This window comes from Pseudomonas sp. LBUM1670, assembly GCF_059695695.1.
Window position 1 is genome coordinate 1929270 of the sequence record NZ_CP166783.1, and the last position, 57671, is coordinate 1986940.

A 57671-nucleotide genomic window follows, 5' to 3' on the forward strand; every position below is an offset into this window, starting at 1 on the left:
ATCATCGAGAAGCACTACAAGTGCCCGATGGACATCGAATGGGCCAAAGACGGCGACGACGGCAAGCTGTACATCGTTCAGGCCCGTCCTGAAACCGTGAAGAGCCGCACCTCGGCCAACGTCATGGAACGTTACCTGTTGAAAGAAACCGGCACCGTGCTGGTGGAAGGCCGCGCCATCGGCCAGCGCATCGGCGCCGGCAAGGTGCGCATCATCAAAGACGTGTCCGAAATGGACAAAGTCCAGCCGGGCGACGTTCTCGTTTCCGACATGACCGACCCGGACTGGGAACCGGTCATGAAGCGCGCCAGCGCCATCGTCACCAACCGTGGCGGCCGTACCTGCCACGCGGCGATCATCGCTCGCGAACTGGGCATTCCGGCTGTGGTCGGTTGCGGCAACGCCACCCAACTGTTGAAAGACGGCCAGGGTGTGACTGTTTCCTGCGCTGAAGGCGACACCGGTTACATCTTCGAAGGTGAGCTGGGCTTCGACATCAAGAAAAACTCCGTCGACGCCATGCCGGACCTGCCGTTCAAGATCATGATGAACGTCGGTAACCCGGACCGCGCCTTTGACTTCGCGCAACTGCCGAACGCCGGTGTGGGCCTGGCCCGTCTGGAGTTCATCATCAACCGCATGATCGGTGTGCACCCGAAAGCGCTGTTGAACTACGACGGCCTGCCACAGGAAATCAAGGACAGCGTCGACAAGCGCATCGCCGGTTACAACGACCCGGTCGGCTTCTATGTCGAGAAACTGGTCGAAGGCATCAGTACCCTGGCGGCCGCGTTCTACCCGAAAAAGGTCATCGTGCGTCTGTCGGACTTCAAGTCCAACGAATACGCGAACCTGATCGGCGGCAAACTCTACGAGCCGGAAGAAGAAAACCCGATGCTGGGCTTCCGTGGCGCTTCGCGTTACATCAGCGAATCGTTCCGTGACTGCTTCGAACTCGAGTGCCGCGCCCTCAAGCGTGTGCGCAACGAGATGGGCCTGACCAACGTCGAAATCATGGTGCCGTTCGTCCGTACCCTGGGCGAAGCGAGCCAGGTCGTCGACCTGCTGGCTGAAAACGGTCTGGCCCGTGGCGAAAACGGTCTGCGCGTGATCATGATGTGCGAACTGCCGTCCAACGCGATTCTGGCTGAAGAGTTCCTTGAGTTCTTCGACGGCTTCTCCATCGGTTCCAACGACCTGACTCAGCTGACGCTGGGCCTGGACCGTGACTCCGGGATCATCGCTCACCTGTTCGACGAGCGTAATCCGGCGGTCAAAAAGCTGCTGGCGAACGCCATTGCCGCGTGCAACAAGGCCGGCAAGTACATCGGCATTTGCGGTCAGGGCCCTTCGGACCACCCTGATCTGGCCAAGTGGCTGATGGAGCAGGGCATCGAAAGCGTTTCGTTGAACCCCGATTCCGTACTGGAAACCTGGTTCTTCCTGGCGGAAGGTCAAGCTTCGGCGTGATGTTGTAGGAGCAAGCTTGCTCGCGATGGACGTTAACGATGACGCGTTTTCGCTGGATAAACGCGGTGTCTGGACGTTCTTCGCGAGCAAGCTCGCTCCTACAGGGATCGACGTAGCGTCAGTGATGGCCTTTTTAGGATCAAGTAGGGCGGGCATCCAGCCGGATGCCGCCCTTTTTTGTGCAAGAGCATTATGCAAAGCAGCAGCGACCTATTTCCTGTCGCCCTGATCAGCGCCGAGCGGCGCGGCGATCTGAGCGAAGACGTCTATCGTTTGAAGCCCGGCAACGGCCCTGACGGCACCGTCGAACTGGCTGTCACGCGCCTCGGCCTGGCAGATGAACCGGCTGTGCGCGGCGTGCCCGTGATTCTGTTGCACGGCAGTTTTTCCAATCGCCGTTTCTGGTTTTCTCCAAAGGGCCTGGGGCTCGGGGCTTACCTGGCGCGCCTGGGATTCGATGTGTGGATTCCGGAAATGCGCGGCCATGGCCTGTCCCAGCGCAACCAGAACTACCGCAGAAACAGCGTCGCCGACTACGCGCGTTACGATCTGCCGGCCATCGGCGCGTTCGTGCGTGAGCAGAGCGGTCAGGTTCCGCACTGGATCGGCCACTCGCTGGGCGGGATTACCCTCGCGGCGGCGCTGGGTGGCGAGTACATCGGCGAGCCGGTGGTGGCCTCTGCGGCGTTCTTCGGCACGCAAGTCAGCCGCACCTATTGGCCGTTGAAGTTTCCGCCAGTGGAGTGGAGCGGGCGCTTCATTCTCAAGCGTTTCGCCCAGCTGTCCGGTTCACGGCTCAAGCGCGGCCCGGAGGACGAGCCGATTGGCCTGGCCCTGGAAAGCATGCGCTGGTACGGTCTTTTCGGGCGCTTTGGCGATGCCGACAAGGATTGGTGGGCCGGATTGGCCGAAGTCCGGTTGCCGGTGCTGGCGGTGAGTGCGGCGGGCGACCATCAGGATCCCGCGTGGGCCTGTCGCAAGTTGTTTGACCAAGTTGGCTCCGAGCATAAGCAGTTCGTCAACCTCGGTCGCGAGCAGGGCTTCGGCGACAATTTCGGTCACGTGGAAATGCTCGTCAGCAAAGCGGCACAGGCTGAGGTCTGGCCGTTGGTGGCGCGCTGGTTGGCCGATCAGCACACGCCGTTGCTGGGAGACAAGCCGGCTTTGGCGGCGGCAGTCTGAGCCTGATGCTCTATCAAGGGCATTTCTCTCTGATCCGCTTGCGGCTAAGATACGACGCACCAAGCTTTTTCGGTCACTTTGCGACATCCTCGATTGTCTTCCTCTTTACAGGAGTTTCTCGATGAACCATTACCTTACGCCTGACCTGTGCGATGCCTATCCGGAACTGGTGCAGGTGCTGGAACCGATGTTCAGCAATTTCGGCGGCCGTGATTCCTTCGGTGGCGAAATCGTGACCATCAAGTGCTTCGAAGACAACTCGCTGGTCAAGGAGCAGGTCGAGCTCAAGGGGAATGGCAAGGTGCTGGTCGTCGATGGTGGCGGTTCCCTGCGTCGCGCGTTGCTGGGCGACATGCTGGCCGAAAAAGCCGCAAAAAACGGTTGGGAAGGGCTGGTGATCTACGGGTGCATCCGCGACGTCGATGTCATCGCGCAGACCGATCTGGGCGTTCAGGCCCTCGCCAGCCATCCGATGAAGACCGACAAGCGCGGCATCGGCGATCTTAACGTTGCGGTGACCTTTGCCGGTGTGACGTTTCATCCAGGCCACTATGTTTATGCGGACAACAACGGCGTGATCATCTCGCCAAGCCCGCTGAAAATGCCTGAGTAAACGTTGAGCCAAGACTTGGTCTCTAGAACGGGGTGAGGATGTTCGAGGAAGAAAACGCGCAGTGGGGGCTGGTGCATGCCCTGGTGCTGGATGGTAAAGGCGGTGCGCGTTCGATAGCCCGGACTGAACTCGATGACTTGCAGCTGCAGGCGCATGAAAGCCTGTGGCTACACTGGGATCGCAGTCACCCGCAAACCCAGACCTGGCTGCGTAAATCCAGCGGTCTGAGTGAATTCAGCTGTGATCTGTTGCTGGAAGAAAACACCCGTCCGCGTCTCTTACAGCTTTCCGACAGCGAACTGCTGCTATTTTTACGCGGGGTTAATCTGAATCCGGGGGCCGAACCGGAAGATATGGTATCGGTGCGGATCTTCGCCTCGGCACAGCGGGTGATTTCTCTGCGTCTGCGTCCGTTGCGCGCCACCGATGAATTGCTGGTGCAGCTCGCCGAAGGCAAAGGACCGAAAACCGCCTCTGAGCTCATCCTTTATATGGCTCAGTACCTCACCAACAAGGTGCAGGATCTGGTCAGTTGCCTCTCGGAAGTGGTCGATGAGGAAGAAGAAAAGCTGGATGCCGACGAACGGTATTCGCCCGAACATGATTCCATTTTGCAGATCCGTCGCAGGGCGGCTGCGCTGAAACGTTTCCTTGCACCGCAGCGAGATATTTTCGGTCAGCTGACGCGGATAAAACTGCCCTGGTTCGTCGAAGATGACGGCGATTACTGGAACGAATTGAACAACAGCCTGACCCGCTACCTCGAGGAGCTGGAATTGACCCGGGAGCGCGTGGGGCTGGTCCTGGAGGCTGAAGACCGGCGTTTGAGCGTGCGCATGAACCGCACGATGTACCGCTTCGGGATCATCACCGGGATTTTTTTGCCGATGAGCTTCCTGGCCGGTCTTTTGGGGATCAACGTTGGGGGGATTCCATTCTCTGCCAGCCCTTACGGCTTCCTGGTTGCGTGCCTGATGATGGTCTCGGTGGCACTGGGGCAGTGGTGGTTATTCCGACGTTTGCGCTGGGTCTGACGATGAACCATGTGACCCGTGCAAATCTGACCGCGTCTTTCACAGACATCACGAGAGGTGCGTATGCACGATCCGTTTGAACAGTCTTTGCGCGACATGCTGAACGCTTCACCGTCCACCCGTGACGACGATGCATGCCTCGGCCGTGTCTTGAAAACCGCCAATCGCCAGGTCGGCGCCGGCGATCTGTTCAGCCTGCTGGGCCGCTGGTTGCCCGCGCTGATGATCGCCTTGAATAACGGATCGGCCCATATCTCGCCGGTTTCCCGTCACCGTAAACCTACCGTTCGCACTGCTGATAAGGCTGATTGAATATGGAACTTGATCTCTGGACTCAGAGCCTCGTCACTGCAATGACTGCGTTATGGACCAAGGTTGCGAATTTCATTCCGAACCTGTTCGGTGCACTGGTCGTGCTGCTGTTGGGTTTTGTCGTTGCGAAACTTTTGGATACTTTGTTGTCCAAGTTGCTCGCCAAGCTGGGCCTCGATCGCCTGATGGGCGGCACCGGTCTGACAAAACTGCTGTCCCGGGCCGGCCTTCAAGTGCCGATTTCCACGCTGATCGGCAAAATTGTTTATTGGTTCGTTCTGCTGATTTTTCTGGTGTCGGCCGCCGAATCCCTTGGACTTGAGCGAGTTTCAGCTACGCTGGACATGCTTGCACTGTATTTGCCGAAAGTTTTCGGCGCTGCGCTGGTGCTGCTGGTGGGTGTACTGCTGGCGCAATTGGCCAATGGGCTGGTGCGTGGTGCAGCGGAGGGCGTAGGGCTGGATTATGCAGCCGGGCTGGGGCGAATTGCCCAGGGCCTGGTGATCATCATCAGTATTTCGGTCGCGATCAGCCAGTTGGAGGTCAAGACTGACCTGCTGAACCATGTGATCGTGATTGTTTTGATTACCGTTGGTCTGGCTGTTGCGCTGGCCATGGGATTGGGAAGCCGGGAAATTGCCGGACAGATTCTTGCGGGAATCTATGTGCGTGAGTTGTATCAGGTTGGGCAACAAGTGCGTGTTGGCGAGGTCGAAGGTCAGATCGAAGAGATCGGCACGGTTAAAACCACATTGCTGACCGACGAGGGTGAGCTAGTCTCTCTCTCCAATCGGATTCTCCTGGAGCAGCATGTGAGTAGCCGCTAATCCGGCAAACCCTGCTAATGTATGCCGCCGCAAAATGCCCTGAAAGGGCTGCGGCGGACATTGACCTGACTGTCGGCCAGACTTGTTTTGAATAAAGCTCAATCGCTCTCCACGCGCTACGACCCCCGCGAGCTCTCTGATGAGGAGTTGGTCGCGCGCTCGCATACCGAGCTGTTTCACGTAACGCGCGCCTATGAAGAATTGATGCGGCGTTACCAACGAACATTATTTAACGTCTGTGCACGATATCTGGGGAACGATCGCGACGCAGATGATGTCTGTCAGGAAGTGATGTTGAAGGTGTTGTATGGACTGAAGAACTTCGAGGGGAAATCGAAGTTCAAGACATGGCTATATAGCATCACGTACAACGAATGCATCACGCAGTATCGGAAAGAACGGCGAAAGCGTCGCTTGATGGACGCTTTGAGTCTGGACCCCCTCGAGGAAGCGTCTGAAGAGAAGGCGCCGACACCCGAAGAGAAGGGCGGACTTGATCGCTGGCTGGTGTATGTGAACCCGATTGACCGTGAAATTCTGGTGCTACGATTTGTCGCAGAGCTGGAGTTTCAGGAGATCGCAGACATCATGCACATGGGTTTGAGTGCAACAAAAATGCGTTACAAACGTGCTCTAGATAAATTGCGTGAGAAATTTGCAGGCATTGCTGAAACTTAGTTCGGCGCAAATATCTCTTACGTGTAGGCAACTTCTGATAGAATTGCCGCCGAGTTGTCCCCCGGTTTGCGGGACTGCTTCACAATCACCAGATGGGGATTTAACGGATGAAACTGAAAAACACCTTGGGCTTGGCCATTGGTTCTCTTATTGCGGCCACTTCGTTCGGCGCACTGGCACAAGGCCAAGGCGCAGTTGAAATCGAAGGCTTCATGAAGAAAGAGTACTACGACAGCCAGCGCGATTTCAAAAACGACGGCAACCTGTTCGGTGGTTCGGTTGGTTACTTCCTGACCGACGACGTTGAACTGCGTCTGGGCTACGACGAAGTGCACAACGTTCGTGGCGAAGATGGCAAGAACATCAAGGGTTCGGATACCGCTCTTGACGCTCTGTACCACTTCAACAACCCAGGCGACATGGTACGTCCGTACGTATCCGCTGGTTTCTCCGACCAGAGCATCGGCCAGACCGGCCGTGGTGGTCGTAACGGTTCCACCTTCGCCAACGTTGGCGGCGGTGCCAAGCTGTACTTCACAGACAACTTCTACGCTCGTGCCGGCGTTGAAGCTCAGTACAACATCGACCAGGGCGACACCGAGTGGGCTCCTAGCGTCGGTATCGGTGTGAACTTCGGTGGCGGCTCCAAGCCAGCTGCTGCTCCAGTTCCAGCACCGGCTGAAGTCTGCTCCGACAGCGACAACGATGGCGTTTGCGACAACGTTGACAAGTGCCCGGACACCCCGGCCAACGTAACTGTTGACGCTGATGGCTGCCCAGCTGTTGCTGAAGTCGTTCGTGTTGAGCTGGACGTTAAGTTCGATTTCGACAAATCTGTTGTTAAAACCAACAGCTACGGCGACATCAAGAACCTGGCTGACTTCATGAAGCAGTACCCATCCACCACCACTACTGTTGAAGGTCACACTGACTCCGTCGGTCCTGACGCTTACAACCAGAAACTGTCCGAGCGTCGTGCAAACGCCGTTAAGCAAGTTCTGACCAACCAGTACGGTGTTGAATCGTCCCGCGTTCAGTCTGTTGGCTACGGCGAATCCCGCCCGGTTGCTGACAACAAAACTGACGCTGGTCGCGCTGTAAACCGTCGCGTAGAAGCGCAGGTTGAAGCTAACGCTAAGTAATTAGCCGCAGCTCTGAGAAAAGCCCGGCTTAGGCCGGGCTTTTCTTTGTCTGCGATTTGGGTTTCCGCGTCATTTGTAGGAGCGAGCTCGCTCGCGATGGTCGTCAACGATGACGCGTTAAGCCCGGCACCCCGCAGCGATCTCAGGTTCTTCGCGAGCACGCTCGCTCCTACAGTATTTGGCACTCTCTGCCACCGCACCGATCACTAGAATGGCCGGGCTCTTCAGCTCAAAGGCGTAAGCATCTTCCTCCATCGCCATCAGATCACTCCGACATTCCCGCTGATACGGCAGGGAAGCGTTTTCAATCATCGCCACAGGCGTATTCGCCGCCATCCCCCCCGCCAGCAATTGCTCGCGAATTTCACTCAGCTTCGCCACGCCCATGTACACCACCAGCGTCGTGCCACCTTGCGCCAGGGCTTGCCAGTCCAGGCAGCTGCCATCCTGCGTGTGGGCCGTCACCAGCGTCACACCGCGCGCAACGCCCCGCAGCGTCAACGGAATATCGCAGTGCGTCGCCCCGGCAAGCCCGGCGGTGATGCCATTGACCAGCTCGACGTCGACCCCGCGCTCGCGCAACCACTGCGCCTCTTCACCGCCGCGACCAAAAATGCACGGATCGCCGCCCTTGAGCCGCACCACGCATTTGCCATGGCGGGCATAACGCAGCATCAATCGATGAATGAATGCCTGAGGCGTGGAGCGACAGCCGCCGCGCTTGCCTACCGGAATGATCCGCGCTTGAGGGCAATGCTCAAGCACTGCTTCGTTCACCAGATCGTCGATCAACACCACATCGGCTTCGCTCAACGCTCGAACAGCCTTGAGAGTCAGCAATTCCGGGTCGCCAGGACCTGCACCCACCAACCAGACTTTTGCGTTCATAGTGTTTTCCTCACGAGATGACGGCGATCGGCTGCGCAGTGGCGGCCAGCAAACGCTTGATTTCCGGTACGCAGGAACCGCATTGCGTGCCGCAACCCAATTCCTGTTTCAAACCTTGCAAGTCCAGGCCTCGGCGGATGCCGGCACAGACCGCGTTCTGGCTGACGTTCTTGCAGTTACACAGGGTTCGAGTGCCGGCAGCCGGCGCACTGGCGTTACCCGGCGGCGCGCTCAGCGGTGCGAGCAGCCAGCGCCGCAGTTGTTGGTCGACGCGACCTTCGAGCCAGAGGTCCTGCAGCCAGTGCTGGGCGAGGGTTTCGCCGGCGAGACGAATCGCGGTAATCCGACCGTTGTCGATCCGCACCCGTTTGCCGATGGAGCGCCGAGGGTCGTCGTAGGCCAATACCGGACCGTCGTTGAGCCTCAGGCACTGGTCGATATCTCGCAGCAATTGCGGATCTGGCGCGGCGGTGCTGGCAGCGCGTATGAGCAGCGCAGGGCGTTCACGACCAGTCAGGCTGAGGCTGACGTAGGAAAACGCCTCGCAGAGTGGTCGTAGCGTCTCAAAATGCTGTTGGATATCGCCCTCGACCAAGGCGAAAAGGTTCCAGGGCAGGTTTACCGGGTCAAGTCTTACTCCGGTGTGTTTGAGTTCAGGCTGTTTCGACAACGGATCAAACGCCGGTTGGGTGATCGAATTGACACCCCCCTTCAGGAAGCGATCGCCCCAGTGCATGGGCAGGAAGGCCTGACCGGGACGTACACTGTCATCGCTACCGACGGCAACAATAACCGCGCCGCGACGGCTTTTCAGGCTGACCAGCTCGCCCGGTTGCAGTCCATGGCGGTGCAGTTCATCCGGGTGCAGGCTCAACACGGCTTCACTGACATGGCCGAATAACTGCGCGGCAGTGCCGGTGCGGCTCATGCCATGCCATTGATCGCGCAGGCGGCCGGTGATCAAGGTCAGCGGGAATTGCCCATCGCGTTGTTCCATGGCGGCGCGATACGGATCGGCGACGAACCGGGCGCGTCTGGTGGCGGTCGGGAAAATTCCGTCCACGTACAATCGGGCCGTACCTTCACTGGCGCCTGTTGGAAAAGGCCATTGCTGTGGGCCGAGACGATCGATCAGGTCATGACTGATGCCGGACAGGTCCAGGTCACGGCCGCGAGTCAATTGCTTGTACTCATCGAATATCTGCACCGGGGTTTCGAACGCAAACAGACTGGCTTGCCCGGGACGCAGATGTTTTTCCAGGCGCTGTGCGAACTCCACCGTGATCGCCCAGTCGGAGCGTGCTTCTCCGGGGGCGACAATCGCACGGCGGACGTGGGAAATTCGCCGTTCGGAGTTGGTTACCGTGCCGTCCTTTTCGCCCCAACTGGCAGCGGGTAACAGCAGGTCGGCGAACGCGGCGGTTTCGGTGGTGCGAAAGGCTTCCTGCAACACCACGAACGGGCAGGCTTCCAGCGCCGCGCGCACGGCGGTCTGGTCCGGCATTGATTGCGCGGGGTTGGTGCAGGCGATCCACAGGGCTTTGATGGTTCCGCTACGAACTTGCTCAAACAGTTCGATAGCGGTGAGCCCGGTGGTTTCGGGCAACTGGTCCACGCCCCAGTAAGCCGCCACTTCTGCTCGATGCTCAGCATTGGCCGCTTCGCGATGGCCAGGCAGCAAGTTCGACAGACTGCCGGTTTCGCGACCACCCATGGCATTCGGCTGACCGGTCAGGGAGAAAGGTCCTGCACCCGGACGACCGATTTGCCCAGTGGCGAGGTGAAGGTTGATCAGCGCACTGTTTTTCGCGCTGCCGGCGGTGGACTGGTTCAAGCCCATGCACCATAGCGACAGGAAGCTTGGCGAGGTGCCCACCCACTTGGCGCACTGTTGCAGTTGTTCAACGCTGATCCCGCACAACTGCGAAACCATCGGCGGCGTGTAATCGCGCACCAGGTTTTTCAGTTCGGCCAGCCCTTCGGTGTGGGCCTCGATGAAGTCGCGGTCGATCCAGTCTTCCCACAGCAACAGGTACAAAATCCCATGGAACAAAGCGACATCGGTGCCCGGAAGAATCGCCAGATGCAGGTCAGCCAAGTCGCAGGTGTCGGTGCGACGTGGGTCGATGACGATGACTTTCATCTGTGGCCGGCGGGATTTAGCCTCTTCCAGACGACGAAACAGTACCGGGTGGGCGTAGGCCATGTTGCTGCCGACGATCATCACACAGTCGCTCGACTCCAGGTCTTCGTAGCTGCACGGCGGCGCGTCGGCACCCAGGCTGCGTTTGTAGCCAACCACCGCCGAAGACATGCACAACCGCGAATTGCTGTCGATGTTGTTGGTGCCAACCAACGCTCGCGCCAGTTTGTTGAAGCTGTAGTAATCCTCGGTCAGCAGTTGCCCGGAGATGTAAAACGCCACGCTGTCCGGGCCGTGTTCGGCGATGGTTTTGGCGAAGACGCTGGCGGCGTGATCGAGGGCCGTGTCCCAATCGGTGCGGCTTCGGGCCAGGCCTTTGCCGAAGCGCAGTTCCGGGTACAACGCTCGGGCCGCGAGGTCGCCGGTCAGGTGCAGGGTCGAACCCTTGCTGCACAGTTTGCCGAAGTTGGCCGGGTGGGCCGGATCGCCGCTGACGCCGAGGATGCGCTCGCCGTCGTGCTCGATCAGCACGCCGCAGCCGACCCCGCAATAGCAGCAGGTGGAGGCGGTGATCTGGCGGTTCATCAGCTGGCTTCCTTCAGGGTTTCACCAAACATCAGGTGATCGCGGCGCTCACCGATGGCGTGGTTCTCACGAATCTGTCGGAAATACCAACCGCCATCTGCCGTATCGCCGTACAGACAGGCGCCTACCAGCACGTCATCTTTAATCACCAGTTTTTTGTAGATCCCGCTGATGGGGTCGGAGAGGGTGATGGTTTCGGTGCCTTCGCCGCCCATGAAGTCGCCGGCGGAAAACAGGTCGATGCCGGTGACTTTCAGTTTGGTCGAGGTCACCGAACCCTTGTAGGTGGCGAACCCCAGCCGGGCGAGATGGTTGGCGCAGACCCTGGCCTGCTCGAACAGCGGCGCGACCAGGCCATAGGCGATGCCACGGTGGCTGGCGCATTCGCCGATGGCATAAACCCGTGGATCGTAGGTTTGCATCGTGTCGCTGACCAGAATCCCGCGGTTGCAGGGGAGGCCGGACTTTTCCGCGAGTTCGGTCGCGGGGCGAATGCCGGCGGCCATCACCACCAGGTCGGCGGGAATGATCTCGCTATTCTGGAACTCAATCGAGCCTACCCGGCCATTGCCGGCATCGTGCAGGGCCCGTGTTTGCTCGCAAAGGCGAAAGTGCAGGCCACGCGACTCAAGCGCGGTTTGCAGCAACCGGCCGCTGATGTTGTCCAGTTGTCGCTCCAGCAACCACTCACTGTTGTGCACCACGGTGACGTGCATGCCGCGCAGCATCAGGCCGTTGGCCGCTTCCAGGCCCAGCAGGCCGCCGCCGATGACGACGGCATGCTTGTGGGTTTTTGCGGTGTTGATCATCAACCGGGTGTCGGCGATGTCGCGGTAGCCGATCACGCCGTGCAAGGTGTTGCCGGGGATCGGCAGGATAAACGGGGTCGAACCGGTGGCGATCAGCAGGCGGTCGTACTCGGCTTCGGTGCCGTCGTCGGCGATGACCCGGCGTTTGACCCGGTCGATCTCCACCACTTTGCGGTTGAGCAGCAACTTGATGTTGTTGTCCAGGTACCAGTCCAGGTCGTTGAGCACGATCTCTTCAAAAGTTTGCTCGCCGGCCAGTACGGGCGACAGCAGAATGCGGTTGTAGTTGGTATGCGGTTCGGCGCCGAAGACGGTGATGTCGTACAGCTCGTTGCTCAGCTTGAGCAACTCTTCCAGGGTTCGAACCCCGGCCATGCCATTGCCGATCATCACCAGTTTGAGTTTTTTCATCAGGTTCTCCGGAGCGCTCGGTCTCGCCTTGTCAGGGCGTTTCAGGCGTGCTCAGCACATTTCGCGCAAACAAAAAAAGGCGTCCCGCTAGTTGCCTAGCGAGGACGCCTTTGTCCTGGTCCCGTTATGTCGGGAAGCGCATCCTTCGTCGTTGAAGGCTGGGCTTTATGTAAGTTGAGAGAGGTAATGCAGTGGTTGTGCCAAGTTGTTCGGCGCCCGGTTTTATGGGCTCTGAGCACTTTATCTACCGTTGCGGTTGCACCGAATCGAAGCGTGCTGCCCGCTAATGGGGCGGGCTGCCGATGGATTTGCAGTGACCGTCAGTCCGCCTTCGTCGGAACGCCGCCCGGAGCAAGCCTGCTCCCACATTTGGAATGCGTTCCCCTGTGGGAGCGGGCTTGCTCGCGAACGACGCGACCCGGTTCAGCCATGAAACACCAAAACCAGCAGCACCAGATTCACCAGCAACGCCCCCAGCGCCAACGTCCGCCAGACCTTCACTGGCTCGCGCTCCAGCAACGGTCTTGGCCGCACGCTCAAACTGCGGCGCTCGCCCTGTTCCAGCACCAGCAACCATTCTTCCGCCGTTTCATATCGCTCATCCGGATTCGCCGCCACCGCGCGCTCCAGACTTTGCGCGATCCATTCAGGCAGGTCGGGCCGGTAGCGACTGGCACTGACCGGTGCACCAAATCGCGGCCGCTGGAACGCTTCGATTTCGCCGTAGGGAAAGTGCCCGGTGAGCAAGAAATACAAGGTCACGCCGACTGCATACAAATCCTGTTGCGCGGACGGCGGGTCACCGCGAAAGGCTTCCGGCGCGATATAGCTGGGCGTTCCGGGCAGGGCCGAGGCCTGATCTTCAGACAGGCCACGGCAGTAGGCGAGGCCGAAGTCCAGCAGGCGCAGCTCGCCGTCGTTCCCCAGCAGCAGATTCTCCGGTTTGATGTCGCGATGGAAAATCTGCCGTCGATGCAACATGCCGACCGCCCGCAGCAAACGTTCTGCCAGATCCAGCCATTGGGCCAGCGGCAGCGTTGTGGTTCGCTCAGCCACTTGCGCCAGGGTAGAACCGGAATATTCACGCATCACGTAGTACAAATGCTGACGCTGATGGGCGGCATGGACTTCAGGAAAATGCCGACCGGCCACACGCTTGAGAAACCATTCTTCCGACAGTAACGCCTGCCCGGCCAGGTGATCGTCGCGCAGTGCAACGGGCAAGGTTTTCAGCAACCAGGGTTGTTGCTGAGCGTCGAGCACCCGATAAAGCAGGGACTGTTGGCTCTGCCCGAGTATCGTTTCTACCTGCCAGCCCTCAAAGGACTGGCCCGGTTTCAGCGTTGGCGGCAGTGGCCATTGCTGCAGATGAATCAGCGCGTCGCCGATGCAGGTTTCACCGAGGGCATCGACCCGCACCAGCAAAGCGCTGGCATTGTCCTGACTGCCCGCCAGATGCGCCGCACTCACCAGCGTTTGCGCCGCGCTGTGCAGATCCGGTTGATCGCGCAGGATCGCCGCAATGGCGGTGTCACCCAGCACGGCCCAGATGCCATCGCTGAGCAGCACGAAACTCTCATCGAGGCGCAACTCGCCATCTAGAAAATCCAGCACCAGATGTTGATCGAGGCCCAGCGCCCGTTTGAGCACATGCTGCATGCCCGGCTGGTGCCAGACGTGGTCTTCGCTGATCCGCTGCAATTGATCGGCGTGCCAGCGATAAACCCTGCAGTCACCGACATGCGCCAGGGTAAATCGCCTGCCGCGAATGACTAAAGCACTGACAGTGGTGAGCAGCGGTTGCCCACCGCCATTGGCCTGCAACCAGCGATTCTGTGCCAGCAGCAGACGATCCAGTGCCTGGGCGACGCCCCAGGTTTCCGGGGTGGCGTAATAGTCCAGCGCCAGCGCCTGCAAGGTCGAACGGGCGGCGAGCCCGCCATCGGCGCACTGACTGACGCCGTCGGCGATGGCGAACAGGTAACCCTTGCTCGCCGCCAGCGCCGGCGCGGGGGTGACCAGGCGCAGGGCGTCCTGATTCTCCTCGCGCGGACCCATGGCGCTGGCTTCGGCAAAACTCAGTTGCAGGCTCATTCAGCCCTCACACGCGCGCCGCGGTGACGGCTGCCGAGCCCCAGGTTGTTCTCCAGCGACGTTTCACGCCGTGCAGACCGAACCAGGCGAGGACGCCGAGGCTGGCGAACAACCACAAGGCCAGTTGATAGCTGCCGGTACTTTGCTTGATCGCGCCCATGCCTGCCGCGAGGGCGAAACCGCCGATGCCACCGGCCATGCCGATCAGACCGGTCATTACACCGATCTCCCGACGAAAACGCTGTGGCACCAGTTGGAAAACCGCGCCGTTACCCGCACCCAAACCGAGCATCGTGCAGACGAAAAGTGCCAGTGCCGCGTAGGAGCTTGGCAGGTTGAAACCCACCGCCGCGATGCAGAGCGCAGCCACCGTGTACATCGCCAGCAAGGTGCGAATCCCGCCGAAACGGTCAGCCAATGCACCGCCCAATGGGCGCATCAGACTGCCACCAAAGACGCAGGCTGCCGTATAGTAGCCGGCGGTCACCGGGCTCAGGCCATATTGGTCGTTGAAGTAACCGGGCAGGGCGCTGGCCAGGCCGATGAAGCCGCCGAAGGTCACGCTGTAGAAAAACATGAACCACCAGCTGTCGCGGTCGCCCAAGGCTTTGAAGTAGTCGGACATCGACTTGGCTTTCGGCCGCTCAGGCGCATTTTTGGCCAGCCAGGCAAAGACAATGAGGGTCAGGATCAGCGGGATGACGGCGAAGCCGAACACGTTGCTCCAGCCAAACGCGGCGGCCAGCACCGGAGCGATCAGGGCCGCGAGCACGGTGCCCGAGTTACCGGCACCGGCAATGCCCATGGCTTTGCCCTGATGTTGTGGCGGATACCACTGCGACGCCAGCGGCAGGGCCACGGCGAAGGACGCACCGGCCATGCCGAGGAACAGGCCCAGCAGCAGCGCTTGTTCATAACTGTGAATGCCGAGTTTCCAGGCGCCGAACAGGGCGCAGATGACGATCACCTGGCCGATCAGCCCGGCGGTTTTCGGCGACAGGCGATCCGCCAGCATGCCCATGATGAAGCGCAACACGGCGCCGGCCAGAATCGGCGTGGCGACCATCATCCCGCGTTGTTGGGTGGTCAGGTGCAGGTCGGCGGCAATCTGCACCGCCATCGGGCCGAGCAGGTACCAGACCATGAAACTCAGGTCGAAATAGAGGAAGGCCGCGAACAGTGTCGGGGTATGGCCGGATTTCCAGAAGCTTGAATTCATCGCGCACCTCAGCTGTGAGTTGTCTCTAGAAGGAGTCATGAGCTTGCAGGTGGGGCGCCGCAACGGCCGCACCACCGGCCCCGGGCTGTGGGGCCAAAACAAAAAAACGCCGCCACCCGATTCGCCTTGGGCAAATGAGGTGAGCGACGTCTTTGTCGTAGGTGGGGCAACCGCCGTTGGTTACCTGTGGTGAATGCTTAGCGAGATTTGTGCCAACAATTTGGGACCGAGTTGCGGTCCTTCGCGAGCAAGCCCGCTCCCACAGGGGAACGCATTCCAAATGTGGGAGCGGGCTTGCTCGCGAAGGGGCCATCAAAGGCAACACAAGACCTCAGCCCAGCAACTCACTCATCGCAATAATCTGCTCCGCCACCTGAATCAGCTTCTGCTGCCGGCTCATGGCCTGGCGGCGCATCAGGGTGTAGGCCTCTTCCTCGTTGCAGTCTTTCATCTTCATCAGCAAGCCCTTGGCCAGCTCGATGCGCTTGCGCTCGGCCAGTTGCTGGTCGCGGGCGTGCAGTTGGGCGCGCAGGGCCTGGTCGCTTTCGAAGCGTGCCATGGCCACGTCGAGAATCGGCTGCAAGCGTTGTGCGTGGATGCCTTCGACGATGTAGGCGCTGACCCCGGACTTGATCGCCTGGCGCATCACGTCGGGGTCATGTTCGTCGGTAAACATCACGATCGGCCGCGGCTGGTCGCGGGATACGAGCACCACTTGCTCCATCACATCACGGCTCGGTGACTCGGTATCGATCAGAATCACGTCCGGACGCACCGTTTCGACGCGCGCAGGCAGGTCGATGGTCAGGCCGGATTCGTCGATCACCTCGAATCCGGCTTCGGTCAGGGCCGCTTTCAACCGGCCGACTTTCTTCGCGGTGTCGTTGATCAGCAGGATACGCAACATGTTCGCAGTCTCCTGTCAGCGACTGGCGAGAAGGGGCGAGCTGTCGCTCATGGCGTGCAGCTTGAAACTGCGGGCATAACCGGCCGGGTCGGACCCGTCCCAGATTTTGCCGTCGATCAACTGGCTGCTGCGCATTTCCTGGCCCGACGAGGCAACACCGACGGCGGTCGCGGCCTCTCGATACAAGTCTAGTTGCTGGACCTGACGGGCCACCGCGAGGTAGTCCGGGTCGTCGCGCAACAAGCCCCAGCGGCGGAACTGGGTCATGAACCACATGCCATCGGACAGGTAAGGCAGGTTGACCTCGCCACCGCCATGGAAGCGCAGTGCGTGCGGGTCTTGCCAGCGATTGCCGAGACCGTCGGCGTAATCGCCGAGCAGGCGCGGTTCGATGCAATTGAGCGGTGCATCGAGGTAGTCCGGGGCGCTTAACAACTGCGCGGTACTGCGGCGATTCTCAGCGCTTTCTTCGATGAAGCGGCTGGCCTCCAGAATCGCCATCACCAGCGCCCGGGCCGTGTTGGGGTATTGCTCGACGAACGCGCGGGTGCAACCGAGGACTTTTTCCGGATGGTCGGGCCAGATAGCCTGGGTCGTCGCCAGCGTGAAGCCGAGATTCTGTTTCACCGCGCTGGCGGACCAGGGTTCACCGACGCAGAAACCGTCGATCCGCCCCGCTTGCAGGTGCGCGACCATTTGCGGCGGCGGTACCACCACGCTGTCGACGTCGTGCAACGGGTGAATGCCCTGGCTCGCCAGCCAGTAATACAGCCACATGGCGTGGGTGCCGGTTGGAAAGGTCTGAGCGAACGTGAGTTTTGGGCGAGTTTGGTGCACGTGACGGTCCAATGCTTCAGGACCGGTCACGCCCAGGGCCTGCAAACCGTGGGAAAGGTTGATGCTCTGACCGTTCTGGTTGAGGCCCATGAGCACTGACATGTCGGTGGGAGCGACGCCGCCGATGCCAAGGTGCACCGCGTAAATCAGGCCGTAAAGACTGTGAGCAGCATCAAGTTCGCCGCTGACCAGTTTGTCCCGCAGGTTGGCCCAGGAGGACTGGCGCTTGAGGTTCAGGGTCAGCCCGTAAGGCTGGGCAAAGCCCTGGGTGGCGGCGACCACCACCGAAGCGCAGTCGCTCAAGGCCATGAAGCCGAGGTTGATGTCGGTCTTTTCCGGGGCATCGCTGCCGTTGACCCAGGCCAATGGGCCGGCTGATGGTTCGTTCATCGCGTCTTCACCTTGCAAAAAAAAGGCGTCGTCCCGGGTCCTCGCATGAGCAAGGTCGGGTGACGACGCCATTGTCCTGGCACTCATCTCGCCGTTGACAGGAGTGCTGATACCTCTGTGGGTGCAAGGCATATGCCAGCCCGGGTTTCATCAGCTTTCCATCAGGACTTCCCGCGCCATGTCTTTCATCCTGCCGACCCTTCATCGTCAGGCCGCAAAGGAGGTTGGCGTGCAAACCGAATCACTTCGTGCCACAACATTCCCGGATGCCCGTTCCGGCGGGCGGGTGTTGCATCTGCGTGTCAGCGAATCGACTGAGCTTCTGGGCTCGGCGCAGCACCATCGGTTGCCCGGCGGTTGGGAAGGGCTGATCGCGGTCAGCGAGGCGCTGCAAATGAGCGGCGGCGGTGTGCAGATGCTGCCGTTGCCCGAAACACGGCTGGTGAAATTACAGGTCTTTTTCGACCTGAGTGATGCGTTGATGGGGCAACGGCCGAGCCATGCCCCGTGGGCCATGTTGCCGGTCACGTACGAGACCGTTCGATCGGAACGCGCGCTGGAGCGTTGGTACATCGAGCAGGCCATGGGCGCGAGTCCGGCCTACCAGGCCTTTGCCGGCATGCTGCGTCAGACCGAGAGTTACGGGCTTGTGCGATTCCTGCTGGAACAGGGCACCCACAGTGAAAAACTGACCGACCTGGCGCAACGCTATGGCGTTTCCGTGTCACATTTTCGTCGATTGTGCCGACAGGCGCTGGGCAGTGCAGCCAAGCCTGCAATGCGCGGCTGGCGCACGGCTCAGGCGCTGTTGAACATGAGCCTGCGGGACTGCTCGCTGACGGATGTCGCGCTGGAGTCCGGCTTTGCCTCTTCTTCGCATTTCTCCAAGGAAATCCGCGAACTGGTGGGCTTCACGCCCAGCAGCCTCGCCGACATTACCTACCTTCCAGGCAAGTGAGCCGATGAACCGCCGATCGTTCTCCTTATCCCTTTTGCCCGTCTGCCTGACCACGGTGTTGCTGCTCGCACCCTTTGCCGCGCAGGCCGCTGTCTACAATTTCGAGGCCCGCGAACAAAGCGCGCGCACTTTTTTCAGCGAGCTGTCCGGACCACTGGGCAAGCCGGTCATCGTCAGCAAGGCCGCTGCGGCCAAGCGGATTTCCGGTACGTTCGATCTGCTCGCGCCGCAACGAACCTTTGAGCGAGTCAGCGCGCAAATGGGCTTGATCTGGTACAGCGATGGTCAGGCGATTTATCTGTATGACGCCCCGGAACTCAAAAGCTCGATGGTGTCGCTGCAGACCCTGACCGTGGCCAAGCTTCAGGCGTTCCTGGAACGCTCCGGGTTGTACGATCGTCGTTATCCATTGCGCCACGATGGTCTGCGTACGTTCCATGTGTCCGGCCCGCCGATGTATGTCGATCTGGTCACGCAAGCGGCCGGGCTGATGGATAACCAGCGCTCGGAACTGTTGTTGGGCAAGCAGCAGATCGGCGTAATCCCGGTGCGAAACACCTTTGTGAGCGACCGTAAATACGAGTTGCGAGATGACAAGGTGACGATTCCCGGGCTGGCCACCGTGATTGAGGCCTTGCTGCGCGGCGAGCGCAACGGCGTCGAGCCCGCGGTCGCGCAAACCGCTGCACAGCGACCGCAGGGCTTGATGCCGGCGTTCCCACTGGAAGGCCTGGCGAGCACCCCTTTGGATCAGGACCCGTCCGCGCCGCGAATTCTCGCGCGCGACACGGCCGCCGGGAACATTCGGGTCGTGGCCTATCCCGATACCAACAGCCTGTTGGTCAAGGGGTTGCCGGAGCAAGTGCGTTTTATCGAGAACCTGGTCAGCGCACTGGACACGCCCAAACGCCATGTGGAGCTGTCGTTGTGGATCATTGATCTGCACAAGGATGAACTCAATCAGTTGGGCATCAACTGGCAAGGCGCAGTGAATTCCGGCGGAACATTCAGCGCATCGCTCAACGCCGGCTCGGCGACCACGCTCGATGGTGCGTCGTTCGTCACCCAGGTCATGGCGCTGGAGCGCACGAGCCGGGCGAATGTGGTGTCGCGACCGGTGATCCTGACGCAAGAGAATGTGCCGGCGATTTTCGACAATAACCGAACGTTTTATGCGCCTCTGGTGGGCGAGCGCAGTGTTGATCTACAGCACGTGACCTACGGCACGCTGGTGAGCGTATTGCCGCGTTTCGCCCAGGCGGACGAGATTGAAATGTCGCTCAATATCGAAGACGGCAACGAAATCGAAAACCCTGGCCAGGGCGAACGACCGAGCGCTCTGCCGACGGTCGGCCGCACCCGGATCAGTACGGTGGCGCGGGTGCCGCCGGGCAAGAGCCTGTTGGTGGGCGGTTTCACCCGCGATGACCACAGCGAGCAGATCGGACGGATTCCGGTGCTGGGGTCGATTCCGTGGATCGGTCGGCTGTTCAGTTATCGGCAGAACCGCTCGGCCAATACCGTGCGGGTGTTCCTGATTCAACCCAAGGAAATTCGCGACACGCTGGAGCCCGGCGCCGATGAACCGGCTCCACAGTTGCTGACCCCGGAACAGCACGAACGTTTGCGCCGTTCCTATTTTCGGGCGGCAGTAAAATGATCCTGCCGGCGATTTCCACCGGCGGGCGAGCGGCTCAGGCACGGCTGAATGCCGAGAAGGCCGCAGAGCATCCGCAGCCACAGGCGAGCGCTGACACTGATCTCGACGAAAGCGGTACGGCTGCCGTCCTGCAGCGTTTCGTCCAGATCAGCGATGAGATGTCGGCGGCATTGGCGCAGTTTCGTGGTCGACGGCATTTCGAATTGAAGTCCGACACCCTGACTGACAACTTCGAAAGAGTTCTGGACGACGACACCGTGCCCAAGGTGCGACAGATACTCAGCCTGGCGCGGCTCGCCGACAAACCCATCGACTGGTTGCTGCAGATGGCGCGAAAGCTGTTTGCCGATGACAGTGATCTGGCGTTGGTGCTGCGAGAACTGCTGCGCCGTAAAAAACTCGAGAAGAGTATCCGTCAGCGGCTCGAAACGTTGTTGCAGACGGTGGTCGCTCAGGCCTCCCCCAAGCGCATGAATGCCGGCATCAACGCCGCCCTCAAGGCCAGAATGTTCGGTGCGTGCATGGCCGTGCGCGCGGCGTTGTTGCGCGAGACCTACCGGGATTTTCTCGAGTCAGACGAAGGGTCGGTCAGCTGTTATCAGGACTGGATTGCGCTGTACGGTCCACCGCAACGCACGAATGTGCTGGCCTTCATCGAAGCGGCGCTGCTCACCGATATCAGCGCCCAGGACCCGAGTTGCTCGCGCGCAGAGTTTGGCCAACTGCTGGCGAGGCTGAACGACCTCAAGCGCCTGCGTTCAGCCGACGGTCTGTTCATCGGCGGCCTGCTGGGCGATGAACTGATCTGCCAGCACAACCCCGACGAATCCGACTGGCTGGTGTTCCTGTTCGGTCTGTTGACCTGGCCCGATGAGCTCGACCAGTTGTTGCTCGGCGTGCTCGGTGAACGCGTGCTGTTGAGCCCGCACCGCGAGCGTTCGACGCTACTGCAGACGGTCCGTCGGCACAGCCTGCAGCTGCCATTGCAACTGTTTGTCGATGACGAGGCAACGCTGCGCCTGGCGCAACAGTTTTCGCGTTTGGCAGACATTGCCTACACCCACGAAAGTATTGAACAGCGACGTCTCGGCGGTTGCTCATGATTTTTCCCCGGAGCTGACCTGCCATGCTCAATGTGTTTTTGCGCAACGTCGGGGCTCGCCCGGAGCTGCTGATCCTGACGCTCATGGTGATGATCATCGCCATGCTGATCATTCCCCTGCCGACGGCGCTGGTGGATTTTCTCATCGGCCTGAACATCGTCATTTCGTTGCTGGTGTTCATGGGCTCGTTCTACATCGAACGCATCCTCAGTTTCTCGACGTTCCCGGCGCTGCTGCTGCTGACCACCCTGTTTCGCCTGGCGCTGTCGATCAGCACCAGCCGCTTGATTCTGAGCCAGGCCGACGCGGGGGAGATCATCGCGTCCTTTGGTGAGTTCGTGATCGGCGAAAGCCTCGTTGTGGGTTTCGTGATCTTTTCCATTGTCACCATTGTCCAGTTCATCGTGATCACCAAAGGCTCGGAGCGGGTCGCCGAAGTCGCGGCGCGCTTCTCGCTGGACGGCATGCCGGGCAAGCAGATGAGCATCGACGGTGACCTCAAGGCCGGCGCCATCACCGCGGAGGAGGCCAAGGAAAAACGTAGCGTGCTGGAGCGTGAAAGCCAGTTGTACGGCTCTTTCGACGGCGCGATGAAGTTCATCAAGGGCGATGCGATCGCCGGCATCATCATTATCTTCGTCAACTTCATCGGCGGGATGGCCATCGGTGTCGGGCAAATGGGCATGGACATGTCCACGGCTTTGTCGACCTACACCTTGCTGACCATCGGCGATGGCCTGGTGGCGCAGATTCCGGCGTTGCTGATCGCCATCGGCGCCGGTTTCATCGTGACCCGCGTCAACGGTGACGACAGCAACCTGGGGCGCAACATGCTGGCGCAGATGCTGGGCAATCCGTTTGTGATGGGCGTCACTGCGTTGCTGGCGGTGGGTGTCGGCCTGCTCCCGGGGTTTCCGCTGATGACTTTTCTGCCGATCGCCGCGGTGCTGGCGCTGGTGGTGTTTACCCGACATAGAAAGGCCTCCAGGGTCGCCAGCGACGGTGAAAGCCGTACTGCAGCCACCGAGCAAGGCGCGCTGCAAACCGGATCGGGATTGCTCGATGACGTGGATAACATCGCCACCGAAACCATCGCCTTGATGATCCTGGTGCCCACGTCGCAACTGGACGCGTTGAACAAAGCCCGTTGGGCGGCGCGCTTTCGCAGCCAGTTTTTCGTCGATTACGGCTTGCGCATACCCGAACCGCAGTTCCGCGCCAGCGAGGCGTTGCCGGCTCACCAAGTGGCGGTGCTGATCAATGAAGTGCGTGCCGAGCAGTTCGATATCCATTTCGATCACTGGCGCCTGCTCGACTACTCGCCGGACCTTGAACCTCTGGGTTTTGCCCTGGTGCGCGGCAACGACAGCAATCGCCTGGGCGGGGTCTGGGTCAACGCCGTCGACAAGGAGCGAGTGCAACAGTTGGGCTATCAACTGCGCCCGGCAGACGAAGAGTGCTATCGCTGCCTGGTCACGTTGCTGGCGCGCAATATCCAGGAGTTTTTCGGCGTGCAGGAGACCAAGCAACTGCTCGACGAAATGGAAACCCGCTATCCCGATCTGCTCAAGGAAGTGTATCGCCACGTCACGGTGCAGAAGATCGCCGAGGTGCTGCAGCGCCTGGTCGGCGAGCGAATTTCCGTGCGCAACATGAAGCTGATCATGGAGTCACTGGCCCACTGGGCGTCGCGGGAAAAGGACGTGCTGGCGCTGGTCGAACACGTTCGCGGGTCCATGGCGCGCTACATCAGCAACAAATTCGCCCACGGCAATGACTTGCGCGTCCTGCTGCTGTCGCCGGAATTCGAAGAGGTGGTACGCAAAGGCATCCGGCAAACCTCGGGCGGCAGTTTCATCAATCTGGAACCGGCCGAGTCGGAAGAGCTGATGGACCGATTGAGTGTCGGCCTCGACAGCCTGCACATTGCGCAAAAGGACATGGTGTTGCTGTGTTCGGTCGATGTGCGGCGCTACATCAAGAAACTGATCGAGGGACGGTTCCGGGAGCTGGACGTGATGTCGTTCGGCGAAATCTCCGAGACCATCTCGGTCAATGTCATCAAGACCCTCTGAGGAAACCCTGTAAATGATACCGATCGATATTGCCGACCTGTTGCGTGAAGCACTGCGACACAGTGGCTGCGTGGACAGCCAGATAGGGCACTTCGACAGCCACAGCACCATTGAAATGCAGATGAGAAACCTGCCCGATATCAACGTGGCCGTCGTGGAGGGCGATGTGTGGATCTGGGCAGCGGTCGCGCAGGCAACCCCAAACGTCATGAACCATTGCGCCTTCGAATTGATGCAGTTCTTGCTGGAAGGCAATGCTTTTTCTCGCACCGGCCAACTGCACCTGTGCGAAGTCCAGGGGCAGCTCGAACTGCGCTTGATGGCCAATGATCACGCTCTGGGAGACGCCGAGCATTTCGCACAAGCCCTGGATGCTTTTGTGCAGTCGATTGAAACGCTGTGCGAATTGTTGCGCCGATGAGCATCCGGCTGGAACGGCAGGCGGCCCATCCCCTGCGCTTGAGCGGTCCGTTGATCGAAGCGGCGCTGGACAATGTGGTGGTCGGTGAAGTCTGCGAAGTGCGTCGCCATTGGCGTTCGCCGCACGTGGCGGCCAAGGCGCAAGTGATCGGTTTCAAACCCGGCGCCGTCCTGCTCAGTTTGCTCGGTGACGCAAAAGGTCTGTCGAGGGAGTCGATGATTGTCCCGACGGGCTCGACATTGCGCCTGAGTTGCAGCGATGCCTTGCTGGGCAGCGTGGTCGATCCCCAGGGCAATATCGTTGAGCGACTGGCACCGTCGACAGCGTTTGAGCAGCAGGATTATCCGGTGGATGCCGACCCACCGTCGTACCACCAGCGACGGCCGGTAGCAGAGCCGCTGAGCACCGGAATTCGCGTTATCGATGGCTTGTTGACCTGCGGTGTCGGTCAGCGCATCGGCATTTTTGCCGCGGCCGGGTCCGGTAAAACGACGCTGATCAATATGCTGATCAGCCACACCGACGCAGACGTTTTCGTCATTGGCCTGATCGGCGAACGCGGGCGGGAAGTGACCGAGTTCATTGAACATCTGCGCCAATCCACGAAGCGATCACGCTGCGTGGTGGTGTATGCCACTTCGGATTTTTCCTCGGTGGACCGCTGCAACTCGGCGTTGCTGGCCACCGCCATCGCCGAGTATTTCCGCGATCAGGGCCAGCGTGTGGTGCTGTTGCTGGACTCATTGACCCGTTACGCCCGGGCTCGCCGTGACCTGGCGCTGGCCGCCGGTGAAGCACCGGCCCGGCGCGGCTATCCGGCGTCGGTGTTCGATGCCTTGCCACGTTTGCTGGAGCGGCCCGGTGTGACGGCTTCCGGGAGCATTACCGCCTGGTACACGGTCCTGCTGGAGAGTGACGATGAGCCGGACCCGATCGCCGAGGAGATTCGCTCCATTCTCGACGGCCATGTCTACCTCAGCCGTGCCCTGGCGGCCAAAGGTCATTACCCGGCGATCGATGTCTTGCGCAGCGTCAGTCGCGTGGCGACGCAAGTCACCAACGCGCAGGTGCAACAACTGGCTGCGTCGACCCGGGAAACCCTGTCTCGCCTGGAGCAGTTACAGATTTTCCTCGACATGGGCGAATACACCCAGGGCGCTGATGCCGCCAACGACCAGGCCCTGCAGCGCCGCGAGGCCTTGACTCACTGGCTGCGTCAGCCGACGGACGAATGTTGCGAACCTGACGAAACCCTGCGGAGCCTCAATGAACTCATTGCCTGACCGGCGACGCCTGTTGGCGTTCAGCCAGTTCCGTCAGCAACGCGGTGAACAGGCCGTGCTGCGTACACAACAACAGTTGCAACCGCTGCGGCAGGAACTCGCCGGTTTCGAGGGGCAAGAGGCATCGTTGCAAAACCTGCTGGCCAGCCATCGCGCCACCGATTGCGTTTTCGATCATGAGCAATTGTTGGCGCTGCTGCGGACCCAGGCCGTCATCCGCCGGCAGATTGATCTGCTGCGCCTTGAGCGCGATCGCGTGGACGGGCAGTGCAGGCAGCTTGAGCAGTCGTTGCAAGCGCAACGCGAGCAACTGCGTTGTCTGCAACGCAAACACGACAAATACGCACGGTCGGTGCAGCAGCTGTTGCGCGCGCAACGGCTTGAGCAGGTGCGCCGGGAAGAAAGGGAGATAGAAGAGATGACCGGAGCGACGATGAACAATGTTCCTGCGGTTCCACCCGTATCGACTCAAGTGCTGGAACCCGTCACCGAGGGTTCCGTGGATGAACTGCGCGACACGCTTGTACCGGCGCAGGAAGATGAACTGCCACAAGGTGTGCTGGATTTGCTGGCGAATTTGATTACGCGTCAGCGATCGGCATTGGAGGTTGGTCGCAAAGGGCTCGGGCTATCGATGACTCCCGTTCAGGTGGCAGCAGGTGCTGAAAGCCATGAGGCGCGGCTGACGATTCCTGCGTTGGCGCCTCATCCGTTACCGCAACGCATGGAATTTTTTGCTGCATCTATCGACAGGACGGCTATCCATTCGCAGGGCTTCAACGTGCAATCCGATGTAAAGTCAAGTCCGTCGATAATGGCTGCACGGGTGCCAATCGAACGCCAGCCAGGCCCGACCGAATCGTTGTCGGTAGAACGTCCGCCCAGTGCGGTTGAACCGCTGCCGACAGATCGCACGCCCATCTCTGGCGCACCGACAAAACTCGTCGCCGATCCGCAATCGCCCGAAACGTTGCCCCACCTTCACACCGTGCGCCACTCACCCTCGGTCGTACCGGTTTCTATCCCTTTACCTTCGGCGCCAATAACCAAGCCCGCACCCGAGGTGATGATCGAAGCGCTGCCCGGTTCGAGCCGCGGCTTGCTCCAGATTCCCTTCAACAAAGGCGCCGCCAGCGGGCAAGTGACCATCACCCGAGTGCCCGACGAACCCGTTCAGAACCTGCAGCTCAGCCCAAGCAACAGCCTGGTCTTCGAACAACTCAAGGCGCCCTATGAGCTGGTCCGGGATCCCGGCTGGCGGCTGACCGATAACGGCGGCGAGCAGCAACATCAGGGTTCGCAGCAGCAGCCGGATGACGAGCAGGCCGAGGAGCATCCGGCATGAGAGCGTTGACGTTGCGCCGGGTCGACGCTTTGGCGCACGCCCGCACGCAAGCGGTTCAACGCTGGCACCGCGCCGGTCATGGCGCAGGCTCGGGCAGACCGGATCGACAGCCCGGCTACTTGAGGTTTTGTGCGCGTGGACATGAAGGGGACTGGCGGGGGCTGATCCTGGCCCCCGACTGGCTGCATCACTCGTTGCCTCAGTTGCGTGCATTGCTGACGGTCGAGTGCCCGGTGGCGAGCATCGTCGGGTTGTTCCAGGCAGTGCCGCAACCGTTGCTGCCCGAGGTCGACGAGTTGCATTACCAGGAGCTGGTCGACGTCGAATTGATCGCCCCGGCAGAACTGCCGACTCACGACTTGCCATGGCTCGACACGTCCCGGGGGCGAGTGTGGTTGACGCAGTTGCCGCCAACACAGGCCTCCCATAGCTCGCTGGGACCGGACTCATGGCTGGGGGATTTGCCGCTTTGCCTGCATCTGCTGCTGGGCTTCAGCCACCTGCGTCAGGTGCGGCTGGGGCCGGGCGACGTCCTGCGCATCACGCACCGGACAGACCAGTGCCTGTTGGCAGATCAATGCATCGGCGTGTTCACGTTCACTGAAGAGGGATTACACATGCAATCGACGGTTGCCGATTCAAATCAACAGGCAGGGGCAGAAGCCGACGCGAAGGTCGAACTCGATGCTTTGCCGGTGCGCCTGGAATTTCTGCTTGCCACCCATGAGATCGAGCTGGGCACGTTGTCCCGGATCATCGATGGCCAACTTATTCCACTGGCGACCGATGCCGCCCGGCACATCGAGGTTCGCGCCAATGGCAAGCGCGTGGCCCGTGGCGAACTGGTGCAGCTGGACGAACAGTTGGGTGTCGAGTTGCTAGAGATTTATCGGAACACTGGCAATGAATGACGTCTCGCTGATTGCGCTGCTGGCGTTCGCGTCACTGCTGCCTTTTCTGGTGGCCGCCGGAACTTGCTACATCAAGTTTTCCATCGTGTTTGTCATCGTGCGCAACGCGCTGGGATTGCAGCAGGTGCCATCGAACATGACCCTCAACGCGATCGCCTTGATGCTGGCGATTTTCGTGATGACGCCGGTCATGAAGCAGGGTTATGGCTATTACAAGGAAGAAGCGGTGGCCTTCACCGACATCGAGTCGGTGGTGGACTTCGCCGAGAACGGTCTGGGTGGCTACAAGGATTATTTGCGCAAGTACACCGATCCCGAACTGGCCCAGTTCTTCGAGCGTGCACAAGCGGTTCAGAGTAGTGACGCCGAGGTAGAGCTGCCCGCTGATGAGCAACTCACGCCATCATTGTTTTCGCTGTTGCCGGCCTATGCGCTGAGTGAAATAAAAAGTGCATTCAAGATCGGCTTCTATCTCTACTTGCCGTTCGTGATCGTCGATCTGGTGATCTCCAGCATCCTGCTGGCACTGGGCATGATGATGATGAGCCCGGTGATTATTTCGGTGCCGATCAAACTGGTGTTGTTTGTCGCGCTGGATGGCTGGGCGCTGCTATCGACCGGTCTGGTCAAGCAGTACCTGACGTTACTGGCATAGGGGCGTCGACATGAACGATCTGGTCTATGCCGGCAATAAAACCCTGTACCTGATTCTGTTGATGGTGGCCTGGCCGATCATTGTCGCCACGGTGGTCGGCCTGGTGGTCGGGTTGATTCAGACCGTGACCCAGTTGCAGGAGCAGACGCTGCCGTTCGGGTTCAAGTTGCTGGCGGTGGCAGCTTGCCTGTTCCTGCTCTCGGGTTGGTACGGCGAAACCTTGCTCGATTTCAGTCGCGAAGTCATACGTCTGGCATTGGGTTAGGCCGATGTCGGTGACGCTGTTTTTCGATCTGTACGCGCTGTTCGCGGCGGCGATCCTGGGGTTTGCACGCCTGGCACCGATTTTTTTCATGTTGCCGTTTCTCAACAGCGGAGTGCTGACCGGGGCACCGCGTCAGGCCGTCATCGTGCTGGTGGCGTTGGGGTTCTGGACCTATGTCGGCGTGCCGCTGCCGCGCCTTGACGGGGTGGCATTCTTTGGACTGTTGCTGCGCGAGGCGGGCATCGGCGTCCTGCTGGGGTGTCTGCTGTGCTGGCCGTTCTGGGTGTTGCACGCCATGGGCAACCTGATCGACAACCAGCGCGGGGCAATGCTCAGCAGTACCGTGGACCCGGCCAACGGCGTCGACACCTCGGAGCTGGCGAACTTTCTGCAACTGTTTGCCGCCGCGGTTTATCTCGAAGGCGGCGGCATGCTGTTGATGCTCGAAACCGTCGGTCACAGTTATCGCATCTGCGCACCGATCACCGGCTGCGAGGTGCATCTGCCGGCGGTTTTCAGTTTGCTGGATGGATTGGTGAGCAAGACCCTGGTCATCAGCGCACCCGTGGTCGCCACGCTGCTGGTCAGCGAAGCGCTGCTTGGCCTGCTCTCGCGGTACGCACCGCAAATGAACGCGTTCTCGGTGTCGCTGACGGTCAAGAGCCTGGTGGCGTTGGTGGTGCTGATGCTGTATTTCGGCGTGCACCTGCCCGATGAAGTCCTGCGCATGGGCACCAAATCCCAGGCACTGGAGCACATTCTGGTTGGGGACGGGCTGGGTGCCGACGGGGAGGGTGGCGATGTCGTCCAGCGCCTCGAAGACTGAGAAGCCCACCGCCAAGCGATTGCGCGATGCGTCGCGCAAGGGGCAGACGTTCAAGGCCAAGGATCTGGTCATCACTTGCCTGACCCTGTGCGGTCTCACCTACATGGTGTTCAACAGCTCACTGATGGACGTCATGGAAGTCTATCGCCGCATCATCGCCAGCGATTTTGACGCCGACCTGCAAAAGTATTCGGCGACGTTGGTGGTCGTCGGGCTCAAGGCGTTGCTGCCGCTGCTGCTGGTGTGCGCCTTGACCAGCGCATTACCGGCGTTGCTGCAAAGCGGGTTTGCCCTGGCCAGCGAAGCCTTGAAGCTGAATCTCGGCGCGTTGAACCCTATCAATGGCTTCAAAAAACTGTTCAGCCTGCGCACGGTCAAGGACACGGTCAAAGCGCTGTTGTACCTGGGCAGCTTTGCCCTGGCGCTGTGGATTGTCTGGGTCACGCAGCGGCAACTGCTGTTCGCCCAGCCGCCATTGATAGCGTGAATGTGCCGAGACGAGCCAGGCGCGTTTGTAGGTTTGCCGTACCGTTCCACTCGTCTCTTAACCCGCCAAGCATGTTCAACACGGGGCCGATTGCCAGGGCGATTGCGCTCATTACGTTGCGTGTCAGGGGCGCGGCGGCATTGGCGAGCAAGTTTTTTTCCAGGGCAAATCCAATCAGTTGCCTGCACGTAGTGAGGATGGCGGCGGTCAATCCTGTGCGCACGCCGGAAATCGTCAGGTTGCTGGCCCACCGTCCCAGATCGCCTTCGAATTCGTTGCGTCCCAACTTGATCAGGAATTCGCCACAAAGGTCAACGATGGTGTGGGTGCGTTGGATCATTGCGTCCACTGTGCTTCCGATTAGTGACTTTGTTGCCATGCACGCCTGAACAAGTCGTTCTGCCAGAGATCCAGGCATTGCAGCGGCTATTGCAGCGTCGAAATCACCCCGAAGAACGCACTGAATAACCTGACAAACGCTCGTTGTGTGTTCATCGCTGGGCATCTCGATAATCACACTGTCCAGTTCCCGAGCTACACGCTCACTCACGGTAGTTATGGTATCTGGATGCAGTCCAGCGACGAGTTCCTCGGGTACGTGATGAATCAGGTCCTCGTTGATTGTCCGAGAGTATGTGCAGCCTTCCATTTCCACTATCGTGTGAGCAGGACGGATGGGCGGCGCGGAACTGGCGGCATTTCCATAAGATTGGGGAGGTGTTGATTGGATGGAGGAGTTCAGCATTTGATTGACTTCCATGGGATGCTGCGTGAATGCAGTCGAATCGATCATTCATCCGCTGTACGGCGCGAACTATCAAAAAACGCTCCGCACCGCCGGGGTGAATAAATCCCTTGGTTCTCGCCGCTGCCCCTCCACCCGGCTATAATCGCCGCCACTTTTCATTGCCCAGAGTCAAACCCGCCCATGTACACCCTGGCCCGTCAGCTGTTGTTCAAACTTTCCCCGGAAACCTCCCACGATCTGTCCCTGGACCTGATCGGTGCGGGCGGGCGTTTGGGTCTCAACGGCTTGCTGTGCAAGGCCCCGGCGAAAAAGCCGGTGAGCGTCATGGGCCTCGACTTTCCGAACCCGGTAGGTTTGGCGGCGGGTCTGGACAAGAACGGCGCGGCCATCGACGGTTTTGCCCAACTGGGTTTTGGTTTTGTCGAAATCGGCACCATCACCCCGCGTCCACAGCCGGGCAATCCGAAACCACGGATTTTCCGTCTGCCGGAAGCCGAGGCAATCATCAACCGCATGGGCTTCAACAACCTCGGCGTCGATCACCTGCTGGCCCGCGTGGCAGCGGCCAAGTACAAGGGCGTGCTGGGCATCAACATCGGCAAGAACTTCGATACCCCGGTCGAGCGTGCGGTCGACGACTACCTGATCTGCCTGGACAAGGTTTATGCCCACGCCAGCTACGTGACGGTCAACGTCAGCTCGCCGAACACGCCGGGCCTGCGCAGCCTGCAGTTCGGTGACTCGCTCAAGCAATTGCTGGCGGATCTGGCGACCCGTCGCGCGGAACTGGCGTTGCGTCACGGTAAACATGTACCGCTGGCGATCAAGATCGCACCGGACATGACCGACGAAGAAACCGCGCAAGTCGCACAAGCGCTGATCGAAACCGGGATGGACGCGGTGATCGCCACTAACACCACCCTGAGCCGCGTCGGTGTCGAAGGCATGGAACACGGTGACGAGGCGGGCGGTTTGTCCGGCGCACCGGTTCGTGACAAGAGCACCCACACCGTGAAGGTGCTGGCAGCCGAACTGGCCGGTCGCTTGCCGATCATCGCCGTGGGCGGCATCACCGAAGGCAAGCACGCGGCCGAGAAAATCGCTGCCGGGGCGAGCCTGGTGCAGATCTACTCCGGCTTCATCTACAAAGGCCCGGCACTGATTCGCGAGTCTGTCGACGCCATCGCCGCCCAGCGCTAAACCCTGTGGGAGCGGGCTTGCTCGCGAAAACGATGTGTCAGTCAACATCACTTTTGAATGTTAAATCGCTTTCGCGAGCAAGCCCGCTCCCACAGTTAACGTGTTTACAGATCAAGGTTGAGTTTTTTCAGGCATAAAAAAGGGCTCCTTGAAGGAGCCCCTGGGCCGGAGCCCGCCGCCCGGATGGGGCGTGCGTGGTAAGTCGTTACGTAATCAGGTTGTCGTGTCGGAGTGTGTGCCCTGTGTTAGCCGACGGCGTGAAGTTCGTTGAGTCTATGGATTCCCGCAGTGCCGGTCATACCGTCCCAGTTGTCGCCGCGTCCTTCTCGCCAGCCGTTGATCCAGGCTTGGCGTACCGACGGTAGAGTAAATGGGCAAAGCTCACGGGATTTGCCACCAACGCCATATTGATATCCGCGCAAAAATGCTCTTTCCAACGGATCACGCTTAAGTCTTCTCATAGGGTGTTTCCCTCACTTGTTGACTGTAGTTATCGCGTCGACCTCAATCGAGGTCTGGCAGAAATGTCTGCCGTTGGGGGCTCGCTGCCGGCGTGGCGAGCCAAGGTGTTGACGTCCGTTGTGGCGCCAACCTGTATTGAGTTCTAACCAATGCGTCACATCGAGGGAATGATCGTTTTGTCATAAGAACGTAACCATAAAGATGCTATGGCCATAAGTAACACAATGTTTGACCCGTATTTATTGGCCAAAGCCCTGTATGATCGGCCCCCCGCAGAATGATGGGGTTAATCCTTTAGTGAGAATGGCTCGTGTTGCGTCGAGCATTTTTCGACGAAGGGTCGACTTATGTCATTTTATTGCATCAACTTTTTTATCTGCCCGTGCATCTAAGCTCTTCTAACCTGAGCAGCACGGGTGGGACGGCACACCTTCGTGCCACGCGGGCGCTCTTTTAGAAAAGCGCCTGATTGAAAACCGGGCCGGCAATGCGTTGCCGGTTCACTTAGCCAAAGGCTCTGGAATTACCATGTCCGATCGTTTCGAACTCTTCCTCACTTGCCCTAAAGGCCTTGAAGGCCTGCTCATCGAGGAAGCCGTCGGGCTTGGCCTTGAAGAAGCGCGTGAGCACACCTCTGCCGTGCGCGGCATGGCGACCATGGAAACCGCTTATCGCCTGTGCCTGTGGTCGCGTCTGGCGAACCGGGTGCTGCTGGTGCTCAAGCGTTTCCCGATGAAGGACGCCGAAGACCTGTACCACGGCGTGCTCGATATCGAGTGGCAAGACCACATGCTCAACGACGGCACCCTGGCCGTCGAGTTCAGCGGTCACGGCTCGGGCATCGACAACACCCACTTCGGCGCCTTGAAAGTCAAAGACGCCATCGTCGATAAACTGCGCACCCCGCAGGGCGACCGTCCATCCATCGACAAACTCAACCCGGACCTGCGCATTCACCTGCGTCTGGACCGTGGCGAAGCGATTCTCTCCCTCGACCTCTCCGGCCACAGCCTGCACCAGCGCGGCTATCGTTTGCAGCAAGGCGCGGCACCGCTGAAGGAAAACCTCGCGGCCGCGATCCTGATCCGTTCCGGCTGGCCACGCATCGCGGCCGATGGCGGCGCGCTGGCTGACCCGATGTGCGGTGTGGGTACGTTCCTCGTCGAAGCGGCGATGATCGCCGCCGACATGGCGCCGAACCTGCGTCGCGAGCAGTGGGGCTTCACCGCGTGGCTCGGTCACGTGCCGGCGCTGTGGAAAAAGCTGCACGAAGAAGCCACCGAACGCGCCGCGGCCGGTCTGGCCAAGCCACCGCTGTGGATTCGTGGTTACGAAGCCGACCCGCGCCTGATTCAACCGGGCCGCAACAACGTCGAACGTGCCGGCCTGAGCGAGTGGATCAAGATCTACCAGGGCGAAGTCGGTACGTTCGAGCCGCGTCCGGACCAGAACCAGAAAGGTCTGGTGATCTGCAACCCACCGTACGGCGAGCGTCTGGGCGACGAGGCGAGCTTGCTCTATCTCTACCAGAACCTCGGCGAACGCCTGCGTCAGGCCTGCCTGAACTGGGAAGCCGCCGTCTTCACCGGCGCCCCGGATCTGGGCAAGCGCATGGGCATCCGTAGCCACAAACAGTATTCGTTCTGGAACGGCGCGTTGCCGTGCAAGCTGCTGCTGATCAAGGTCACGCCGGACCAGTTCGTCACCGGCGAACGTCGCACCCCGGAACAGCGTCAGGTCGAGCGCGAACAGGCGGAATACGATCAGGCGCCGAACGAGCCGCAGGAACGTCAGTACAACAAGAACGGCAACCCGATCAAACCGGCCCCGGTGGTGATCGAGCAGCCACGCTTGAGCGAAGGCGGACAGATGTTTGCCAATCGCCTGCAAAAGAATCTCAAGGCGCTGGGCAAGTGGGTCAAGCGTGAAGGCATCGACTGCTACCGCGTTTACGATGCCGACATGCCGGAATACTCGATGGCCATCGACCTGTATCAGGATTGGGTGCACGTCCAGGAATACGCCGCGCCGAAATCCATCGATCCGGAAAAAGCCTCGGCCCGCATGTTCGACGCCCTGGCGGCCATTCCGCAGGCGTTGAACATCGACAAGAGCCGCGTGGTGGTCAAGCGTCGCGAGCGTCAGAGCGGCACCAAGCAGTACGAACGCCAGGCCGCACAGGGCAAGTTCGTCGAGGTCAACGAAGGCGGCGTGAAGCTGCTGGTGAACCTCACCGATTACCTCGACACCGGTCTGTTCCTCGACCACCGGTCGATGCGCATGCGTATTCAGAAAGAGGCGGCCGGCAAGCGCTTCCTCAACCTGTATTGCTACACCGCGACCGCCAGCGTTCACGCTGCCAAGGGCGGCGCGCGCAGCACCACCAGCGTCGATCTGTCGAAAACCTACCTGGACTGGGCGCGTCGCAACCTGTCGCTGAACGGTTTCTCCGACAAGAACCGTCTGGAGCAAGGCGACGTAATGGCCTGGCTCGACGCCTGCCGTGACGAGTACGACCTGATCTTCATCGACCCGCCGACGTTCTCCAACTCCAAGCGCATGGAAGGGATCTTCGACGTGCAACGTGACCAGGTGCAATTGATCGACCTGGCCATGGCACGGCTGGCGCCGGGGGGCGTGTTGTACTTCTCCAACAACTTCCGCAAGTTCGAGCTGGAACCCAACCTCGCCGAGCGTTATGCGGTCGAGGAGATTACCGCCCAGACCATTGATCCGGATTTTGCCCGCAACGCCAAGATCCACCGAGCCTGGAAAGTCACGGCACGTTGACACTTTCTGGCATTGGATCCACAGAGCCTTGATTTTTAAAGGCTCTTGGCTTCTTTCAGTGCTGGTCAAATTGATGGCTAATAGCTATAACTCAACGCATGGCCAATGGGCTTTTCCGGCACCTGGCGTTTTGAGTTGCCTCTATGTCGTTGCACTCCGTGCGCCCCAAGATCCTGGGTTTTATCAGTGAAGATGTTTCGGCCTGGCTGGTCGCGCTGCTGGTATTGGTCATCGGCGGCGTTCTCACGGGGCTGTTGGCCTGGTCGACCCTGAATCTGTTCCACCAACAATTGCGGCAACGTTTCCAGCTGATGGCCAGTGAACGTTACAGCCGTATCGAAGAGCGTTTCGAAGATCAGGAACAGCGCCTCGACGGCCTGCGCCGGTTCTTCACCAATTCCGATACGGTCAACCCCGACGAATTCAACGGCTATACCCAACCTCTGCTGCACCGAACCCAGGCCTATACGTTTGCCCGGCGGGTCAGCGGTGCCGAGCGCGCTGAATTTGAGCGCCAGGTGCGTGAGGAAGGTTTATCCGACTTCAGCATTCGTGAGCTCGATGCCGACGGCCAGCTGCAACTGGCGGCCGAACGGGATGAGTACGTGGTGGTGCTGTATAGCCAGACGCAAAGCCGGCTCGGTGCGCCGCTGGGTTACGACTTGCTGGCGCAACCCCTGCGCCGTTCCACCCTCGAGCGGGCCGATCAGAATGCCAGGATGGCGGTGTCGCAGCCGATGTACCTGGTCAGCATCGAGCCGGCCTATGCCCGGGGCGTGCTGTTGGTTGCGCCAGTCCTGTCCCGCAACAGTTCGCAAACCAAACCCTACGGTTACGTGATGGCGGTGATCAGCATGCGTCAGTTGCTGGCCGACGGGTTGCCGGAGGCGAGCCGCGATTATCTGTCGGTGCGCATCCTCGACTTGTCCACCGACGATCAGCACGAAGTGCTCTATGAATCCCCCAACGGGCCCGCCGCCAGTGAGTTGGCCGCGACCCGGCTGCTGCGGCTTGCCGATCACAACTATCAAGTCGATATCCAGCCCAGCGAGGCCTTCCTGCAAGCCAACCATTCTTCGGTCACCAGCGTGGTGGTGCTGGGTGGCTTGCTCAGTCTGATGCTCAGCGCGCTGCTTTATGTGCTGGTCAGTCAGCGGCAACGGGCGTTGAAAATGGTCGAGCAGCGGACCCAGGAGCTGCGCGCTCGTGAGCAGGAACTGCGCGGCACCCATGGTCAGTTGCGCGGCGTGCTGAATGCCGCGACTCAGGTGGCGATCATCGCCACCGACCTGCGCGGCGTCATCAGCACCTTCAATGCCGGGGCAGAGCAGATGCTCGGCTATTCCAGCACGGATGTGGTGGGGCACATGACCCTGGAAAACCTGCATCTGCCCCGGGAGCTGCTGGCGCGCTCGGCGGAATTGAGCGCGCGCTACGGCAAGCCGATTCCGACCTGCCAGGCGATGTTGGTCGAGGGCGGTGAAGAGGGCGGTCACGAGGCGCGGGAGTGGACCCTGGTTCGCGGCGACGGCAGCCATTTGACGGTGAACATGCTGGCGACCCCGGTGCTCGACGAGCAAGGTCTGTGGGTCGGACACCTGGCCGTCTGCATCGACGTCACCGAGCGCAAGCGGGTGTACGAGGCGCTCGCCGCACGGGATTTGTTGTTGAAGAAACTCAGTGCCCATGTGCCCGGCGGGATTTACCAGTTCAAGATGGAGTTCGACGGACGCTTCAGTCTGATCTACGCCAGCGATGGCATCCGCGAAATCTATGAGCTCGAACCGGATGTGATGCTGCTCGACGCTGAAGCGATTTTCACCCGGATTCATCCCCAGGACACCACCCGGGTTCGCGCCTCCATCCGTGCGTCGGCGGACACGCTCAGCCCATGGCGCGAGGAATACCGTGTGCTGCTGCCGGTACGTGGCCTGCGCTGGGTCCGAGGTGAAGCGACGCCGGAGGAACTGCCCGGTGGCGGCGTGCTCTGGCATGGCTACGTCTCGGACATCTCCGACTTGAAACGGGTGGAAGAAGAGTTGCGGGCGCTGTCGATTACCGACTCGCTGACCGGGATCCACAACCGCCGCTACTTCCAGGAGCGCCTGACCACCGAAATGGCCCGGGTCGAGCGCGGCGGCGGCGAGTTGTCGGTGATCATGCTCGACATCGACCACTTCAAACGCATCAATGACCAGCACGGTCATGCGGTGGGCGATCGGGTGTTGCAGGCGGTGTGCGAGCGTATTGGTTATCGGCTGCGGCGCACCGACGTGTTCTGTCGCCTGGGTGGTGAGGAGTTCATGGTGCTCTGCCCGGACATCGACGGCGAAAAGGCCCATGTGCTGGCGCTGGAGTTGTGGCAAGGCTTGCGCAGCTCGCCGATCGACGACGTCGGGATCGTCACCGCGAGTTTCGGGATCGCCAGTTGGCGCGTCAACGAGGGTGCGGATTCGCTGCTATTGCGGGCTGACTCGGGGGTTTATGCGGCGAAGCAGGCGGGGCGTGATCGGGTTCAGGGCGAGATGAATTAAATCAGGCCGCACACAAACCCCTGTGGGAGCGGGCTTGCTCGCGAAGGCGGTGCATCAGTCGACATTAATGTTGACTGACACACCGCCTTCGCGAGCAAGCCCGCTCCCACATTTGATCTGCGGTGTTTTACAGAACCGAAGCCGTATCAGGCAGTTTCGGCTGGCGATACAAGTCCAGCAGCACCTGATCCAACACCGAGGACGCGCCAAACGGTGCCTTGTCGTTGAGGATCGCCACCACCGCCCAGGTATTGCCGTTGACGTCGCGGCTGAAGCCGGAGATCGCGCGCACGGTGTTCAGAGTGCCGGTCTTGACGTGGGCTTCACCGCGCATCGCGGTGGTCTTCAGGCGTTTACGCATGGTGCCGTCGGTGCCGGCAATCGGCATCGAGCTGATGAACTCGGCGGCGTACGGGCTGTGCCACGCGGCTTGCAGCATCGCGGCCATTTCCCGCGCACTGACACGTTCTGCACGGGACAGGCCGGAACCGTTCTCCATCACCAGGTGCGGCGCGGTGATGCCTTTTTTCGCCAGCCACTGGCGCACCACACGCTGGGCCGCCTTGGCGTCGTCGCTGTCGGCGTCGGTGCGGAATTTCTGGCCCAGGCTCAGGAACAACTGCTGAGCCATGGTGTTGTTACTGTATTTGTTGATGTCGCGGATGATTTCCGCCAGGTCCGGCGAGAAGGCGCGAGCCAGCACCTTGGCGTCCTTTGGCGTGGGTGCCAGAACATCCTTGCCCTGAATGCTGCCACCCAGTTCTTTCCAGATCGCCCGGACCGCGCCCGCGGTATAGGTTGCGTGGTCGAGCAACGACAGGTAAGTCTGGGAGCTGCAGCCTTCGCCCAACTGACCGCCGACGGTCACGTTCACGGTGCCATCGGCCTGGGTTACCGGGTTGTAACGCACGCCACCGGTGCATTGCTTGGCGTTGACGGCCTTGACCTGGTTTTCGATGCGGATGCTGGAGATCGGCGGTTCGACCGAAATCAGCACCCGACCGTTGTCGTTGCGCGCCACGAAGCGCAAGGCCTTGAGGTTGACCAGCAGCGAGTCGGGTTTGACCAGGAACGGTTTGTTCTCGTCATTGCCGTCATCGTTGAACTCGGGCAATTGCGGTTGCACGAAGAAGCCACGGTCCAGCACCAGGTCGCCGGTGACTTGCGTCACGCCGTTGGCGCGCAGGTCGCGCATCAGCAGCCAGAGTTTTTCCATGTTCAGTTTCGGATCGCCGCCACCCTTGAGGTAGAGGTTGCCGTTGAGAATGCCACCGCTGAGTGTGCCGTCGGTGTAGAACTCGGTTTTCCACTGATGGTTCGGGCCGAGCATTTCCAGCGCGGCGTACGTGGTCACCAGTTTCATGGTCGAGGCCGGGTTGACCGAGACGTCAGCGTTGAAAATGGTCGGGGTGCCAGGACCGTTGAGCGGGATCATCACCAGCGACAGGGCGTTGTCCTGCAACTTGCTGGCCTTCAGGGCCTTTTCGACGTTGGGCGACAGACCGGTGTTGATGGTGGCGGCGGAAACGGGGAGGGCCAGGGGGAGAAGAAGACTGGCCAGCAACAGTGGACGCAAAGATTTGATCATCGGAAATAGAACCCTACAGCCGAGGGGAAAAATGACGAGGGCATGAAGATAAATTCCCTCAGTGGTCATGAAAGTGTCGGCATTATGCCCCAAGGTGTAGCGGCTTGTGCCGTGCCCCGGTCACCTAATCCGCTATTTTTTACCGGCGGTAGCATGTCGCGCCCAGAGAATCGGGCAATTGGCGGCTTAAACTGCTAAAGTGCCGCCCGTTATTACTTATGAGGATTGTTCCAATGGCGACTAACCGTTCCCAGCGTCTGCGCAAAAAACTGTGCGTCGATGAATTTCAAGAGCTGGGTTTCGAACTGAACCTGGATTTCAAAGAAGATTTGGCTGATGAAGCCATTGATGCTTTCCTCGACGCGTTCCTGAAAGAAGCCATGGAAGCCAACGGTCTGGGCTATGTTGGCGGCGACGACTTCGGTCTGGTTTGCCTGCAGAAACGTGGCTCGGTCAGCGCTGAACAGCGCGCTGCCGTTGAAGCCTGGCTCAAAGGCCGCACCGAGCTGACCAGCGTTGAAGTCAGCCCGCTGCTGGACGTCTGGTACCCGGAAAAGCCGATCAATCCGGTAGCTTGATGTCATGAAAAACGGCGACCCGAGGGTCGCCGTTTTTTTTTGGCAAAAAAAAACGCCGCCCCCCCCTGTAGGAGCGAGCTTGCTCGCGAAAAACGTTAACGATGACGCGGGCCGCCTGAATGCACACGTTGTCTGGACGTTTTTCGCGAGCAAGCTCCTACAAGGGGGGCGCGCGGTATTCATGACTTGCGCCAGTTCAGGATCAGCAAGGTCAACACCCCCGCCACAATCCCCCAGAACGCCGAACCGATGGAAAACAGCGTCAGCCCCGACGCCGTGACCATAAAGGTAATCAGCGCCGCTTCACGTTCCTTCACTTCGGTCATGGCAATGCTCAAGCCATTGATGATCGAACCGAACAACGCCAGCGCCGCAATCGACAGCACCAGTTCTTTCGGCAACGCGGCAAACAGCGCCGCCAGCGTCGCGCCGAATACCCCGGCGATCCCGTAGAAAATCCCGCACCAGACCGCCGCCGTATAACGCTTGTTGCGATCCTCGTGGGCATGCGGGCCGGTGCAGATGGCCGCGCTGATGGCGGCCAGGTTGATCCCGTGGGAACCGAACGGCGCCAGCAACAGCGAAGCGATGCCCGTCGTGGTGATTAGCGGCGAAGCCGGCACGTTATAACCGTCGGCGCGCAGCACGGCGATGCCCGGCATGTTCTGCGACGTCATCGCCACCACGAACAGCGGGATGCCGATGCTGATGGTCGCGGCCAGGGAGAAGTGCGGCGTGGTCCAGACCGGCGTCGCCACTTCCAGGTGAAACGCGCTGAAATCCAGCAGCCCCATGAACCCTGACAACGCCGTGCCGATGAGCAGTGCAGCGAGTACGGCGTAGCGGGGCGACAAGCGCTTGATCACCAGGTACGTGAAGAACATCCCCAGCACCAGCGCGGTGCGATGCTGGGCGGCGACGAAAATTTCGCTGCCGATCTTGAACAGAATCCCTGCCAGCAATGCGGCGGCCAAGGACGCCGGAATCTTCTTCACCAGGCGTTCGAAGCTGCCGGTCAATCCACAAATTGTGACCAGCACCGCGCAGGTGATATAGGCCCCAATGGCTTCGCCGTAGCTCACACCGCCAAGGCTGGTGATCAGCAACGCTGCACCGGGTGTCGACCAGGCAATGGTGATCGGCGTGCGATAACGCAGGGACAGGCCGATCGAGCACACCGCCATGCCGATGGAAATTGCCCAGATCCACGACGAAATCTGCCCACTGGTCAGCCCTGCCGCTTGCCCGGCCTGGAACATCAGCACCAGGGAGCTGGTGTAGCCGGTCATCATCGCGATGAAACCGGCGACAATGGCCGAGGGTGACGTATCGGCCAGAGGACGGAGCTGCGTGTGCGTTGCGTCGTTCATGACAGCGGTGTTCCTTGTTCTGATAAAAATGGCGAATCAACGCTGAACCCTGTGGGAGCGGGCTTGCTCGCGAAGGCGGTGTGTCAGTCGACATCTGCTTTAACTGACACACCGCCTTCGCGAGCAAGCCCGCTCCCACACGGGGATTGCGTTCTGGCTGCGGATTCTGCGTTAAAGCCTAAACTCAAACGTAAGCAATCGTTGCAATACAGCGAGGGCGACAAACAGCCGTACAGTCGTGTTGCCACCATCCATTGTGTACAATCGCGGTGTTTTTTACGCGATACTTGCCAGCGACCCACTGTGCCGTATTACAGTCACGGTCAATTCGCCGCAGTTCTCCCGACTCGAGTGCCCATGAACGAACAGTTGCAACCCCTCAAGAAACAACCGCGAGCAGGCAAAGCCGGCCGCAGCGGTACCCAGGACGATATTGTCTACGCGCATATCTTCGAGGCCATCCTCGAACAGCGCCTGGCGCCCGGCACCAAGTTGAGCGAAGAAGCGCTGGGGGAAATTTTCGGGGTCAGTCGCACCATCATTCGCCGCGCGCTGTCGCGCCTGGCCCATGAAGGCGTCGTGCTGTTGCGGCCGAACCGTGGCGCCGTGGTTGCCAGCCCGAGTGTCGAAGAAGCGCGTCAGGTGTTCCTTGCCCGGCGTCTGGTGGAGCGTGCGATCACGGAACTGGCGGTGCAACACGCCACCGCCGAGCAGATTGCCGAATTGCGCCAGATGGTCAACGACGAACGCGACAGCTTCTCCCGTGGCGATCGCGGTGCCGGTATCCGTCTGTCGGGCGAGTTTCACCTGAAACTGGCCGAAGCGGCGAAGAATGCTCCGTTGATCAGCTTCCAGCGCAGCCTGGTGTCCCAGACCTCGTTGATCATCGCCCAATACGAAAGTGGCAACCGTTCGCACTGTTCCTACGACGAGCACACCCAACTGATCGACGCCATTGAAGCGCGTAACGGGGAGTTGGCGGTGAATTTGATGATGCATCACATGGATCACATCGACAGCAAACTCAACCTCGACGAGGAAAGTGCGTCGGATGATTTGCATGCGGTGTTCTCGCATTTGCTGCAGACCAAGAAGCCAGGGCGGCCGACCGCGAAACTCTGATAGACCGAGTGGCGCCCTTCGCGAGCAAGCCCGCTCCCACAGGGTTTTGTGTTGAATGCAAATCCTGTGTCCACCAGAGATCAACTGTGGGAGCGGGCTTGCTCGCGAAGGCAATCTGACAGACAACAAAAATCCCCCGGCCTGAAAAGCGACGGGGGATTTTTTATGCCCGAAAAACCTTACCGCTGATGCACCTGACTCCCCGCCGCATACGTCTGCAACACCGTCCGGTCATCCCCCAGCGTCATCAACACAAACAACGTCTCGGCAATGTTGTTCGCCTGCTTCAAGCGATAGCTCAGCAACGGCGTAGCGTTGTAATCCAGCACCAGGAAGTCTGCATCGGTGCCCGGTTTCAGCGTGCCGATCTTGTCTTCCAGGCGCAGTGCACGCGCACCGCCGAGGGTCGCCAGGTACAACGATTTGAACGGGCTCAGTCGCGCGCCTTGCAGCTGCATGACTTTGTACGCCTCGTTCAACGTCTGTAGCAGCGAAAAACTGGTGCCGCCGCCAACGTCCGTGCCCAGACCGACATTCAGCTTGTGCTTCTCGGCCATCGGCAAATTGAACAGGCCGCTGCCGAGGAAGAAGTTCGAGGTCGGGCAGAAGGCAATCGCCGAACCGGTCTCCGCCAGGCGCGCGCATTCGTCGTCGCACAGGTGCACGCCGTGGGCGAACACCGAGCGCTCGCCCAGCAACTGGTAGTGATCGTAAACGTCGAGGTAGCCCTTGCGCTCCGGGAACAGTGCCTTGACCCACTCGACTTCCTTGAGGTTTTCGCTGATGTGGGTCTGCATGTACAGATCCGGATATTCACTGAGCAACTGGCCGGCGAGGGTCAGTTGTTCCGGGGTGCTGGTCGGCGCAAAGCGCGGAGTGACGGCGTAGTGCAAGCGACCTTTGCCGTGCCAGCGCTCGATCAACGCCTTGCTTTCGACGTAGCTGGATTCGGCGGTGTCGGTCAGGTAGTCCGGCGCGTTGCGGTCCATCATCACCTTGCCGGCGATCATTCGCAGGTCCAGCTGTTCGGCGGCCTCGAAGAACGAGTTCACCGATTGCGGGTGCACGCTGCCGAACACCAGCGCGGTGGTGGTGCCGTTGCGCAGCAGTTCCTTGATGAAAATGTCCGCGACTTCGTCGGCATGGGCCTTGTCGGCGAACTGGCTTTCACATGGGAAGGTGTAGGTGTTGAGCCAGTCCAGCAACTGCTCGCCGTAGGCGCCGACCATGCCGGTTTGCGGCAGGTGGATGTGGGTATCGATGAAGCCGGGGGTGATCAGCGCGTCCTGATAATGAGTGATCTCGATATCGGCCGGCAGGGTCGGCAGCAATTCGCTGGCGTGACCGAGGGCGCTGATCTGGCCGTTATCGACCACCAGCAAACCATCTTCGAAATACTCATAGGACGCTTCGATGCCCACTTCGGCGGGGTCGGCGATGCTGTGCAGGATGGCGGCGCGGTAGGCTTTGCGAGTCAGAGGCATGGGCGTTCTCAGTGGGAGGCCTGGCTGCGGCGTGAAGCAGGCAGCAGTTTGGCAATCGATGATCCGGCGCTGGCGGTGTGCTGGCCGAAATTCGCGTTATAGGTGGCGATGATCTCGCCGGCGATGGAGATGGCGATTTCCACAGGCAACTTGCCTTTGACTTCGCCGAGGCCCATCGGGCAGCGCATGCGTTGCAGCACGCTGCTGTCAAAACCGCGGTCGCGCAGACGGTGTTCGAACTTCACCCGTTTGGTCTTCGAGCCGATCAGGCCGAAGTAAGCGAAGTCGTTGCGTTTGAGGATCGCAGCGGTGAGTTCAAGGTCGAGCTGATGATTGTGGGTCATGACGATGCAGTAACTGCCGGCGGGCAGGTCGTCGATTTCGTCCACCGGTTCTTCGGCGACGATTTTGCGTACGCCATAGGGGATCTGTTCAGGGAATTCCGCTTCCCGCGAATCGATCCAGCGCACCCGGCAGGGCAGGCTGGCGAGCAACGGCACCAATGCCCGACCGACATGGCCGGCGCCGAACACGGCAATCTGCGCCTGAACCTGGCCCATCGGTTCGAACAGCAACACGGTCACGCCGCCGCAGCATTGACCGAGGCTGGCACCGAGGCTGAAGCGCTCCAGGTGCGTGTCCTGTTTGCCGCTGGCCAGCATTTCGCGGCCGATCTGCATGGCCTTGTATTCCAGATGCCCGCCACCGATGGTGTCGAAGGTCTGGCTGGCGCTGATGACCATCTTCGAGCCAGCATTGCGCGGCGTCGAGCCGAGCTCTTCGATGATGGTCACCAACACGCAGGGTTCACCGCGGTTTTGCAGGTCGGCGAGGGCGTCGATCCAGTTGTACATGTTTCACCTCGACATCTGTGTTGTCTGTTCGGCCGTCTTCGCGAGCAAGCCCGCTCCCACAGGGGAGTGCATTCCAAATGTGGGAGCGGGCTTGCTCGCGAAGGGAGCGCCTCGGTTTAGAGCGAAGCCAACTCGGTTTCGGTTTCAACGGCCTTGGCCGCCTTCAACTGCCGCATCTGCTCACACCCCCACAACACCCGCTCCGGCGTCGCCGGTGCATCGATTTTCGGTTGATGCCTGTAATCGCCCAGACTCGCCACCGCGTCCTTGATCGCACACCACGACGCGATGCCGAGCATGAACGGTGGTTCGCCCACAGCCTTGGAGTGGAACACCGTGTCTTCGGGATTCTTGCGGTTCTCCACCAGCTTCACCCGCAGGTCCAGCGGCATGTCCGCCACCGCGGGAATCTTGTAGCTCGCCGGGCCGTTGGTCATGAGTTTGCCCTTGTTGTTCCACACCAGTTCTTCCATGGTCAGCCAGCCCATGCCCTGGATGAAACCGCCCTCGACCTGGCCGATGTCGATGGCCGGGTTCAGCGAGGCGCCGACGTCGTGGAGGATGTCGGTGCGCAGCATTTTGTATTCGCCGGTCAGGGTGTCGATGATCACTTCGCAGCACGCCGCACCGAACGCGTAGTAGTAGAACGGCCGACCCCGTGCCTGGCTACGGTCGTAGAAGATTTTCGGGGTCTTGTAGAACCCGGTGCTCGACAGCGAAACCTGCGCGAAATACGCCTGCTGGATCAGTGCTTCGAAGGTCAGGATGTGATCGCGAACCCGCACGTGGCCGTTGTGGAACTCCACATCTTCTTCGCTGACTTTGTATTGCCGAGCGGCAAATTCCACCAGGCGCTGCTTGATGATTTCAGCCGCGTTCTGTGCGGCTTTACCGTTCAGGTCGGCGCCGCTGGACGCTGCGGTCGGCGAGGTGTTGGGCACCTTGTCGGTGTTGGTCGCGGTGATCTGCACGCGGTCCATTTCCACCTGGAACACTTCAGCCACGACCTGCGCGACTTTGGTGTTCAGGCCTTGGCCCATCTCCGTGCCGCCATGGTTCAGGTGGATGCTGCCGTCGGTGTAGACGTGGACCAGCGCACCGGCCTGATTAAGGAAACTGGCGGTGAACGAAATACCGAATTTCACCGGGGTCAGTGCCAGGCCTTTTTTCAGGATCGGGCTGTTGGCGTTGTAGCGACGAATCGCTTCGCGGCGCTCGGCGTACTGGCTGCTTTCTTCCAGTTCGGCGGTCATTTCCTCGAGCATGTTGTGCTCGACGGTCTGGTAGTAATGGGTGACGTTGCGCTCGGTCTTGCCGTAGTAGTTGGCCTTGCGCACCGCCAGCGGATCGAGGGCCAGATGCCGGGCAATCGCGTCCATCACTTCTTCGATCGCAACCATCCCTTGCGGACCACCGAACCCACGGTAAGCGGTGTTCGACGCGGTGTTGGTCTTGCAGCGGTGACCATTGATGGTCGCATCGCCCAGGTAGTACGAGTTGTCGGCATGGAACATCGCGCGGTCGACAATCGACGCCGACAAGTCCGGCGAGCAACCGCAGTTACCGGCCAGTTCCAGCGCGATGCCGTGCAGGCGACCGGTGCTGTCGAAGCCGACGTCGTACTCGACGTAGAACGGGTGACGCTTGCCGGTCATCAGCATGTCTTCGACGCGCGGCAGGCGCATCTTGGTCGGCTGGCCGGTGATATGCGCGATGACGGCGCACAAGCATGCCGGACTCGCAGCCTGGGTTTCCTTGCCGCCGAAACCACCGCCCATGCGGCGCATGTCGACGACGATTTTGTTCATCGAAACGTCCAGAACCTCGGCCACCAGTTTCTGCACTTCGGTGGGGTTCTGGGTCGAGCAGTAAACGATCATCCCGCCATCTTCAGTCGGCATCACCGAAGAGATCTGGGTTTCGAGGTAGAAGTGTTCCTGACCGCCGATGTGCAGCGTGCCTTGAATACGATGCTCAGCGGTGGCCAAGGCACCGGCCGAATCACCACGCTGATGCGTGTGGCTGTCGAGCACAAAGTGGCGCTTGCGCAGGGCTTCGACCACGTCCAGCACCGGCTCCAGATCTTCGTACTCGATGATCGCGGCCATGGCGGCTTTGCGTGCGGTTTCCAGATCTTTTGCGGCGACGGCGAGCACCGGTTGACCGACGAATTGCACATCATCGATGGCCAGCAATGGATCACCCGGCAGCAACGGACCGATGTCTTTCAACCCTGGCACGTCTTCGTGGGTGATGGCGATGCGCACGCCTTCAAAGGCGTAGCAGGGCTTGGTGTCGATGCTGATGATTTTCGCGTGGGCGCGGTCCGACAGCCGGGCGTAAACGTGCAGCTGATTGGGAAATTCCAGACGGTCGTCGATGTACTGCGCTTCACCGGACACATGCTTGGCGGCGCTGTCGTGCTTGACGCTGCGGCCGACACCGGTGGTCAGGTCCTTGGCGAACAGTTCAGCCAGTTCGGCCTGGGTCTTCTCTACGGCGTGATGGTTAGACATAAGCGGTCACCCGAGTCTCGATGTGCGGCGTTTGCAATTCGATGAAGTATTTGCGCAGCAAATTCTGCGCGCTGAGCAGGCGGTATTCCTTGCTGGCGCGGAAGTCCGAGAGCGGCGTGAAATCTTCGGCCAGGGCGGCGCAGGCGCGTTCGACGGTGGCGTTGTTGAACGGTGAACCGAGTAACACGGCTTCGCAATGGGCGGCGCGTTTCGGGATGGCAGCCATGCCGCCAAACGCCACGCGGGCATCAGCAATCACACCGTTTTCGATGCGCAGGTTGAACGCCGCGCACACCGCGGAAATATCATCGTCCAAACGCTTGGAAACCTTGTACGCACGGAACAGTTGTTCGGCACTGGCGCGCGGCACGATGATCTTCTCGATGAACTCGCTTTCCTGACGAGCCGTGACGCGGTAGTCGATGAAGTAATCTTCCAGGGCCATGGTGCGGCGGGTTTCGCCCTTGCACAAAACGATCTGCGCGCCCAGAGCGATCAGCAGCGGTGGCGAGTCACCAATCGGCGAGGCGTTGCCGATGTTGCCGCCGAGGGTGCCCTGGTTGCGGATCTGCAAGGACGCAAAGCGTTGCAGCAATTCGCCGAAATCCGGGTACTCGGCCTTCAAGGCTTCATAGCAGTCGGAGAGGGCGGTGGCGGCACCGATTTCCAGACGATCATCGAAGCGTTCGATGCGCTTCATCTCGGCGACGTTGCCGACGTAAATCATCACTGGCAGCGTGCGGTGGAACTGGGTGACGTCCAGCGCCAGGTCCGTACCGCCGGCCAGCAGACGGGCTTGCGGATACGCATCGTAGAGGTCGGCCAGATCGGCCACGGTCAGCGGCACCAGGCAGCGCTTGTCACCACTGTTGAGTTCACCGATATCGGTAGGGGCAATGGCCTTCAGGCGCGCGATGGTCTCGGTTTCGCGAGCATCGAACTGGTCCGGTTGCTGGCCGCAGCAGGATTGCTCGGCGGCGGCGAGGATCGGCCGATAGCCGGTGCAACGACAGAGGTTGCCGGCCAGCGCTTCGTGCGCTTTATGCGAGTCCGGTTGATCACTGTTCTTTTGCAGTGCAAACAGCGACATCACAAAACCGGGGGTGCAGAAACCGCACTGCGAGCCGTGGCACTCGACCATGGCTTTCTGCACGCTGTGCAGTTCGCCTTTGTGCTTGAGGTCTTCGACGCTGATCAGTTGTTTGCCGTGCAGCGACGAAACGAACGTCAGGCACGAGTTGAGGCTGCGATAGCGAATGTGTTCGCGGCCATCGTCATCCGTTTGCAACTCGCCGACCACCACGGTGCACGCGCCACAGTCACCGCTGGCGCAGCCTTCTTTGGTGCCGGGTTTGCCCACATGGTCGCGCAGATAGTTGAGCACGGTCAGGTTCGGGTCCAGGGCGTGCTCGCTACGGAGTTCCTGGTTTAGTAAAAACTGGATCACGGAAGGCCTCGCAGACTCATTATTGTTGTTAACCGACTGGGACCGAATTTATCAGGTCTGACTTTCGGGTCAATGATTTTCTGACTTAAAGGTCAGGAAATAGCGTTTTGTCGATTAACAACCTGTTCCTTCATTATTGACCCTCGCGGGATTGCCTGCTTTTTTGCTGGAATCGTGCCAAAAACCACCGAGTGGGCACTCCGCCATGACCCTTTATGTGCGCTACACTGCGCCGCTTGTGCAGATCGAAGAGTTTGAAGGGACAACCATGACGTTCAAGGCGCCGGACAGCCTCGCCGAGCAAATTGCTCACCACCTCGCCGAACGCATCATTCGTGGCGAAATGAAGCCTGGGGAGCGCATCCAGGAACAGAAAGTCACGCTGGCCCTCAATGTCAGCCGCGGTTCGGTCCGCGAAGCCTTGCTGATCCTCGAGCGGCGCCACCTGATCGCGATCCTGCCGCGACGCGGCGCCCACGTAACCGAACTCACCGCCCACAAGGTGCAGAGCCTGTGCACGCTGATGAGCGAGCTGTACATCCTGCTCGGCAACGCAGTGGCCAAGGGCTGGCAAGTCCAGGCCGACATGGCGCCGTTCGTGCAGATCCAGCAGCGCCTCACCGCCAGTTACGAGCGGCAGGACATCCGCACCTTCGTCGACGACAGCTTCAATGTGATGCGCGCCGCGTATCCGTTTGCCAATAACCCGTACTTGCAGGAGACCGTCGAGAACCTGCAGCCGGCCATGAGCCGCGCGTATTTTCTCGCCCTTGAGCAGCGCAAGGCCTCGATGAGCGAGTTCCTCGAGCTGTTCGAGCGCTTGCTCGCGGCCGTGCTGGCCCGTGATTTTCCGCAGATCCGCGAAGTGCTGACGGCGTACGCCCAGCGCAGTTGCGATCTGGTGGTCTCTGCCCTGACGGACGCTTAAGCGTGCGGCTCAAGTGCATCAAACTGGCGGGGTTCAAATCCTTCGTCGATCCGACCACGGTGAACTTCCCCAGTAACATGGCGGCGGTGGTCGGGCCCAATGGTTGCGGCAAGTCGAACATCATCGACGCCGTACGCTGGGTGATGGGCGAGAGCTCGGCCAAGAACCTGCGCGGCGAGTCGATGACCGACGTCATCTTCAACGGTTCGACCAGTCGCAAACCCGTGAGCCAGGCCAGCATCGAGCTGGTGTTCGACAACACCGACGGCACCCTGCTCGGCGAATACGCCGCTTATGCGGAAATCTCCATTCGCCGCAAAGTGACCCGCGACAGCCAGACCACTTATTACCTCAACGGCACCAAATGCCGCCGCCGCGATATCACCGACATCTTCCTCGGCACAGGCCTCGGCCCGCGCAGCTACTCGATCATCGAGCAGGGGATGATCTCCAAGCTAATCGAGTCCAAGCCCGAAGACTTGCGCAACTTTATTGAAGAAGCGGCGGGCATCTCCAAGTACAAGGAGCGCCGGCGCGAGACCGAAAACCGCATCCGTCGCACCCACGAAAACCTGGAACGCCTGACGGACCTGCGCGAAGAGCTTGCGCGTCAGCTTGAGCGCTTGCACCGCCAGGCCGAGTCGGCCAAGAAGTATCAGGAATACAAGGGCGAGGAGCGGCAGCTCAAGGCGCAACTGTCAGCGCTGCGCTGGCAGGCGTTGAACGAACAGGTGGGTCAGCGCGAAGCGGTCATCGGCAATCAGGAAGTCACGTTCGAAGCGTTGGTGGCCGAGCAACGCAACGCCGACGCGAGCATCGAACGCTTGCGGGACGGGCACCATGACCTGTCGGAGCGCTTCAATCTGGTGCAGGGGCGCTTCTATTCGGTCGGCGGCGACATCGCCCGGGTCGAGCAGAGCATCCAGCACGGTCAGCAACGTCTGCGTCAGTTGCAGGACGATCTGAAAGAAGCCGAACGCGCACGTCTGGAAACCGAATCGCATTTGGGGCACGACCGCACGTTGCTGCTGACCCTCGGCGAAGAGCTGGACATGCTCACGCCGGAGCAGGAAGTCACCAGCGCCGCTGCCGAAGAAGCCGCCGCCGCGCTGGAAGAATCCGAAACCACCATGCACGGCTGGCAGGAGCAGTGGGACACGTTCAACCTGACCGCTGCCGAGCCGCGTCGCCAATCCGAAGTCCAGCAGTCGCGCATTCAGCAGCTGGAAACCAGCATGGAGCGTTTGGCGGATCGCCAGAAGCGTCTTGGCGAAGAGCGAGCGTTGCTCTCGGCGGACCCGGAAGATGCGGCAATCATGGAACTCAGCGAGCAACTTGCCGCTAGCGAAGCGACGCTGGAAGATTTGCAGGCCAGCGAGGAAGCGCAGGTCGAACGCCTCGAGCAGTTGCGTCAGGAATTGCAGCAAGCACTGTCGGCACAGCAACAGGCGCAGGGTGATTTGCAGCGCCTCAACGGGCGCCTCGCCTCGCTGGAAGCCTTGCAGCAAGCCGCACTCGATCCGGGCACCGGCACCGCTGAATGGCTGCGCGAACAACACTTGGCCGACCGCCCGCGACTGGCCGAAGGCCTGAAAGTGGAAGCCGGTTGGGAATTGGCGGTGGAAACCGTGCTCGGTGCCGATCTGCAAGCAGTGCTGGTGGATGATTTCGGCGATTTCGATCTGGCCGGTTTTGCCCAGGGCGACTTGCGATTGCTCAGCCCCGCCAGCGATGGCGTGCGCGTGCCCGGCAGCCTGCTCGACAAGGTCGAGGCGCAGATCGATCTGTCGTCGTGGCTGGGGCAGGTCAAGCCGGTTGATAGCCTCGAGCAGGCCTTGGTCCTGCGCGGTCAGTTGAGCGCCGGCCAGAGCTTGATCAGCCGCGACGGTTACTGGGTCGGTCGGCACTTTTTACGGGTGCGCCGGGCCAGCGAAGCGGAAAGCGGTGTGCTCGCTCGCGGTCAGGAAATCCAGCGGCTGAGCATCGAGCGTGAAGAGCGTGAAGCCACGGTCGAAACCCTCGAAACCCAACTTCAAAATCTCCGGGCGCAGCAGCGTCAGCAGGAAAACGGTCGCGAACATTTGCGCCGTTTGCTGCAAGACGAAGCGCGTCAGCAAGGTGAGTTGAAAGCCCAGTTGTCCGCCGGCAAAGCCAAGGTTGAACAGTTGACGTTGCGTCGCACCCGGCTCGATGAAGAACTCACCGAACTGGCCGAACAACGTGCGCTGGAGCACGAAAACATCGGTGAAGCGCGTCTGCAATTGCAGGACGCTCTGGACGCCATGGCGCTGGACACCGAGCAGCGGGAGTTGCTGCTGGCCCAGCGCGACAGTCTGCGCGAGCGACTGGATCGCGTGCGTCAGGAAGCCCGGCAACACAAGGATCACGCGCATCAATTGGCGGTGCGTCTGGGGTCGCTCAAGGCGCAACACGACTCGACGCGTCAGGCGCTGGAACGGCTGGAAATGCAGGCCGAGCGTCTGACCGAGAAACGCGAACAGCTGAGCCTCAATCTGGAGGAGGGCGAGGCGCCGCTGGAAGAATTGCGCCTGAAGCTCGAAGAGTTGCTCGACAAGCGCATGACCGTCGACGAAGAACTCAAGACCGCACAGATTGCCCTTGAAGACGCCGACCGTGAACTGCGTGACGCCGAGAAGCGCCGCAATCAGGCCGAACAGCAATCGCAGTTGATTCGTGGCCAGATGGAAACGCAACGCATGGAATGGCAAGCCCTGACCGTGCGCCGCAAGACCCTGGAAGATCAGTTGCTGGAAGACGGTTACGACCTGCACGGCGTACTCGCCACGCTGGTGGCCGAGGCCAACGAGAAGGACGCCGAAGAAGAACTCGAACGCATTGCCGCGCGGATTCAGCGCCTCGGCGCGATCAACCTCGCGGCCATCGACGAATACCAGCAACAATCCGAGCGTAAACGTTATCTGGATGCGCAGAACGATGATCTGGTGGAAGCGCTGGACACGCTCGAGAACGTGATTCGCAAGATCGACAAGGAAACCCGCAACCGCTTCAAAGATACCTTTGATCAGATCAATGGCGGTTTACAGGCGCTTTTCCCAAAAGTTTTCGGTGGAGGTCGCGCGTATTTGGAACTGACGGGCGAAGATCTACTCGATACAGGGGTGACGATCATGGCGCAGCCGCCCGGAAAGAAGAACAGCACCATCCATTTGCTCTCCGGCGGCGAAAAAGCCCTGACGGCATTGGCCCTGGTTTTTGCGATCTTCAAGTTGAATCCGGCGCCGTTCTGCATGCTCGATGAAGTTGATGCGCCACTGGATGACGCTAACGTTGGACGCTACGCCCGGCTGGTGAAAGAGATGTCGCAGACGGTGCAGTTCATCTATATCACCCACAACAAGATCGCCATGGAAATGGCCGATCAATTGATGGGGGTGACGATGCACGAGCCGGGGTGCTCGCGTCTGGTGGCGGTGGATGTCGAGGAGGCCATGGCGATGGTGGATGCCTGAGTCAGCGCTTGAAGGGCAGGTGTTTTTTGTCTGTAGGACATATTTACCTCCCTCTACTTGCTGGCCAATCGACATATTCGCGCAAGCCACTGTGACAGACGGTGTAAAGTTGCCTTTGGTCGTGCTAGTTTAATGTCAAATTTTCGTATACGTGGGCAAAACGCCTGTCAGAACATAGAGTTGGCGCCACGTTTTAAAGCGGTTTACAAGCTGTAAACCCCTTATTTTTCAGCATTTTTTATAGAGGCACGGGATTACATGGAAATCGGTCTGCGCGAGTGGCTGATCGTCATCGGCATTATTGTCATTGCCGGTATTCTTTTCGATGGCTGGCGCCGCATGCGCGGCGGCAAGGGAAAACTGAAATTCCGTCTTGACCGGAGTCTGTCCAATTTGCCGGACGAGGACACCGGCGCCGAGCTGTTGGGCCCGCCCCGCGTCCTGGATACCCACAAAGAGCCGCATCTGGACGAGCACGATCTGCCGTCGGTGAGCATGCCAGCCCGTGAACCCCGTGAGTCGGGTTCCAAACGCGGCAAGCGTGGCCATGGCGAACCGTCGCAAGGTGATATGAACCTCAGCCTGGACCTGGACGGCGGCCCGAGTTTCAGCAGCCGTGACGACGATTTCCCGGATGACACCAAGTCCTCGCCGTCGGTCAGCGACAAGGAACAACCGCAAGCCGAAGAAGTGCTGGTGATCAGCGTGATCTGCCGCGACGCCGCCGGCTTCAAAGGCCCGGCGCTGTTGCAGAACATTCTGGAAAGCGGTCTGCGCTTCGGCGAGATGGACATTTTCCACCGCCACGAAAGCATGGCCGGCAATGGCGAAGTCCTGTTCTCCATGGCCAATGCGGTCAAGCCGGGCATCTTCGATCTGGACGACATCGACCACTTCAGCACGCCGGCCGTGAGCTTCTTCCTCGGTCTGCCAGGCCCGCGTCATCCGAAGCAGGCCTTCGACGTGATGGTGGCTGCGGCGCGCAAGCTGTCCCAGGAGTTGAACGGCGAATTGAAGGACGACCAGCGCAGCGTGCTGACCGCCCAGACGATCGAGCATTACCGTCAGCGTATTGTTGAGTTTGAACGTCGCGCACTGACCCAGAAGCGATAAAGGCAAAAGATCGCAGCCTCGTTTCACTCGACAGCTCCTACAGGTATCGCGATGTGCTGTAGGAGCTGTCGAGTGAAACGAGGCTGCGATCTCTTGATCTGAAGGAAATGAGATAGAGCAGCCTCGGCTGCTCTTTTGCTTTATGAGAGAACACCCATGACCGCCGCCAAAACCCGCATTCTAGAGCTACGCGCTGAGCTGGATCAGCACAACTATCGCTACCACGTGATGGACGAGCCGAGCATTCCGGACGCCGAATACGACCGGTTGTTCCATGAGCTAAAGGCCCTTGAAGCGGCCAACCCTGACCTCATCACCAGCGACTCGCCGACCCAGCGCGTCGGCAGCGCGGCGCTGTCGGCATTCACTCAGGTGCGTCACGAAGTGCCGATGCTCAGCCTCGGCAACGCCTTTGAAGAGAGCGACATGCGCGAGTTCGATCGCCGTGTGACGGAAGGTCTTGATCTGCCGGCCGGCGATTTGTTTGGCGGCGGTGCGGCGGTGGAATACAGCTGCGAACCAAAGCTCGATGGCCTGGCGGTCAGCCTGCTTTACCAGGACGGTGTGCTGGTGCGCGGTGCGACCCGCGGCGATGGCACCACTGGCGAAGACATCAGCGTCAACGTGCGCACCGTGCGCAACATTCCGCTCAAGCTGCAAGGCAGCGGCTGGCCGGCGACCCTCGAAGTGCGCGGCGAAGTGTTTATGTCCAAGGCCGGTTTCGAACGCCTCAACGCTACGCAACTGGAAGTCGGCGGCAAGACGTTCGCCAATCCGCGCAACGCGGCGGCAGGCAGTTTGCGGCAGCTGGATTCGAAGATCACCGCCAACCGTCCGCTGGAGTTCTGCTGCTACGGCATCGGCCAGGTGTCGGCGGACATTGCCGACACGCACATCGGCAATCTGAAGCAGCTTCAGGCATGGGGCATGCCCATCAGTCGCGAGCTGAAACTGGCGCACGGTATTGATGAGTGCCTGGATTACTACCGCGACATCGGTGAGCGCCGCAACGGGCTGGCCTATGAAATCGACGGCGTGGTGTTCAAGGTCAACAACATCGCCTCTCAGCGTGAACTGGGTTTCCGTGCTCGCGAGCCGCGCTGGGCGATTGCTCATAAATTCCCGGCCATGGAAGAACTCACCGAGTTGCTCGACGTGGAATTCCAGGTCGGCCGTACCGGTGCAGTAACCCCCGTGGCGCGCTTGAAACCGGTCAAGGTGGCGGGCGTCACCGTGGCCAATGCGACGTTGCACAACATGGATGAAGTTGCGCGTCTGGGCCTGATGATCGGCGACACCGTGATCATCCGCCGCGCGGGCGACGTGATTCCGCAAGTGGTGCAAGTGGTTCTGGAGCGCCGTCCGGAAAATGCGCGGGCCGTGCAGATTCCCGAGCAATGCCCGGTCTGCGGTTCCCATGTCGAACGCACGCAACTGGTCAAGCGCAGCAAGGGTCGCGAAACCGTCAGCGAAGGCGCGGTGTATCGCTGCGTCGGCCGTCTGGCCTGCGGCGCGCAGCTCAAGCAGGCAATCATTCACTTTGTCTCGCGTCGTGCGATGGACATTGAGGGGCTGGGCGATAAAAGCGTCGAGCAACTGGTCGATGAAGGCCTGGTGAGTTCTCCGGCCGATCTGTATGCCCTGAAGTTTGACGACATTGTCGATCTGGAAGGGTTTGCCGAGCTGTCGAGCAAGAAGTTACTCAGCGCTATCGAAGACAGCAAGAAACCAGGCCTTGCCCGGTTTATCTACGCCCTCGGCATTCCCGATGTCGGCGAGGAGACGGCCAAGGTCCTGGCGCGCTCGCTCGGTTCGCTGGAGCGGGTTCAGCAAGCATTGCCGCACGTGCTCACGTACTTGCCGGACGTCGGTCTGGAAGTGGCTCACGAGATTCACAGCTTCTTTGAAGATGCGCATAACCAACAGGTGATCGCGGATCTGCTCAAGCATGGCCTGCAGATTCAGGATCAGGGCGACCTGGGCGCCGAGTTTGCGGCGAGCACCACGCTGGGCGGTTTTCTCGACAAGTTGCACATTCCTTCGGTCGGGCCGGGTGGCGCGCAGAAACTGGCGGAGAAGTTCGGTTCGCTGGAAGGCGTGTTCGGCGCTGACTGGCTGGACATGCGTCAGGCGCTGCCGGAGAAGCAGGCCAATTCGGTCCGCGAGTTTTTTGCGATTGTAGAAAATCGGCAGATCGCTGAGGCCGCTGAAAAGCAGCTGCGTGATTTCGGCATGCATTGGCAGAGCGAGAAGAAGGTCGTCGAAGGACTGCCGCTGGCCGGGCAGACCTGGGTGCTGACCGGCTCGCTGGAATTGATGAGCCGCGACGTCGCCAAGGACAAGCTGGAAAGCCTCGGCTCCAAGGTGGCCGGATCGGTGTCGGCCAAGACTCATTGCGTGGTGGCCGGGCCGGGTGCCGGTTCGAAGTTGGCCAAGGCCAATGAGCTGGGGTTGAAGGTGCTGGATGAAGAGGCGTTTGTGGCGTTTCTGAGCACGCACGGTATTTCCGTGTGATGCCATTCGCGAGCAAGCCCGCTCCCACATTCGACCGAGTTCCTCCAGATGGAATACGGTTAAATGTGGGAGCGGGCTTGCTCGCGAAGGCAATTTTTGCCGTTGCGCAAAAAAGCGGGAACGATCGTCAGGCGATCATGATCTAGTCTTGGCAAGCCCAAGGGAGAGACCGCCATGTACCGCTTCTTCGAACAGCTCAGCTCGCGCATTGCCGCGCCCTTCATCGGCGAGCGTTCGCGCAACAGCAAGGTCTGGCAGTGCCGCTGTGGGCAGTCGCTGTTCTTTCGAAACAGCCAGTGCCTGGCCTGTTCGGCGGTGCTGGGTTATCAGCCTGAACACAGTCGTTTGTCTTCGCTGCAGCCCGGCTTGCAGGCGGACACCTGGATTCTCGACGCCGATCCCGACGCCGGTGTGTTCCGCCGCTGCGCCAATCTCGATTCCCCTGCCGCGTGCAACTGGCTGTTGCCAGCCAACGACCATGATGCGTTGTGTATCGCCTGTAGCCTGAATCGCACCATTCCCGATTTGTCGATTCCCGAGAATCACGAACGCTGGCACAAGGTCGAGACCGCCAAGCGTCGCCTGGTCGCGCAGTTGGTCAGCCTGGGGTTGCAGGTCATTCCCAAAACCGTGGACGAAGAGACCGGACTGGCCTTCGATTTCATCGGCATAGACCTCGAAGGCAAACCACCGACCACCGGCCATGCCAACGGCCTGATCACCCTCGATATCAAAGAAGCCGACGACGCCCACCGCGAGCAGGTCCGGGTGCAAATGCGCGAACCGTATCGCACGCTGCTCGGGCACTTTCGTCATGAGGTCGGGCACTATTATTGGGATCGGCTGATCGCCAACAGCCAGTGGCTGGAGCCGTTTCGCCGGCTGTTCGGTGACGAGCGCGCGAGTTACGCCGACGCCCTTGAGCGGCATTACCAACAAGGCGCACCGCTCGACTGGCAGCAACAGTTCGTCAGCGCCTACGCCACCATGCATCCATGGGAAGACTGGGCGGAAACCTGGGCGCACTACCTGCACATGATGGATGCGGTGGACACTGCCCTCGGCTTCGGCATGAGCGCGCGGGAAATGGATTTCGACTACCAGCCATTTCCGTCCACAACGCTCTACGATCCGCGGCATCCCGGCGGCGCGGCGTTCCTGTCCTTCGTCAATGCATGGATCGAACTGGCCGGCATGCTCAACGAACTGTCGCGCAGCATGGGCCAGCCGGATTTCTACCCGTTCGTTTTGCCGCCGGCGGTGATCGCCAAGCTGCACTTCATTCATCTGGTGATCCAGCAGGAGGGCGGCAGGGCGGATGAGGTGTTGGCGCAATAAGATCAAAAGATCGCAGCCTCCGGCAGCTCCTACATGAATGGGTGTACACCTGTAGGAGCTGCCG

At 60.3% G+C, this 57671-nt stretch carries 43 protein-coding genes and 2 pseudogenes (1 of these 45 only partly in view); 30 read left to right on the forward strand and 15 right to left on the reverse strand.

The window, feature by feature from the left end:
- The 8 genes from ppsA to ACA073_RS08875 all read left to right on the forward strand — a co-directional run.
- Positions 1–1470, forward strand: the 3' portion of a protein-coding gene (ppsA, locus tag ACA073_RS08840) for a phosphoenolpyruvate synthase (protein WP_497402941.1). 906 nt of this gene lie to the left of the window's left edge; only the last 1470 of its 2376 coding nucleotides appear in the window; its start codon lies beyond the left edge, outside the window; it ends in the stop codon at positions 1468–1470.
- A 192-nt stretch (positions 1471–1662) separates the two neighbouring features.
- Positions 1663–2652, forward strand: a complete 990-nt coding sequence (locus ACA073_RS08845; protein ID WP_497402942.1) for an alpha/beta fold hydrolase — start codon at positions 1663–1665, stop codon at positions 2650–2652.
- A gap of 121 nt (positions 2653–2773) precedes the next feature.
- Positions 2774–3265: a ribonuclease E activity regulator RraA gene (rraA, locus tag ACA073_RS08850; protein ID WP_093217480.1), complete on the forward strand. Its 492-nt coding sequence runs from the start codon at positions 2774–2776 to the stop codon at positions 3263–3265.
- Between the two features lie 38 nt (positions 3266–3303).
- A complete protein-coding gene (gene cmaX, locus ACA073_RS08855) occupies positions 3304–4299 on the forward strand; it encodes a divalent cation transporter CmaX (protein ID WP_497402943.1) in 996 nt (331 codons plus the stop codon).
- Between the two features lie 63 nt (positions 4300–4362).
- Positions 4363–4611 carry a hypothetical protein gene (locus ACA073_RS08860; RefSeq protein WP_046027052.1) on the forward strand — a complete coding sequence of 83 codons (249 nt, stop codon included), beginning with the start codon at positions 4363–4365 and terminating at the stop codon, positions 4609–4611.
- Positions 4612–4613: 2 nt separating this feature from the next.
- On the forward strand, positions 4614–5438 hold the full coding sequence (locus ACA073_RS08865; protein WP_008027407.1) for a mechanosensitive ion channel family protein: 825 nt from the start codon (positions 4614–4616) through the stop codon (positions 5436–5438).
- Positions 5439–5525: 87 nt separating this feature from the next.
- The gene (gene sigX, locus ACA073_RS08870) at positions 5526–6116 is read left to right on the forward strand and encodes an RNA polymerase sigma factor SigX (RefSeq protein WP_461951115.1); all 591 of its coding nucleotides are present in this window, start codon (positions 5526–5528) and stop codon (positions 6114–6116) included.
- A 107-nt stretch (positions 6117–6223) separates the two neighbouring features.
- Complete coding sequence (locus ACA073_RS08875; RefSeq protein ID WP_497402944.1) at positions 6224–7258, forward strand: OmpA family protein; 1035 nt, start codon at positions 6224–6226, stop codon at positions 7256–7258.
- 117 nt (positions 7259–7375) lie between these two features.
- Here ACA073_RS08875 and cobA read toward each other — a convergent pair whose 3' ends face one another.
- The 7 genes and pseudogenes from cobA to ACA073_RS08910 all read right to left on the reverse strand — a co-directional run bounded on the left by cobA (position 7376) and on the right by ACA073_RS08910 (position 17541).
- Positions 7376–8146, reverse strand: a complete 771-nt coding sequence (gene cobA / locus ACA073_RS08880; RefSeq protein ID WP_497402945.1) for a uroporphyrinogen-III C-methyltransferase — start codon at positions 8144–8146, stop codon at positions 7376–7378.
- Between the two features lie 10 nt (positions 8147–8156).
- Positions 8157–10874 carry a nitrate reductase gene (locus ACA073_RS08885; protein ID WP_497402946.1) on the reverse strand — a complete coding sequence of 906 codons (2718 nt, stop codon included), beginning with the start codon at positions 10872–10874 and terminating at the stop codon, positions 8157–8159.
- A 20-nt stretch (positions 10875–10894) separates the two neighbouring features.
- Positions 10895–12094: pseudogene (locus ACA073_RS08890) on the reverse strand (NAD(P)/FAD-dependent oxidoreductase); the annotation flags it as partial.
- A gap of 423 nt (positions 12095–12517) precedes the next feature.
- Positions 12518–14188 carry a bifunctional protein-serine/threonine kinase/phosphatase gene (locus ACA073_RS08895; protein WP_497402947.1) on the reverse strand — a complete coding sequence of 557 codons (1671 nt, stop codon included), beginning with the start codon at positions 14186–14188 and terminating at the stop codon, positions 12518–12520.
- Between the two features lie 7 nt (positions 14189–14195).
- Positions 14196–15407, reverse strand: a complete 1212-nt coding sequence (locus ACA073_RS08900; RefSeq protein ID WP_497402948.1) for a nitrate/nitrite transporter — start codon at positions 15405–15407, stop codon at positions 14196–14198.
- A gap of 331 nt (positions 15408–15738) precedes the next feature.
- Positions 15739–16314 carry an ANTAR domain-containing response regulator gene (locus ACA073_RS08905; RefSeq protein ID WP_008027390.1) on the reverse strand — a complete coding sequence of 192 codons (576 nt, stop codon included), beginning with the start codon at positions 16312–16314 and terminating at the stop codon, positions 15739–15741.
- 15 nt (positions 16315–16329) lie between these two features.
- Positions 16330–17541, reverse strand: a complete 1212-nt coding sequence (locus ACA073_RS08910; RefSeq protein ID WP_497402949.1) for a CmpA/NrtA family ABC transporter substrate-binding protein — start codon at positions 17539–17541, stop codon at positions 16330–16332.
- 178 nt (positions 17542–17719) lie between these two features.
- Here ACA073_RS08910 and ACA073_RS08915 point away from each other — a divergent pair, with 178 nt between their 5' ends.
- The 12 genes and pseudogenes from ACA073_RS08915 to ACA073_RS08970 form a co-directional block, all read left to right on the forward strand.
- On the forward strand, positions 17720–18499 hold the full coding sequence (locus ACA073_RS08915; RefSeq protein ID WP_497402950.1) for an AraC family transcriptional regulator: 780 nt from the start codon (positions 17720–17722) through the stop codon (positions 18497–18499).
- Between the two features lie 4 nt (positions 18500–18503).
- Positions 18504–20159, forward strand: coding sequence for a type III secretion system outer membrane ring subunit SctC (gene sctC, locus ACA073_RS08920; RefSeq protein ID WP_497402951.1), 1656 nt, complete (start codon positions 18504–18506; stop codon positions 20157–20159).
- A complete protein-coding gene (sctW, locus tag ACA073_RS08925) occupies positions 20156–21262 on the forward strand; it encodes a type III secretion system gatekeeper subunit SctW (protein ID WP_497402952.1) in 1107 nt (368 codons plus the stop codon). Before sctC ends, sctW begins: the two co-directional genes overlap by 4 nt.
- Positions 21263–21285: 23 nt before the next feature.
- The gene (locus tag ACA073_RS08930) at positions 21286–23337 is read left to right on the forward strand and encodes an EscV/YscV/HrcV family type III secretion system export apparatus protein (protein ID WP_497402953.1); all 2052 of its coding nucleotides are present in this window, start codon (positions 21286–21288) and stop codon (positions 23335–23337) included.
- A 13-nt stretch (positions 23338–23350) separates the two neighbouring features.
- On the forward strand, positions 23351–23758 hold the full coding sequence (locus tag ACA073_RS08935; protein WP_497402954.1) for an InvB/SpaK family type III secretion system chaperone: 408 nt from the start codon (positions 23351–23353) through the stop codon (positions 23756–23758).
- A complete protein-coding gene (gene sctN, locus ACA073_RS08940; protein WP_497402955.1) occupies positions 23755–25041 on the forward strand; it encodes a type III secretion system ATPase SctN in 1287 nt (428 codons plus the stop codon). Before ACA073_RS08935 ends, sctN begins: the two co-directional genes overlap by 4 nt.
- Positions 25025–26386, forward strand: coding sequence for a SpaM family type III secretion system protein (locus ACA073_RS08945; RefSeq protein ID WP_497402956.1), 1362 nt, complete (start codon positions 25025–25027; stop codon positions 26384–26386). The genes sctN and ACA073_RS08945 overlap by 17 nt, the downstream gene beginning before the upstream one ends.
- Positions 26383–27297, forward strand: coding sequence for a FliM/FliN family flagellar motor switch protein (locus ACA073_RS08950; protein ID WP_497402957.1), 915 nt, complete (start codon positions 26383–26385; stop codon positions 27295–27297). Before ACA073_RS08945 ends, ACA073_RS08950 begins: the two co-directional genes overlap by 4 nt.
- Entirely contained in the window at positions 27290–27952 is a 663-nt protein-coding gene (locus ACA073_RS08955; protein ID WP_497402958.1) for an EscR/YscR/HrcR family type III secretion system export apparatus protein, read from the forward strand. The genes ACA073_RS08950 and ACA073_RS08955 overlap by 8 nt, the downstream gene beginning before the upstream one ends.
- 10 nt (positions 27953–27962) lie before the next feature.
- Positions 27963–28217: an EscS/YscS/HrcS family type III secretion system export apparatus protein gene (locus ACA073_RS08960; RefSeq protein WP_020795892.1), complete on the forward strand. Its 255-nt coding sequence runs from the start codon at positions 27963–27965 to the stop codon at positions 28215–28217.
- Positions 28218–28221: 4 nt separating this feature from the next.
- The gene (gene sctT, locus ACA073_RS08965) at positions 28222–29043 is read left to right on the forward strand and encodes a type III secretion system export apparatus subunit SctT (RefSeq protein WP_497402959.1); all 822 of its coding nucleotides are present in this window, start codon (positions 28222–28224) and stop codon (positions 29041–29043) included.
- Positions 29018–29512: pseudogene (locus tag ACA073_RS08970) on the forward strand (EscU/YscU/HrcU family type III secretion system export apparatus switch protein); the annotation flags it as partial. The gene sctT and the pseudogene ACA073_RS08970, both read left to right, overlap by 26 nt.
- Here the strand turns inward: ACA073_RS08970 and ACA073_RS08975 are convergent.
- On the reverse strand, positions 29484–30290 hold the full coding sequence (locus ACA073_RS08975; protein ID WP_497402960.1) for a hypothetical protein: 807 nt from the start codon (positions 30288–30290) through the stop codon (positions 29484–29486). The pseudogene ACA073_RS08970 and the gene ACA073_RS08975 overlap by 29 nt on opposite strands.
- Positions 30291–30458: 168 nt before the next feature.
- Here ACA073_RS08975 and ACA073_RS08980 point away from each other — a divergent pair, with 168 nt between their 5' ends.
- On the forward strand, positions 30459–31478 hold the full coding sequence (locus tag ACA073_RS08980) for a quinone-dependent dihydroorotate dehydrogenase (RefSeq protein WP_497402961.1): 1020 nt from the start codon (positions 30459–30461) through the stop codon (positions 31476–31478).
- A 245-nt stretch (positions 31479–31723) separates the two neighbouring features.
- Here ACA073_RS08980 and rmf read toward each other — a convergent pair whose 3' ends face one another.
- A complete protein-coding gene (gene rmf / locus ACA073_RS08985; RefSeq protein WP_003223300.1) occupies positions 31724–31939 on the reverse strand; it encodes a ribosome modulation factor in 216 nt (71 codons plus the stop codon).
- A 529-nt stretch (positions 31940–32468) separates the two neighbouring features.
- Between rmf and rlmKL the strand changes: the two genes are divergently transcribed.
- Both rlmKL and ACA073_RS08995 read left to right on the forward strand, forming a co-directional pair.
- On the forward strand, positions 32469–34730 hold the full coding sequence (gene rlmKL, locus ACA073_RS08990; protein ID WP_497402962.1) for a bifunctional 23S rRNA (guanine(2069)-N(7))-methyltransferase RlmK/23S rRNA (guanine(2445)-N(2))-methyltransferase RlmL: 2262 nt from the start codon (positions 32469–32471) through the stop codon (positions 34728–34730).
- 143 nt (positions 34731–34873) lie between these two features.
- The gene (locus tag ACA073_RS08995; RefSeq protein WP_497402963.1) at positions 34874–37264 is read left to right on the forward strand and encodes a sensor domain-containing diguanylate cyclase; all 2391 of its coding nucleotides are present in this window, start codon (positions 34874–34876) and stop codon (positions 37262–37264) included.
- A 127-nt stretch (positions 37265–37391) separates the two neighbouring features.
- Here ACA073_RS08995 and dacB read toward each other — a convergent pair whose 3' ends face one another.
- Positions 37392–38852 carry a D-alanyl-D-alanine carboxypeptidase/D-alanyl-D-alanine endopeptidase gene (gene dacB, locus ACA073_RS09000; protein WP_497402964.1) on the reverse strand — a complete coding sequence of 487 codons (1461 nt, stop codon included), beginning with the start codon at positions 38850–38852 and terminating at the stop codon, positions 37392–37394.
- A 233-nt stretch (positions 38853–39085) separates the two neighbouring features.
- On the opposite strand from dacB, the gene ACA073_RS09005 reads away from it, so the two are divergent.
- On the forward strand, positions 39086–39430 hold the full coding sequence (locus ACA073_RS09005) for a YggL family protein (protein WP_095082694.1): 345 nt from the start codon (positions 39086–39088) through the stop codon (positions 39428–39430).
- 179 nt (positions 39431–39609) lie between these two features.
- Here ACA073_RS09005 and ACA073_RS09010 read toward each other — a convergent pair whose 3' ends face one another.
- Positions 39610–40800, reverse strand: a complete 1191-nt coding sequence (locus ACA073_RS09010) for a benzoate/H(+) symporter BenE family transporter (RefSeq protein ID WP_497402965.1) — start codon at positions 40798–40800, stop codon at positions 39610–39612.
- A gap of 357 nt (positions 40801–41157) precedes the next feature.
- On the opposite strand from ACA073_RS09010, the gene ACA073_RS09015 reads away from it, so the two are divergent.
- Complete coding sequence (locus tag ACA073_RS09015; RefSeq protein WP_084318661.1) at positions 41158–41922, forward strand: GntR family transcriptional regulator; 765 nt, start codon at positions 41158–41160, stop codon at positions 41920–41922.
- 179 nt (positions 41923–42101) lie between these two features.
- Here ACA073_RS09015 and guaD read toward each other — a convergent pair whose 3' ends face one another.
- The 4 genes from guaD to xdhA form a co-directional block, all read right to left on the reverse strand.
- Positions 42102–43406, reverse strand: a complete 1305-nt coding sequence (gene guaD / locus ACA073_RS09020) for a guanine deaminase (protein ID WP_497402966.1) — start codon at positions 43404–43406, stop codon at positions 42102–42104.
- An 8-nt stretch (positions 43407–43414) separates the two neighbouring features.
- Positions 43415–44260: a xanthine dehydrogenase accessory protein XdhC gene (gene xdhC / locus ACA073_RS09025; RefSeq protein WP_497402967.1), complete on the reverse strand. Its 846-nt coding sequence runs from the start codon at positions 44258–44260 to the stop codon at positions 43415–43417.
- Between the two features lie 116 nt (positions 44261–44376).
- Positions 44377–46776 (reverse strand): xanthine dehydrogenase molybdopterin binding subunit, encoded by a 2400-nt coding sequence (gene xdhB, locus ACA073_RS09030; protein ID WP_497402968.1) that lies wholly within the window; start codon positions 46774–46776, stop codon positions 44377–44379.
- Positions 46769–48223, reverse strand: coding sequence for a xanthine dehydrogenase small subunit (gene xdhA / locus ACA073_RS09035; protein WP_497402969.1), 1455 nt, complete (start codon positions 48221–48223; stop codon positions 46769–46771). Before xdhA ends, xdhB begins: the two co-directional genes overlap by 8 nt.
- Positions 48224–48491: 268 nt before the next feature.
- On the opposite strand from xdhA, the gene ACA073_RS09040 reads away from it, so the two are divergent.
- From ACA073_RS09040 to ACA073_RS09060, 5 genes are all read left to right on the forward strand, one after another.
- Positions 48492–49151 (forward strand): GntR family transcriptional regulator, encoded by a 660-nt coding sequence (locus ACA073_RS09040; protein WP_497404029.1) that lies wholly within the window; start codon positions 48492–48494, stop codon positions 49149–49151.
- Between the two features lie 2 nt (positions 49152–49153).
- Positions 49154–52642, forward strand: a complete 3489-nt coding sequence (gene smc, locus ACA073_RS09045; protein ID WP_497402970.1) for a chromosome segregation protein SMC — start codon at positions 49154–49156, stop codon at positions 52640–52642.
- A 258-nt stretch (positions 52643–52900) separates the two neighbouring features.
- Positions 52901–53755, forward strand: coding sequence for a cell division protein ZipA (gene zipA, locus ACA073_RS09050; RefSeq protein ID WP_497402971.1), 855 nt, complete (start codon positions 52901–52903; stop codon positions 53753–53755).
- Between the two features lie 156 nt (positions 53756–53911).
- Positions 53912–56269: an NAD-dependent DNA ligase LigA gene (gene ligA / locus ACA073_RS09055; RefSeq protein WP_497402972.1), complete on the forward strand. Its 2358-nt coding sequence runs from the start codon at positions 53912–53914 to the stop codon at positions 56267–56269.
- Positions 56270–56443: 174 nt separating this feature from the next.
- Positions 56444–57607 carry a zinc-binding metallopeptidase family protein gene (locus tag ACA073_RS09060; RefSeq protein ID WP_497402973.1) on the forward strand — a complete coding sequence of 388 codons (1164 nt, stop codon included), beginning with the start codon at positions 56444–56446 and terminating at the stop codon, positions 57605–57607.
- The last annotated feature ends 64 nt before the right edge of the window (positions 57608–57671 follow it).

What these genes read in the sequence shown, in the direction of transcription:
- ACA073_RS08845 (WP_497402942.1), top strand. Translation starts at nt 1,663, where the DNA reads ATGCAAAGCAGCAGCGACCTATTTCCTGTCGCCCTGATCAGCGCCGAG.
- rraA (WP_093217480.1), top strand. Translation starts at nt 2,774, where the DNA reads ATGAACCATTACCTTACGCCTGACCTGTGCGATGCCTATCCGGAACTG.
- cmaX (WP_497402943.1), top strand. Translation starts at nt 3,304, where the DNA reads ATGTTCGAGGAAGAAAACGCGCAGTGGGGGCTGGTGCATGCCCTGGTG.
- ACA073_RS08860 (WP_046027052.1), top strand. Translation starts at nt 4,363, where the DNA reads ATGCACGATCCGTTTGAACAGTCTTTGCGCGACATGCTGAACGCTTCA.
- ACA073_RS08865 (WP_008027407.1), top strand. Translation starts at nt 4,614, where the DNA reads ATGGAACTTGATCTCTGGACTCAGAGCCTCGTCACTGCAATGACTGCG.
- ACA073_RS08875 (WP_497402944.1), top strand. Translation starts at nt 6,224, where the DNA reads ATGAAACTGAAAAACACCTTGGGCTTGGCCATTGGTTCTCTTATTGCG.
- cobA (WP_497402945.1), bottom strand. Translation starts at nt 8,146, where the DNA reads ATGAACGCAAAAGTCTGGTTGGTGGGTGCAGGTCCTGGCGACCCGGAA.
- ACA073_RS08885 (WP_497402946.1), bottom strand. Translation starts at nt 10,874, where the DNA reads ATGAACCGCCAGATCACCGCCTCCACCTGCTGCTATTGCGGGGTCGGC.
- ACA073_RS08895 (WP_497402947.1), bottom strand. Translation starts at nt 14,188, where the DNA reads ATGAGCCTGCAACTGAGTTTTGCCGAAGCCAGCGCCATGGGTCCGCGC.
- ACA073_RS08900 (WP_497402948.1), bottom strand. Translation starts at nt 15,407, where the DNA reads ATGAATTCAAGCTTCTGGAAATCCGGCCATACCCCGACACTGTTCGCG.
- ACA073_RS08905 (WP_008027390.1), bottom strand. Translation starts at nt 16,314, where the DNA reads ATGTTGCGTATCCTGCTGATCAACGACACCGCGAAGAAAGTCGGCCGG.
- ACA073_RS08910 (WP_497402949.1), bottom strand. Translation starts at nt 17,541, where the DNA reads ATGAACGAACCATCAGCCGGCCCATTGGCCTGGGTCAACGGCAGCGAT.
- ACA073_RS08915 (WP_497402950.1), top strand. Translation starts at nt 17,720, where the DNA reads ATGTCTTTCATCCTGCCGACCCTTCATCGTCAGGCCGCAAAGGAGGTT.
- sctC (WP_497402951.1), top strand. Translation starts at nt 18,504, where the DNA reads ATGAACCGCCGATCGTTCTCCTTATCCCTTTTGCCCGTCTGCCTGACC.
- sctW (WP_497402952.1), top strand. Translation starts at nt 20,156, where the DNA reads ATGATCCTGCCGGCGATTTCCACCGGCGGGCGAGCGGCTCAGGCACGG.
- ACA073_RS08930 (WP_497402953.1), top strand. Translation starts at nt 21,286, where the DNA reads ATGCTCAATGTGTTTTTGCGCAACGTCGGGGCTCGCCCGGAGCTGCTG.
- ACA073_RS08935 (WP_497402954.1), top strand. Translation starts at nt 23,351, where the DNA reads ATGATACCGATCGATATTGCCGACCTGTTGCGTGAAGCACTGCGACAC.
- sctN (WP_497402955.1), top strand. Translation starts at nt 23,755, where the DNA reads ATGAGCATCCGGCTGGAACGGCAGGCGGCCCATCCCCTGCGCTTGAGC.
- ACA073_RS08945 (WP_497402956.1), top strand. Translation starts at nt 25,025, where the DNA reads ATGAACTCATTGCCTGACCGGCGACGCCTGTTGGCGTTCAGCCAGTTC.
- ACA073_RS08950 (WP_497402957.1), top strand. Translation starts at nt 26,383, where the DNA reads ATGAGAGCGTTGACGTTGCGCCGGGTCGACGCTTTGGCGCACGCCCGC.
- ACA073_RS08955 (WP_497402958.1), top strand. Translation starts at nt 27,290, where the DNA reads ATGAATGACGTCTCGCTGATTGCGCTGCTGGCGTTCGCGTCACTGCTG.
- ACA073_RS08960 (WP_020795892.1), top strand. Translation starts at nt 27,963, where the DNA reads ATGAACGATCTGGTCTATGCCGGCAATAAAACCCTGTACCTGATTCTG.
- sctT (WP_497402959.1), top strand. Translation starts at nt 28,222, where the DNA reads ATGTCGGTGACGCTGTTTTTCGATCTGTACGCGCTGTTCGCGGCGGCG.
- ACA073_RS08975 (WP_497402960.1), bottom strand. Translation starts at nt 30,290, where the DNA reads ATGGAAGTCAATCAAATGCTGAACTCCTCCATCCAATCAACACCTCCC.
- ACA073_RS08980 (WP_497402961.1), top strand. Translation starts at nt 30,459, where the DNA reads ATGTACACCCTGGCCCGTCAGCTGTTGTTCAAACTTTCCCCGGAAACC.
- rmf (WP_003223300.1), bottom strand. Translation starts at nt 31,939, where the DNA reads ATGAGAAGACTTAAGCGTGATCCGTTGGAAAGAGCATTTTTGCGCGGA.
- rlmKL (WP_497402962.1), top strand. Translation starts at nt 32,469, where the DNA reads ATGTCCGATCGTTTCGAACTCTTCCTCACTTGCCCTAAAGGCCTTGAA.
- ACA073_RS08995 (WP_497402963.1), top strand. Translation starts at nt 34,874, where the DNA reads ATGTCGTTGCACTCCGTGCGCCCCAAGATCCTGGGTTTTATCAGTGAA.
- dacB (WP_497402964.1), bottom strand. Translation starts at nt 38,852, where the DNA reads ATGATCAAATCTTTGCGTCCACTGTTGCTGGCCAGTCTTCTTCTCCCC.
- ACA073_RS09005 (WP_095082694.1), top strand. Translation starts at nt 39,086, where the DNA reads ATGGCGACTAACCGTTCCCAGCGTCTGCGCAAAAAACTGTGCGTCGAT.
- ACA073_RS09010 (WP_497402965.1), bottom strand. Translation starts at nt 40,800, where the DNA reads ATGAACGACGCAACGCACACGCAGCTCCGTCCTCTGGCCGATACGTCA.
- ACA073_RS09015 (WP_084318661.1), top strand. Translation starts at nt 41,158, where the DNA reads ATGAACGAACAGTTGCAACCCCTCAAGAAACAACCGCGAGCAGGCAAA.
- guaD (WP_497402966.1), bottom strand. Translation starts at nt 43,406, where the DNA reads ATGCCTCTGACTCGCAAAGCCTACCGCGCCGCCATCCTGCACAGCATC.
- xdhC (WP_497402967.1), bottom strand. Translation starts at nt 44,260, where the DNA reads ATGTACAACTGGATCGACGCCCTCGCCGACCTGCAAAACCGCGGTGAA.
- xdhB (WP_497402968.1), bottom strand. Translation starts at nt 46,776, where the DNA reads ATGTCTAACCATCACGCCGTAGAGAAGACCCAGGCCGAACTGGCTGAA.
- ACA073_RS09040 (WP_497404029.1), top strand. Translation starts at nt 48,492, where the DNA reads ATGACGTTCAAGGCGCCGGACAGCCTCGCCGAGCAAATTGCTCACCAC.
- zipA (WP_497402971.1), top strand. Translation starts at nt 52,901, where the DNA reads ATGGAAATCGGTCTGCGCGAGTGGCTGATCGTCATCGGCATTATTGTC.
- ligA (WP_497402972.1), top strand. Translation starts at nt 53,912, where the DNA reads ATGACCGCCGCCAAAACCCGCATTCTAGAGCTACGCGCTGAGCTGGAT.
- ACA073_RS09060 (WP_497402973.1), top strand. Translation starts at nt 56,444, where the DNA reads ATGTACCGCTTCTTCGAACAGCTCAGCTCGCGCATTGCCGCGCCCTTC.